The 57671-nt window shown below is 72.7% G+C and carries 43 protein-coding genes, 1 pseudogene and 1 riboswitch (1 of these 45 only partly in view); of the genes and pseudogenes, 28 read left to right on the forward strand and 16 right to left on the reverse strand.

All coding sequences use genetic code 11. The features are described 5' to 3' along the window. Positions 1–147 precede the first annotated feature (147 nt). Positions 148–4485, reverse strand: coding sequence for a S8 family serine peptidase (locus ACIBJE_RS20610; protein WP_396750612.1), 4338 nt, complete (start codon positions 4483–4485; stop codon positions 148–150). Positions 4486–4811: 326 nt separating this feature from the next. After that, positions 4812–5606 carry a hypothetical protein gene (locus ACIBJE_RS20615; protein ID WP_396750614.1) on the reverse strand — a complete coding sequence of 265 codons (795 nt, stop codon included), beginning with the start codon at positions 5604–5606 and terminating at the stop codon, positions 4812–4814. A gap of 189 nt (positions 5607–5795) precedes the next feature. Between ACIBJE_RS20615 and ACIBJE_RS20620 the strand changes: the two genes are divergently transcribed. Next, positions 5796–6674, forward strand: a complete 879-nt coding sequence (locus tag ACIBJE_RS20620) for a BTAD domain-containing putative transcriptional regulator (protein WP_396750616.1) — start codon at positions 5796–5798, stop codon at positions 6672–6674. Between the two features lie 202 nt (positions 6675–6876). Here the strand turns inward: ACIBJE_RS20620 and ACIBJE_RS20625 are convergent, their stop codons facing one another. Beyond that, a complete protein-coding gene (locus ACIBJE_RS20625; protein ID WP_396750618.1) occupies positions 6877–8685 on the reverse strand; it encodes an ABC transporter ATP-binding protein in 1809 nt (602 codons plus the stop codon). 74 nt (positions 8686–8759) lie between these two features. Between ACIBJE_RS20625 and ACIBJE_RS20630 the strand changes: the two genes are divergently transcribed. Beyond that, complete coding sequence (locus tag ACIBJE_RS20630) at positions 8760–9332, forward strand: TetR/AcrR family transcriptional regulator (protein ID WP_396750620.1); 573 nt, start codon at positions 8760–8762, stop codon at positions 9330–9332. Positions 9333–9378: 46 nt separating this feature from the next. On the opposite strand, the gene ACIBJE_RS20635 is transcribed toward ACIBJE_RS20630, so the two are convergent. Next, positions 9379–10152 carry an SAM-dependent methyltransferase gene (locus ACIBJE_RS20635; protein ID WP_396750622.1) on the reverse strand — a complete coding sequence of 258 codons (774 nt, stop codon included), beginning with the start codon at positions 10150–10152 and terminating at the stop codon, positions 9379–9381. A gap of 318 nt (positions 10153–10470) precedes the next feature. Between ACIBJE_RS20635 and ACIBJE_RS20640 the strand changes: the two genes are divergently transcribed. The 13 genes from ACIBJE_RS20640 to ACIBJE_RS20700 all read left to right on the forward strand — a co-directional run bounded on the left by ACIBJE_RS20640 (position 10471) and on the right by ACIBJE_RS20700 (position 25237). Then, positions 10471–11406 carry an alpha/beta hydrolase family protein gene (locus tag ACIBJE_RS20640; RefSeq protein WP_396750624.1) on the forward strand — a complete coding sequence of 312 codons (936 nt, stop codon included), beginning with the start codon at positions 10471–10473 and terminating at the stop codon, positions 11404–11406. Between the two features lie 134 nt (positions 11407–11540). Then, on the forward strand, positions 11541–12698 hold the full coding sequence (locus ACIBJE_RS20645; protein WP_396750626.1) for an acyl-CoA dehydrogenase family protein: 1158 nt from the start codon (positions 11541–11543) through the stop codon (positions 12696–12698). Continuing rightward, the gene (locus tag ACIBJE_RS20650; RefSeq protein WP_396750627.1) at positions 12695–13807 is read left to right on the forward strand and encodes an acyl-CoA dehydrogenase family protein; all 1113 of its coding nucleotides are present in this window, start codon (positions 12695–12697) and stop codon (positions 13805–13807) included. Before ACIBJE_RS20645 ends, ACIBJE_RS20650 begins: the two co-directional genes overlap by 4 nt. 181 nt (positions 13808–13988) lie before the next feature. Continuing rightward, entirely contained in the window at positions 13989–14774 is a 786-nt protein-coding gene (locus ACIBJE_RS20655) for an ABC transporter ATP-binding protein (RefSeq protein ID WP_396750629.1), read from the forward strand. Continuing rightward, positions 14771–15493 carry an ABC transporter ATP-binding protein gene (locus tag ACIBJE_RS20660; protein WP_396750631.1) on the forward strand — a complete coding sequence of 241 codons (723 nt, stop codon included), beginning with the start codon at positions 14771–14773 and terminating at the stop codon, positions 15491–15493. Before ACIBJE_RS20655 ends, ACIBJE_RS20660 begins: the two co-directional genes overlap by 4 nt. Before the next feature lie 29 nt (positions 15494–15522). After that, on the forward strand, positions 15523–16401 hold the full coding sequence (locus ACIBJE_RS20665) for a branched-chain amino acid ABC transporter permease (protein ID WP_396750633.1): 879 nt from the start codon (positions 15523–15525) through the stop codon (positions 16399–16401). After that, positions 16398–17510 carry a branched-chain amino acid ABC transporter permease gene (locus ACIBJE_RS20670; RefSeq protein ID WP_396750635.1) on the forward strand — a complete coding sequence of 371 codons (1113 nt, stop codon included), beginning with the start codon at positions 16398–16400 and terminating at the stop codon, positions 17508–17510. Before ACIBJE_RS20665 ends, ACIBJE_RS20670 begins: the two co-directional genes overlap by 4 nt. A 91-nt stretch (positions 17511–17601) precedes the next feature. Next, positions 17602–18882 (forward strand): ABC transporter substrate-binding protein, encoded by a 1281-nt coding sequence (locus tag ACIBJE_RS20675; protein WP_396750637.1) that lies wholly within the window; start codon positions 17602–17604, stop codon positions 18880–18882. Positions 18883–18925: 43 nt separating this feature from the next. Continuing rightward, entirely contained in the window at positions 18926–19696 is a 771-nt protein-coding gene (locus tag ACIBJE_RS20680; protein ID WP_396750639.1) for an SDR family oxidoreductase, read from the forward strand. A gap of 5 nt (positions 19697–19701) precedes the next feature. Next, positions 19702–20481 (forward strand): SDR family NAD(P)-dependent oxidoreductase, encoded by a 780-nt coding sequence (locus ACIBJE_RS20685; RefSeq protein WP_396750730.1) that lies wholly within the window; start codon positions 19702–19704, stop codon positions 20479–20481. Positions 20482–20564: 83 nt separating this feature from the next. Beyond that, positions 20565–21800, forward strand: coding sequence for an acyl-CoA dehydrogenase family protein (locus ACIBJE_RS20690; protein WP_396750641.1), 1236 nt, complete (start codon positions 20565–20567; stop codon positions 21798–21800). Positions 21801–21838: 38 nt separating this feature from the next. Beyond that, positions 21839–22450, forward strand: a complete 612-nt coding sequence (locus tag ACIBJE_RS20695; protein WP_396750643.1) for a TetR/AcrR family transcriptional regulator — start codon at positions 21839–21841, stop codon at positions 22448–22450. A 75-nt stretch (positions 22451–22525) separates the two neighbouring features. Continuing rightward, complete coding sequence (locus ACIBJE_RS20700) at positions 22526–25237, forward strand: AAA family ATPase (protein ID WP_396750645.1); 2712 nt, start codon at positions 22526–22528, stop codon at positions 25235–25237. Between the two features lie 46 nt (positions 25238–25283). On the opposite strand, the gene ACIBJE_RS20705 is transcribed toward ACIBJE_RS20700, so the two are convergent. The 4 genes from ACIBJE_RS20705 to ACIBJE_RS20720 are packed head-to-tail and all read right to left on the reverse strand — an operon-like array spanning position 25284 to position 29077. After that, positions 25284–25847 (reverse strand): AAA family ATPase, encoded by a 564-nt coding sequence (locus ACIBJE_RS20705; protein WP_396750647.1) that lies wholly within the window; start codon positions 25845–25847, stop codon positions 25284–25286. A 29-nt stretch (positions 25848–25876) separates the two neighbouring features. After that, positions 25877–26950, reverse strand: a complete 1074-nt coding sequence (locus tag ACIBJE_RS20710) for a Zn-dependent alcohol dehydrogenase (RefSeq protein ID WP_396750649.1) — start codon at positions 26948–26950, stop codon at positions 25877–25879. Continuing rightward, a complete protein-coding gene (locus tag ACIBJE_RS20715) occupies positions 26947–28365 on the reverse strand; it encodes an aldehyde dehydrogenase family protein (protein WP_396750732.1) in 1419 nt (472 codons plus the stop codon). Before ACIBJE_RS20715 ends, ACIBJE_RS20710 begins: the two co-directional genes overlap by 4 nt. 46 nt (positions 28366–28411) lie before the next feature. Continuing rightward, complete coding sequence (locus tag ACIBJE_RS20720) at positions 28412–29077, reverse strand: TetR/AcrR family transcriptional regulator (RefSeq protein ID WP_396750651.1); 666 nt, start codon at positions 29075–29077, stop codon at positions 28412–28414. A gap of 219 nt (positions 29078–29296) precedes the next feature. Here ACIBJE_RS20720 and ACIBJE_RS20725 point away from each other — a divergent pair, with 219 nt between their 5' ends. The 3 genes and pseudogenes from ACIBJE_RS20725 to ACIBJE_RS20735 all read left to right on the forward strand — a co-directional run. After that, entirely contained in the window at positions 29297–30469 is a 1173-nt protein-coding gene (locus ACIBJE_RS20725; protein WP_396750653.1) for an acyl-CoA dehydrogenase family protein, read from the forward strand. Then, complete coding sequence (locus tag ACIBJE_RS20730; RefSeq protein ID WP_396750655.1) at positions 30466–30930, forward strand: MaoC family dehydratase; 465 nt, start codon at positions 30466–30468, stop codon at positions 30928–30930. Before ACIBJE_RS20725 ends, ACIBJE_RS20730 begins: the two co-directional genes overlap by 4 nt. Before the next feature lie 244 nt (positions 30931–31174). Beyond that, positions 31175–31693: pseudogene (locus ACIBJE_RS20735) on the forward strand (M23 family metallopeptidase); the annotation flags it as partial. A gap of 410 nt (positions 31694–32103) precedes the next feature. On the opposite strand, the gene ACIBJE_RS20740 reads toward ACIBJE_RS20735, so the two are convergent. From ACIBJE_RS20740 to ACIBJE_RS20750, 3 genes are all read right to left on the reverse strand, one after another. Then, positions 32104–33396: an MFS transporter gene (locus ACIBJE_RS20740; protein WP_396750657.1), complete on the reverse strand. Its 1293-nt coding sequence runs from the start codon at positions 33394–33396 to the stop codon at positions 32104–32106. Positions 33397–33498: 102 nt separating this feature from the next. After that, positions 33499–34455, reverse strand: coding sequence for an NAD(+)/NADH kinase (locus ACIBJE_RS20745; RefSeq protein WP_396750659.1), 957 nt, complete (start codon positions 34453–34455; stop codon positions 33499–33501). A 220-nt stretch (positions 34456–34675) separates the two neighbouring features. Next, positions 34676–36046 carry an MFS transporter gene (locus ACIBJE_RS20750; RefSeq protein ID WP_396750661.1) on the reverse strand — a complete coding sequence of 457 codons (1371 nt, stop codon included), beginning with the start codon at positions 36044–36046 and terminating at the stop codon, positions 34676–34678. A gap of 613 nt (positions 36047–36659) precedes the next feature. On the opposite strand from ACIBJE_RS20750, the gene asnB reads away from it, so the two are divergent. Continuing rightward, positions 36660–38498 (forward strand): asparagine synthase (glutamine-hydrolyzing), encoded by a 1839-nt coding sequence (asnB, locus tag ACIBJE_RS20755; RefSeq protein ID WP_396750663.1) that lies wholly within the window; start codon positions 36660–36662, stop codon positions 38496–38498. Between the two features lie 136 nt (positions 38499–38634). Then, positions 38635–40011, forward strand: coding sequence for a cellulase family glycosylhydrolase (locus ACIBJE_RS20760; protein ID WP_396750734.1), 1377 nt, complete (start codon positions 38635–38637; stop codon positions 40009–40011). Positions 40012–40069: 58 nt separating this feature from the next. On the opposite strand, the gene ACIBJE_RS20765 is transcribed toward ACIBJE_RS20760, so the two are convergent. Next, positions 40070–42055, reverse strand: a complete 1986-nt coding sequence (locus ACIBJE_RS20765) for a hypothetical protein (protein WP_396750665.1) — start codon at positions 42053–42055, stop codon at positions 40070–40072. 142 nt (positions 42056–42197) lie between these two features. After that, positions 42198–42336: riboswitch (cobalamin riboswitch) on the forward strand. A gap of 530 nt (positions 42337–42866) precedes the next feature. Here ACIBJE_RS20765 and ACIBJE_RS20770 point away from each other — a divergent pair. Together ACIBJE_RS20770 and ACIBJE_RS20775 are read left to right on the forward strand one after the other, a co-directional pair. Then, positions 42867–43910 (forward strand): enolase C-terminal domain-like protein, encoded by a 1044-nt coding sequence (locus ACIBJE_RS20770; protein ID WP_396750667.1) that lies wholly within the window; start codon positions 42867–42869, stop codon positions 43908–43910. A 2-nt stretch (positions 43911–43912) separates the two neighbouring features. Beyond that, the gene (locus ACIBJE_RS20775; RefSeq protein ID WP_396750669.1) at positions 43913–45151 is read left to right on the forward strand and encodes an MFS transporter; all 1239 of its coding nucleotides are present in this window, start codon (positions 43913–43915) and stop codon (positions 45149–45151) included. 67 nt (positions 45152–45218) lie between these two features. On the opposite strand, the gene ACIBJE_RS20780 is transcribed toward ACIBJE_RS20775, so the two are convergent. Next, positions 45219–46319, reverse strand: coding sequence for a cysteine synthase family protein (locus ACIBJE_RS20780; protein WP_396750671.1), 1101 nt, complete (start codon positions 46317–46319; stop codon positions 45219–45221). 415 nt (positions 46320–46734) lie between these two features. Here ACIBJE_RS20780 and ACIBJE_RS20785 point away from each other — a divergent pair, with 415 nt between their 5' ends. From ACIBJE_RS20785 to ACIBJE_RS20800, 4 genes are all read left to right on the forward strand, one after another. Continuing rightward, positions 46735–47493: a class I SAM-dependent methyltransferase gene (locus ACIBJE_RS20785; RefSeq protein ID WP_396750673.1), complete on the forward strand. Its 759-nt coding sequence runs from the start codon at positions 46735–46737 to the stop codon at positions 47491–47493. Next, positions 47490–48713, forward strand: coding sequence for an ATP-grasp domain-containing protein (locus ACIBJE_RS20790; protein WP_396750675.1), 1224 nt, complete (start codon positions 47490–47492; stop codon positions 48711–48713). The genes ACIBJE_RS20785 and ACIBJE_RS20790 overlap by 4 nt, the downstream gene beginning before the upstream one ends. 18 nt (positions 48714–48731) lie before the next feature. Continuing rightward, on the forward strand, positions 48732–49478 hold the full coding sequence (locus ACIBJE_RS20795) for a class I SAM-dependent methyltransferase (RefSeq protein ID WP_145835488.1): 747 nt from the start codon (positions 48732–48734) through the stop codon (positions 49476–49478). A 196-nt stretch (positions 49479–49674) separates the two neighbouring features. Then, the gene (locus ACIBJE_RS20800) at positions 49675–50670 is read left to right on the forward strand and encodes an ABC transporter substrate-binding protein (RefSeq protein WP_396750677.1); all 996 of its coding nucleotides are present in this window, start codon (positions 49675–49677) and stop codon (positions 50668–50670) included. 18 nt (positions 50671–50688) lie between these two features. On the opposite strand, the gene ACIBJE_RS20805 is transcribed toward ACIBJE_RS20800, so the two are convergent. Together ACIBJE_RS20805 and ACIBJE_RS20810 are read right to left on the reverse strand one after the other, a co-directional pair. Further along, positions 50689–51471, reverse strand: coding sequence for an ABC transporter ATP-binding protein (locus ACIBJE_RS20805; protein WP_396750679.1), 783 nt, complete (start codon positions 51469–51471; stop codon positions 50689–50691). Beyond that, the gene (locus ACIBJE_RS20810; RefSeq protein WP_396750682.1) at positions 51471–52604 is read right to left on the reverse strand and encodes a FecCD family ABC transporter permease; all 1134 of its coding nucleotides are present in this window, start codon (positions 52602–52604) and stop codon (positions 51471–51473) included. The genes ACIBJE_RS20805 and ACIBJE_RS20810 overlap by 1 nt, the downstream gene beginning before the upstream one ends. A gap of 590 nt (positions 52605–53194) precedes the next feature. Here ACIBJE_RS20810 and ACIBJE_RS20815 point away from each other — a divergent pair. Continuing rightward, entirely contained in the window at positions 53195–56437 is a 3243-nt protein-coding gene (locus ACIBJE_RS20815) for a beta-N-acetylglucosaminidase domain-containing protein (protein WP_396750684.1), read from the forward strand. Between the two features lie 20 nt (positions 56438–56457). Here the strand turns inward: ACIBJE_RS20815 and ACIBJE_RS20820 are convergent, their stop codons facing one another. Next, on the reverse strand, positions 56458–57231 hold the full coding sequence (locus ACIBJE_RS20820; RefSeq protein ID WP_396750686.1) for a GntR family transcriptional regulator: 774 nt from the start codon (positions 57229–57231) through the stop codon (positions 56458–56460). Positions 57232–57389: 158 nt separating this feature from the next. On the opposite strand from ACIBJE_RS20820, the gene ACIBJE_RS20825 reads away from it, so the two are divergent. Then, positions 57390–57671, forward strand: partial view of an ABC transporter substrate-binding protein gene (locus tag ACIBJE_RS20825; RefSeq protein WP_396750688.1) — the beginning only. The gene runs 984 nt beyond the window's last position; the window shows 282 of its 1266 coding nt (coding positions 1–282); it begins with the start codon at positions 57390–57392; its stop codon lies off the right edge, out of view.

A 57671-nucleotide genomic window follows, 5' to 3' on the forward strand; every position in this document is an offset into this window, starting at 1 on the left:
CCCGTTGTTCCTTGTTTTGACCGTAATGCCACGCCTCTGGGGGGGGGGCGGGTGTGTCGCACCCCCCCGCCCGGGGGGCCCCCGGGGGGGGGGGGGGCCGCCCCCCCCCCCCGCCGGGGCCGGTTCACCTCCGGGCCGGTACTGCGGTCACAGCCCGGCGCACTGGCCGGAGCGTGGTCCGCTGACCGTGTTGGCCACCCCGTCGTTCGTCGGTGCGGGCTGGTTGCCCACGCACCGCAGGGGTCCCTCGATCCGGTTGCCGGAGACCACGACCGGGTTGTCTCCGGTGCGGTTGTCGACCAGGCTGATCGGGCCGGTCACCCGCGTCGCGCTGATCGCGACGCGACCGGTGCCGGCGGTGACCGAGACCGGACCGTCGACCCGGCTGCCGGTCAGCTCCACCACCCGGGCTCCGGTGGCGGTCACCGGGCCCGAGACGGCGGCGTCGAGCGCGATCAGCCCGGCTCCCTTGTCGACGGTCACCGGACCGGACACCGTGGCACCCGGCGCGAGGCAGGTCACCGTCGTGCCGGTCCGCACCGGCCCCCGGTACTCACCCTTGATCACCCGGTCGCAGGTCTGGTCGGTGACCTCCATCGTCACCGGCAGCGTGACCAGGGGCGTGGTCGCGTCGTCGCTGGTGACGCAGAGCTGGGCCCGGTACGTGCCGGCGGCCAGGCCGGTGCTGTCCAGCGAGACCTTCACCTCGGTGCTGCGGCCGGCGCCGGTGCCGGCCGAGGCCCGGTCGACGGACAGCCACGGCACCTCGTCCGGGGTGACGCACGGTTGCAGGTCGGGCAGCCGGACGTGGCTGACGAACCGGGCCGCGCCCTTGTCGTTCTCGACCTCGACCAGCCGGCCGCTTCGGTCGATCTCGTGCACGCCGCGCGAGCTGGTGACCAGGATGTTGCCGTTGCCGAGTGGGTGGACGCCCTGGTAGCCGGTGCCGCCGGGCGGCGTGTAGACGCCGATCAGCTTGCCGTTCCGGTCCATCTCCCACACCCCGGGTGTGGAGCCGCTGCCCCAGCTCGCCACCAGCATGTTGCCGTCTGCCTGCTCGACCATCTGGCCGGGCCAGCTCAGCCCCTCGAAGAAGCGGGGGTTGGCGCGCTTGCCGTCCCGGCTGAAGCTGTGGATGGCGTCGCTGTCGCTGCCGGAGACGAGCACGTCGTCGCCGCGGAAGGTGATCCCCCACGGGCTCTTCAGCCCGTCCGCACCGGGCGCGACGAACGTGCCCAGGTACGTTCCGTCGGCGTCGAACTCGACCACCGAGTGGGCGTTGCCCTGCCCGGCGACCGTCACCAGGACGGTGCCACGTGGGGAGAGGGCCATGCCCCGGGTGTTGGCCATGACCGCCGGGTCGTCCACTCCGCCGGCCGGGGCGAACACCCGGTGGAAGCTGCCGTCGAGGCCGTGCTCGGTGACCACCGACTGCACCTGGTCGGACATGAGGAACCCGGTGCCGTCCGGCTTGGCGACGATCTGGAACGGTGTGTACAGGCTGGTCGACGTGTCCCACGGGACGTGCTTGACGAACTGCGGGTCGATCAGCTTCCCGGAGTGCGGGTCGAAGGCCATCACCCCACGGGTGGCGCTACCCGAGTTGGGGATCAGCAGGACCCCGTCGCGCAGGAGCCTGACCCGCTGCTCGTCCGGACCGGCGTCCGGATCGTCGAGCCGCCAGTCGAGCACGCCGTGCCCGGTGTTGCGCACCGTGAACGACCGCGTGGTGACCAGCCCGGCCGGCTGCCGGGACGACAGGGAGCGGGGTGCCACCTCGATCTCCGGCACCGGCACGACCGACAGTTCCAGGGCGATCGGCGCGGCCGGCCGCTTCGGGTCGTTGCTGGCGAGACAGAGTTCGGCCCGGAAGTCACCGCCGTCGTCCAGGCCGGTCGAGTCGAACGTGATCTCCACCTGCTGGTTGCTGAACGGGGCCAACGTTCCCTGGGCCGGCGTCACCTTCACCCAGGACGGCCAGGCGCAGTCGTCGCCGTCGCCGGTGGCCCGCCAGGTGAGCGTGGCACCTCCGGCGTTGCCCACCGTGACGGTGTGCCGCTCGCTCTGCGCCACGTCCATGCTGCTGCTCAGGCTGGTCGGATTCACGGTCAGCTCCGGCGCGGCGGGTCGGACGGCGACCGGGAGGTGCGCGTCGGCGATCTCCGGTCCGCCCGTGCCGTGCGTGGCGTCGGTGGTCAACTCGATCGCGCCGAACAGCCAGCCGTCCCGGGGCGTCCCGGTGACGTCCACGGTGACGGTCAGCTCCTGACGGGCTCCGGCGGCCAGGGTGAACCGGGCCGGCGTGACCGTCACCCGCGCACCCTCCGCGGCCTGCGCCGTCACCTGGTAGGTCGCGGCCACCGTGGCCACGCTGGACACCGTACGGGTGAAGGTGCAGACCTGCAGGCAGTGGTGCTCGACGACGGCCGGCAGGTTCAGCGTCTGCGGCTCACCGCCCGCCTCGGGGTCGGCTGCGACGAAGTTCTCGGCGGTCTCGTCGAGCACGAGACCCGTCCGGGCGGCCTGGCCCAGGTTGATCCGCCCGGAGCCCATGTCGAACGCGTCGGCCGGCGTGACGCCGTCCTCCTTGACCACTCCGTCCCGGTCGGCGGTGACCGCCAGCGCGGAGCGGATCCGGGTCGGCGACCAGTCCGGGTGCAGCGCCGCCAGCAGCGCGCCGGCGCCGGCCACGTGCGGGGACGCCATGGAGGTGCCCTGCATGAACGCGTATCGGACCGGTTCGCCCTTCGTACCGACGGTGGCGGCGAGGATGTTGCGGCCCGGGGCGGCCACGGTGGGTGCGAGCATGTCGAACTGGCTCGGTCCCCGGGAACTGAAGTCGGTCACCACGTCGGTCCACGCCCCGTCGCGCAGCACCTCGCTGCCGGCGCCCACGCGTACGGTGACGGGGCCGGAGGTGGCGGCCAGGTGGTCGCGCAGGCGCTTGCCGTCGGCGAGGCTGACCATCACGGCGGGCAGGGTGCTGCCGGTGAGCGCGCCCATGGTGATCGGCGGGCCGCCGTACTGGGTGTGCACGACCACGCCGGTGGCGCCGGCGGCGGCCGCGTTGCGGACCTTCACGGAGAAGTCGCAGCCGCCCCTGGGGATCAGCGCCACCCGGTTCCGGAACACGTCCGGCGGGAACATCGCACAGCCCTGCTCGTTGTCCGGGTCGACGGTGCCCGAGTACCGGATCTCACCCTCGATGGGCGGGGCGGGGGAGCCCTCGCCGAGCACCGCGGCGATGCCGGTGAGTGCCGGTGGGACCGGTGTCGGTCCGGTCACGTCCAGCCGGTGGGCGACGATCCGCTCGTGGCTGACCGCGGCGACGGAGGCGTTCCACGGCGCGGTCTTCGCCACGGTCCGCTCGGCCGGGCCGCTGTTGCCGGCGGACGCGGCGACGAAGATCCCGGCCTGGTACGCCTCCAGGAACGCCTGGTCGACGAGGTCGTTCCAGGGGTCGTCCCGGCCGGAGATCGAGTAGTTCAGCACGTCCACGCCGTCGGCGATCGCCTGGTCCACCGCCGCGATCGACGCGGAGGAGAAGCAGAGCGTCGTCACGCACACCTTGTAGGAGATGATGTTGGCGCGGGGCGCGACCCCGGAGACGGTCAGCTCGTGCGTGTCCGCCCCCACCGTGACGCTCGCCCGGTGCCGGTTGCCGGCGGCGGTCGAGGCGGTGTGGCTGCCGTGCCCGTTGTCGTCCCGGGCGCTGGTGCCGGTCATCGCCCAGGCGCCGATCAACTTGTCGTTGCAGATCGGATCGTGGTGCGGGCTGGCCGGGTCACAGACGCCCACGTACCGGCCGGCACCGCGCGGGTTGGTGTGCCGGTAGCCCTCGCCGTCCACCGCCGCGAACGACGGATGCTCCGGGTTGACGCCGGAGTCCAGAATGCCGACCACGACGCCCTCGCCACGGGTGGCGACCTGCTCCGGGGTCCGGCCCTCCCAGATCGCGCCGGACTGGATGAGCGCGTTGCTGGTGTCGGTCTCCAGGGTCAGGGTGGCGTCCGGGACGACCTCGGCCACTCCCGGCACATCGGCCAGGGCTCGGACCTCCTCTGCGCTGACCGCGACCGCCAGGGCGTTGACCACGTTCCGGTAGGTGTGCGCGACCCGGACCGAGCGCCCGAGCGTGGCCTCGATCTCGTCGACCACCGTGTCCTGCTGCCGGGCCAGGTCCCGGGCGTACGAGGTGCTGGCCGCAGACCGGGTGTCGACTCGGCCGGCGGGTGCGGCGGCGGTACGGGCGGCCACCAGCGACGGCTGGTCCAGCCGCACCAGCCACAGCCCGCTCGGGGACTGCTGCTGCTCGGGTTTCGGCTGCTCCGTCGTGTCCTGGCCGCCCGGCAGCGGTGCCCGGGTGGGCGCCGCCGCGGCGGGCACGGTGATGCCGGCGAGCAGCAGGGTGCTCGCGGCCACCACCGTGACCAGGCGGGAGGGGGTCGTCAGGGTTCGTCTTCTTGGATAGCGGGGCTGTGCCACCGTGCGCTCCTCAGTCACCGTGCGGCGCGATCGATCGATGGGTCGCTGTCTGCTCAGAGCCGGGGAGAGCTCGGGCTGCTCGGCGCGATCGTGTGCCAACTTAGATGATCATCGAAGGAGCGGCAATGACCTGTGTGCATTCCTGGATGCCTTGCCGTGTCGATCGGTCGACGGAAGCGCCGTTCGGTGGGGCGGCGCCGAGCCGTCCGAACGGTGCGGGATGGCCGTTCGGACGATGAAGCGCTCGCCAGCGGCACCCCCGCGCGGCGGTGTGCCGGGCACGCCGCCGCACGGGGGCCGAGGGCAGCCGTCGGGGACGGAGACTGTCAGTCGAGGGTGGAGACCCCGCCGGTCGTCGGCGTGGAGAGCCGGCCGTTCTCCTTCGTGCGGACGTAGAAGCGGTAGAAGGTGTTCGACACGAGTCCGGTGACCGTGTGGCTGTACCAGCCGGTCCCGGCCCCGGGGCCGACGTGCACGGTGCGGGACTCTGGGGTGAGCACCCAGTGCCCGTTGTCGTTCATCCGCCGGGCCATCCAGTCGTAGGTGATCGAGTAGCCCTCCTCGGCGGTGGAGAGGTCGGTGAAGCCCACGACGATCGCGTCCTGACCGTTGGTGACGACGGGCGTCAGGCTGAGGTTGGTCGGCGCGGTGGGCTCGACCGTGTAGGTCAGGTAGTTCAACAGGACCGAGTACGGCGCTGCCGGCTGGGTGCCGTCGGGAACGTTGACGAGGGTGACGAGCACCTGGTGGGTGCCGACGGTCGACGGTGCGGGCACGGTGATGTCGAAGCCGACGTTCGCGCCCTGACCGGCGTGCCAGTGCAGGGCGGTGTGCGCGGCGACGAACGGCCCGTCCACGTTGACCCAGATCGTCACCGGCCCGCCGTTGACGTCCCGGGCCCAACCGCTCATGTGGAAGAGACCGTTGGCGTAGCCGTACGACTCGACCCGGCCGGTGGGCGACTTGTCGCTGCCTTCCGGCGGCGGCGGGTCCTCGATCGGCTCGTCGCAGATCGGCGGGGGCGACGGAACGTCGCAGTGGGGTTGGGCGGCGGCGGGGGTGGCGACGGCGACGGTGGCCGCCATCACCGCCCCGGCGAGGACCGCGAGGAAACGTCTCATGCCGGCAGCGAATCGGCCCGGTCTGGGATCCGTCTGGGAAACCGTCGGGACAGTCGGCTACCCGACTTCTCGGCGCCCAACCTTCCCGACGGCCGACGGCGTCTCCTGTGATCGACAGGGAACCGTCGTGATCGGTCGACGCCGGCACGGATCCGGAGGGGATGACGGGTGGGGGAGGGGAGGACAGCGGTGATCGGTGTCGACCTGTGTGTGCTCGGTCCGGTCGGGGCCGTGCGTGCCGGCCGGCCGGTGGCGCTCGGCGGTCGTCGGCAGCGGATGGTGCTGGCGGCGCTGCTGGTCGCCCAGGGTCGGATGCTGCCCGTGGACCGGCTGCGGGAGCTGGTGTGGGGCGACCGCGACCGGGTCGCCAGCCGCGCCACGCTCTACGGATACGTCGCCGGCCTGCGGCGCGCGCTGGAGCCGGAGCACGCGGCCCGCCAGGGTGACGTGCTCGTCCACGCGGGGACCGGCTACGCGATCCGCCTGCCACCGGGGCGGGTCGACGCGGAACGGTTCACGGCGCTGGTGGACCGGGGTGCGATGCTGCTCGATCGGGGGCGGCCCGTCGAGGCGGCGGCCACCCTCGACACCGGGCTGGCCCTCTGGCGGGGTCCGGCCTTCGCCGACCTCGGCGACGTGCCCTTCGTCCTGCCGGCGGTGACCCGGCTGGAGGCGGCCCGCGCCACCGCCGTGGAGTTGCGGTTGACGGCCCTGCTCCAGGCGGGACGGCATGCCGGCCTGATCGGTGAGCTGGAGGCGCTGGTCGTCGAGGAGCCCCTGCGGGAGCGGGGGTGGGAGCTGCTGGCCACCGCGCTCTACCGGGCCGGCCGTCAGGGTGACGCGCTCGCCGCGCTCCGGCGTGCCCGCCGGACCCTGGCCGAGCAGCTCGGCGCGGACCCGGGGCCGGCCCTGCGGCGGATCGAGGCCGCGATCCTCCACCATGACGAGACGCTCGCACCGGCCCTCGCCGCCGCCCCGGCCGTGTCCGCTCGGCACCGGCTCCGTCGCCCCCTGGCCGGGCGTGTTCCCGGGGTACGTCGGCGTGCGCCGAGACGACCGTCCCCGTGACCTACCCGGTGCTGTTCGAGGGCGTCGGTCCCGTCCGTCCGCAGGCCGCGCAGGGCCTGCTCGTACCCGTTCCTCACCCTGGCCGACCAGCTCCGGAGCTGAACGCGACCGGCGGGCGGCCCCGGTGGAGGCGGGCGAGGACGGTGGCTGATCGCGGTGACCCCGGCCCCCGCCCGCCGCCGACCGGGACGACCCGGTGGCGCTATCGGGCGGCGACGACCGGCTCCGGAGCCGGTGCCGTCGGTGGGTGGCCGTCGGCGTTCTCCTCGGCCGCGATACGCAGCGCCTCGACCAGCCGGCGGTAGAGGTCGTCACCGGCGAGCAGTTCGGCGTGCGTGCCCTGGGCGCGGACCTGACCGTCCTCCAGCACCACGATCCGGTCGGCGTCGAGCACGGTGGAGAGCCGGTGCGCGATGGTCACGACCGCGCCGTTGGCCGCCCGCTGCCGGATGCACTCCTGCAACGCCGCCTCGGTCAGGCCGTCGACCTGCGCGGTCGCCTCGTCGAGCAGCAGCACGTCGGGGGTGCGCAGCATGGCGCGGGCGAGCGCGATGCGTTGCCGCTGTCCGCCGGAGATGTCGGTCGAGGACAGGGAGGTGTCCAGGCCCTCGGGGAGGGAGTCGACCTTCCCGTCCAGCCGGACGGCCCGCAGCACCGCCCTGATCTCCTCGTCCGTCGCGTCGGGATGGGTGAACCGCACGTTGTCCCCGATGGTCCCCGGCACCACCGGGGTCTCCTGCTCGACGTAGGCGAGCCGGGCCCGGACCTCGTCGTGGCGGTAGCTGGCGTACGGCCGGCCGTCGAGGAGGATGTCCCCCCGCTCGGGTTCCAGGAAGCGGAGGACCAGGGAGAAGAGGGTGGTCTTGCCGGCTCCGGACGGACCCACGATGGCGGTGTGTCCGCGTCGCGGGACGACCAGGTCGACATCCCGCACGGCCGGGGGCGCGTCCGGCCCGTACCGGGCCGTGACTCCCCGGAACACCAGCACCGGCTGGTCGGGGTCGGTGACCGGCGGGTGGGCCGGTGGGGCGTCGGCCGGGCCCGCCGGCTCGGTGGGGATGGTCTCGACCTCGCGGATCCGTCCGGCCGCGGCGATGCCGGCCTGCAACGCCGTGGTGTTCTGGGTCAGTTCGGTGATCGGCCCCATCAGCTGGAACACGTACAGCAGGAAGGCGATCAGGCTGGAGATCTCCAGCAGGTCACGCTGGGCCCGCCAGGCGCCGACGCCGAGAATCACGATCACCGCGAGTTGGATGCCCGTCCAGGAGACGGTCCAGACGGAGGCGGTGATCAGGGCGGACCGGACGCTGTGCCGCGCGACCTGCCGGGCGTCCGCGGCGAGTTGTTCGGTCACCCGGGCCTCGGCCCGGCTGGCCTTCACCGTGCGGACCGCGCGCAGCGCGCCCTCCAGCGCGCCGCCGAGCCGGCCCATGGACTCCTGCGCGGCGACCTGCGCCGTGGCGATCTTGGGCATCAGCATGCCCATCACCGCCGCGACCACCAGCACCGCCACGAGCGTGCAGCCCAGCAGGAACAGGTCGAGCACCCCCATCAGCACCAGCGTGCCGACCAGGGCGATGCCGGCGTTCACCAGCCCGACGACGCTGCCGGACGCCTCCCGGAGCAGCTGCGTGTCGGAGGTCGCCCGGGTGACCAGCTCGCCGGTGGGCCGGCGTTGCAGCTCGCCGATCCGAGCCCGGAAGTAGTGCCGGACGATCGAGGTCCGCGCATCGAGCACGACGTGCTCGGCGAGAGTCCCGAGGAGCCGCCACTGCCAGAGCCCGATCGCGGCACCGACGACGACGAGCCCGAACAGGACACCGATCGGACCGGCCATGGACGCGCCGGAGCCGAGGGTGTCCAGCACCCACTTGGTGACCATCGGCGTGGCCAGGCCGGCGGCGTTCGCGGCGAGGCCGAGCAGCAGCCCGAGCAGCAGCGTCCGGCGGTGCGGAAGGAGGAAGGAGGTGAGCGTGCGCAACCGGGGAAGCGCACGGGTGGATGATTCCATACCCCGAATGGAACATGGATGTTCCAGTTGAGTCAACCGATATTCCGTAAAGGCATGTTGCTATCCTTGCCTCCGTGACAGACGCGCAGGTGTCCGGTAGCCGGGCCCGGACCCGCCAGGCCATCGTCGACGCGGCGATCGAGGTGCTGGGGCGTGATCGCGCCGCGTCCCTGGGAGACATCGCCACCGCCGCCGACGTGGGGCGCACGACCCTGCACCGCTACTTCGCCGAGCGGGCCGACCTGCTGACCGCGGTCGGTGCCGAGGCGGTCGCCCGGCTGGCCCGTGCGACCGCCCAGGCGCGGACGACGGAGGGGACGGGTGCCTCGGCCGTACGCCGGCTCTGTCAGGAGTACTTCGACCTCGGCGACCTGCTCTCGCTGATCTTCAGCGACCCGGAACTCTGTGTCGACCCGACCGCTGGCGGATTCGTGGGGTGCGACCCGGAGTTCACCGCGTTGGTGGAGCGCGGCCACCGCGACGGCAGCATCGACCCGGAGCTGCCGGCGGGCTGGGTGCAGAGCATCGTCTGGTCCCAGCTGTACGCCGGGTGGTCCTACCTCGCCGAGAACGGCACCTCCCGGCACGAGGTGCTCCGCCTCGTCCTGCGCACCGTCGACGGGGCGATCGGGGTCAAGTCGGCCTGACGGTCGCCACTCCGCGTCGCCGGGACGACCAGCGGGCGGAGCACGGTCAGTACGGCGTCTCCCCGTCGTCCTCGAGCAGTGGCTGGCGGCCGGTCCGGTGGGCGAGCATCCGGAACGACCCGGTGAACCCGCCCTCTTCGGCCTCCATGAAGGTGACCATCTCCGCCTCCGCCGGATCGTGACGGAAGCGGTCGAGGTACCGGGTGCGGATGGCGTCGCTGCCCGGCAGCGGCTCGGCCAGCGTGACCTCGAGCAGGCCGGTCCGGGTCAGGTGCTGCCGCCACCACTCGATCGAGTGCACCAGGTACCACCCGCCGTCGAGCCACTCCTGGCGCAGGCCGGGCGGGAGGTCCTCGGCGCTGGAGATGTCCCGGCTCGTGCAGGCGTCGACGACGCCGAGCCGACCGTCCGGACGCAGGTGTCGCAGCAGCCCGGTGAGGAAGCGCTGGTCGGTCCCGAAGTACCGGTAGGAGTCGAAGGCGACCGCCGCGTCGAAGAAGTCGTGCGGCAACGGCAGCGCGCGGACGTCCGCGCGGAGCGGCTGGACCAGGTCGGCGCACCCGAACTCCTCGATCCGACGCTGGTTCGCGGACGGGTCGACGCCGAAGTCGACCGCCCACACCCGGACCCCGAACTCCCGCGCCAGGAAGATCGAGCTGATGGCGTGGCCGCAACCGAGATCCAGGATCCGCATGCCCGGATGCAGCTCCATCACCTCGGTCAGCGACTCGACGAAGTGCAGCACGTTCTCGCCCAGCGAGTGCTCCTCCGCCCAGTCCCGGTCGTACGTGCCACAGCGGGGAAAGAGCTCGTTCGGCATGCGGCCGAACGTAACACCGAAGACGTTCCCTCTTCTGTCTACACGACGACAAGACGAGTCCACATCGGACCCTCCGGGTCACGCACTCCGTCGCGGTTCCGGCCGGCGCGTCGGGTGCACCTGCACCGGTTCCACCGGACGTCCATCTGGTTTGGACGGTAGGTCACGCTGCCCGGGACCATCGGTTCCAGATCCGGCGTCGCGGGCCGAGGCGACCGTCGATGGCCGCAGCCCGGGGCGGTGTGCGGCGGTGGCCCGGTGGTGGTGACCGGTGATTTTGCCGATGCGGGCCCGCCGACCCGACCCTAACACTGATGTATGTCGATTCAACCCCACCAGCAGGGAGAACCCGACGTGCGATCACCCACCACCATCCGTCCCCGTTCCCTCGTCCGTGCCGTGGCCAGGCTGACCGCGGCCGTCGTCCTGTCCGCCGGGGGTGTCCTGGCGGCGTCGTCCGGCGCGCAGGCCGCCGACAACCCGTACGAGCGTGGCCCCAACCCGACCAGCGCCATCCTGGAGGCCAGCCGTGGCCCCTTCGCCACCGCCTCGCAGACCGTCTCCTCGCTGAGTGTCAGTGGCTTCGGCGGCGGGGTCATCTACTACCCGACCAGCACCAGCGAGGGCACTTTCGGTGCCATCGCCATCTCGCCCGGGTTCACCGCCTACTGGTCCAGCATCAGCTGGCTCGGGCCGAGGCTAGCCTCGCACGGTTTCGTGGTCATCGGCATCGAGACCAACAGCACGCTCGACCAGCCGGACAGCCGTGGCCGGCAGTTGCTGGCCGCGCTCGACTACCTGGTCCAGCGGAGTTCCGTCCGGAGCCGGATCGACGGCAGTCGGCTCGCCGTGGCCGGCCACTCGATGGGCGGCGGCGGCAGCCTCGAGGCCGCCGTGTCGCGCCTGTCGTTGCAGGCGGCGATTCCGCTCGCGCCGTGGCACACGGACCGGACCTGGTCGGACGTACGGGTTCCCACGCTGATCATCGGCGGCGAGTACGACACCGTCGCCCCGGTCTCGTCGCACTCGGAGCCGTTCTACAGCAGCATCCCGGCCGCGTCCGAGAAGGCGTACCTGGAGCTCAACGGGGAGAGCCACTTCTTCCCCCAGTCGGTCGACGCGCTGGTCGGCAAGCAGATGGTGAGTTGGCTGAAGCGGTTCGTCGACAACGACACCCGCTACGAGCCGTTCCTCTGCCCGGGCCCGAGCGGCCTGGACGTCGAGGAGTACCGCAACACCTGCCCCGGCTCCTGACCCCGATCGGGGCGCCCCGGACCGGCCGTGCCGGCCGGGGCGCCCCGGCCCGGTGCCGTCCGGCGGCCTTCCGCCCGGCCGGGCGACGACCTATATTGCATTGTGAGTGCAATTAGTGGACCGGAGGCACCAGCATGCCCGACGACATCGCCGCCCGGATGCGCGGTCTGATCGCCGAGCTCCTCCGGCGACACGACCCGGCCGGTGGGCGGACCGCCTTCCTCGGCGCCCGGTTCGACGCCGGACTGGCCTGGGTCCACCACCCGGTCGGGCTCGGCGGACTGGACCTGCCCCGCCACCACCAGCCGGTGCTGGAGGAGGCGCTGGCCCGCGCCGGAGCGCCGGACGACCGGCCCCGGCGCAACAGCATCGGCCTCGGCATGGCGGCGCCGACCCTGCTGCGGCACGGCACCCCGGCGCAGTGCCACCGGTGGCTGCGACCGCTGTGGACCGGTGAGGAGGTCTGGTGCCAGCTGTTCAGCGAGCCGGACGCCGGCTCCGACCTCGCGGCCGTGCGCACCCGCGCGGTGCGTGACGGCGACGACTGGGTGGTCGACGGTCAGAAGGTGTGGACCTCGCTGGCCCACCGCGCGCGGTGGGGCCTCCTGCTCGCCCGGACCGACCCCGGCGTCGCGAAACACCGGGGGATCACCTACTTCGTCTGCGACATGACCGCACCGGGCGTGCAGGTACGACCATTGCGCCAGCTCACCGGCGAGGCGGAGTTCAACGAGGTCTTCCTTGCCGGTGTCCGCCTGCCGGACACCCTGCGCCTGGGAGCGGTCGGCGACGGCTGGCGGGTCGCCCGGACCACGCTGATGAACGAGCGGGTCGCGATCGGAGGCCGTCCGCTGCCCCGCGAGGGCGGCATGATCGGCCTGTTGGCGCGCACCTGGCGCGAGCGACCCGAGCTGCGCACCGCCGGCCTGCATGCCGACCTCCTACGCGCCTGGGTGCGGGCCGAGGCCGCCCGGCTGACCGCCCTGCGGCTGGGCCAGCAGCTCGCCGCCGGTGAGCCGGGGCCCGAGGGATCGGCGGTGAAGCTCACCTTCGCCGACCTGGCCCAGCGGATCAGCGCGTTGGAGCTGGACCTGCTCGGCGGCGAGGGGCTGCGGTACGACGACTGGACGATGTGCCGCCCGGAGGAGCCGGACCTGCTCGGCCGCACCGCCGCCTACCGCTACCTGCGGGCCCGGGGGAACTCGATCGAGGGCGGGACGTCGGAGATCCTGCGCACCGTCATCGCCGAGCGGGTGCTCGGCCTGCCGGCCGAACCCCGGGTGGACCGGTGACCGACCTGCTCTACGACGACGTCGAGGAGGCGCTGCGGGACAGCGTGCGGGCCCTGCTGACCGCGCACGCCCCGTGGCGGCGGACCCTGGCCCGGGTGGACGGCGACGAGCCGTACGACAGGTCGCTCTGGGAACGGCTGGTCGGCGAACTCGGCGTCGCCGGTCTGCCGGTGCCCGAGGAGCACGGCGGCGCGGGCGCCGGGTTCCGCGAGGTGGCGGTGGTGCTGGAGGAACTGGGTCGGGCGGTCGCGCCGGTGCCGTTCCTGGGCAGCGCCGTGGTGGCCACCCGGGCGCTGCTCTCCTGCGGGGACGTCGGACTGCTCGGGCGGCTCGCCGCCGGGCGGTGCGTCGCGGCGCTGACGGTCCCGTTCGCCGTGGCGCCCGGCGCGCGCCCGGAAACGGTCGCGGCGACCGATGGTCCGCTGCTCTCCGGCAGGGTGGCCGGTGTCGCCGACGCCCTCCCGGTCGACGTGCTGCTGGTCCCGGCCGGCGACGGACTGTACGCGGTGGACGCCCGGGAAGCCGGGGTACGGATGACACCGGTGGTCTCGCTCGACGCCACCCGCCCTCTGGCCGACATCGGGTTCTCCGCCGCCCCGGCGCGGCGCGTCGCCGCCGGTGCGACGGCTACCCGGGCGGTGACCGACGCGCTGACCGCGGGCGCGGCGCTCCTCGCCTCGGAGCAGGTCGGCGTGGCCCAGCGCTGTCTCGACCTGGCGGTCGCCCACGTGCGGACCCGGCACCAGTTCGGTCGTCCGGTCGGCTCCTTCCAGGCGGTCAAGCACCGGCTGGCCGACGTCTGGGTGGAGGTCTCCCAGGCGCGGGCGGTGGCCCGGCACGCCGCAGACTGTCTCGCCAGCGGTGACCCGGACACCGCCCTGGCCGCGTCGTTGGCCCAGGCGTACTGCGGGACGGTCGCGGTGACCGCCGCCGAGGTCTGTGTGCAGCTGCACGGTGGGATCGGGTTCACCTGGGAGCACCCGGCGCACCTGTTCCTGAAGCGCGCCAGGAGCACCGCCGTCGCGTTCGGCACGGCCGATCGGCACCGGGCGGTCCTGGCCGGACTGGTCGACCTGCCCGCGCCGCCACCGGACGCGCCCCGACCGTGACCCGCCTGGCAGACGCTGCCGGCGATGCAGGGCCTCCAGGTCGAGCCAACGGACCGTCGGCGGCGAAGCGCGCAAGGCGTTTCCGGTCGATAAAAACGACGCATCGAAGGTGTTGACGGAATGCGCGAAAAAAGTACACTCGCCGTGTAAATAGTGGCCCCGCCGATCCGAGGGATGGGTGATGGAGCAAGGGCTCGCACTGCACCAGGTCAGGGTGCGTTTCGGCGGCCTCACCGCCCTCGACGACGTCTCGCTACGGGTGCCCACCGCCGGCGTGCTGGGCGTGATCGGCCCCAACGGCGCCGGCAAGACCACCCTGTTCAACGTGATCTGCGGTTTCGTGGCACCGGAGTCAGGCTCGCTGACCCTCGACGGCCAACCGTTGCGTCCGCGCCCGCACCGGCTGACCCGGCTCGGCATCGCCCGCACCCTCCAGGGCACCGGGCTCTTCGCCGGGCTCACCGTGCTGGAGAACGTCATGACCGGCGCCACGCACACGGCCCGCGCCGGCTTCCTGCCGGCCCTGTTCGGCCTGCCGCGCAGCGACCGTGACGAGCGTCGGCTGCGTCGGCACGCCCTCGACGTCCTCGACGAGCTGGGCATCGCCGGGCACGCCGGGGCCGCACCGGCGACCCTGCCCTTCGCCGTACGCCAGCGGGTCGCGCTGGCCCGCGCGCTCGCCGCCCGCCCCCGACTGCTCCTGCTCGACGAGCCCGCCGGGGGCCTGGGCGGCGAGGACATCGACGACCTGGCGGAGCTGATCCGGCGGCTGCCCCGCCGCGACCCGGACCCCTGCGCGGTGCTGCTGGTCGAGCACCACATGGACCTGGTGATGGCGGTCTGCGACGAGGTGACCGTGCTCGACTTCGGCAAGGTCATCGCCACCGGCACCCCCGAGCAGATCCGCGACGACCCGGCGGTCACCGAGGCCTACCTCGGCGCGGCCGTCGACGGAGCCGCCACGTGAGCACCGACGCGCTGCTCGCGGTCCGTGGTCTGGTCGCCGGCTACGGAGCCGCGCCGGTGCTGCACGCGGTCGACCTCACCGTGGCGCCCGGCACCATCGCCGCCGTCGTCGGTGCCAACGGCGCCGGCAAGACCACCCTGCTACGCACCCTCTCCGGCATGCTCCGCCCCACCGACGGCGAGGTCACCCTGGCCGGCGAGGACCTGCGGGGCGTCCCGGTGGAGCAACTGGTCCGGCGCGGCATGGCGCACGTGCCGGAGGGGCGGGGTGTGGTCGGCGAGCTGACCGTGGACGAGAACCTGCGCCTCGGCGGGCTGTGGCGCCGGGACCGCGCCGACGCCGCCCGCGCTCTCGACGAGGTCTACCAGCTCTTCGCGCCCCTGGCACGGCGACGGCGGCACCTCGGCCACCAGCTCTCCGGCGGCGAACGGCAGATGCTCGCCCTCGGCCGGGCACTCGTCGGCCGACCCCGGCTGCTCCTGCTGGACGAGCCGTCCCTCGGCCTGGCACCCCGGGTGGTCGCCCAGATCATGGCGCTGCTGCGTCGGCTCCGCGACGACACCGGGCTGACCGTGCTGCTGGTCGAGCAGAACGTGCGCAGCGCGCTTTCCATCGCCGACCAGGGGGTGGTGATGGCACTCGGCCGGGTCGTCACCACCGCGCCGGCCGCCCGACTGCGGGACGACGCCGAACTGCGCCACGCCTACCTCGGATTCTGACCCACCTGCGTCCCCCGGAGGGAGGACCGTTGGACCGCTTCCTCTTCCTCACCCTCGACGGCCTGTCGAGGGGCGCGGTCTACGCCGCGTTCGCGCTGGCCCTGGTGCTCATCTGGCGGGCCGCCCGGATCGTCAACTTCGCCCAGGGGGCGATGGCCGTGGCCGCCGCCTACGTGGCCTACAGCGTCTCGGCGGCCACCGGGTCCTACTGGCTGGGCTTCCTGGCCGCGCTGGTCGCCGGGCTGCTCCTCGGCGCGCTCGTCGACGTGGCCGTCATGCGCTTCGTCGACCACCGGTCCCCGCTCAACCCGGTGATCGTCGCGCTCGGACTGGTGCTGCTGATCCAGGCCGTCCTCGGCATGGTCTACGGCAACGAGTTCCGTCCGGTCGGGACACCGTTCGACCGGGGCGCGCTGACCGTCGGCGGTCTCGCCGTGCTCTCGCCGTACGACCTGTTCGTCTTCGCGGCGGTCGCGGTGGTCGTGGTCGCGCTCGCCTGGACCTTCACCCGCACCGCGGTCGGCCTCCGCATGCGGGCGGCGGCCTTCGCCCCCGAGGTCTCCCGCCTGCTCGGGGTGAACGTCGGCGGCATGCTCACCCTCGGCTGGACGCTCGCCTCCGGCGCCGGCGCCCTGGCCGCCATGCTGGTCATCCCCACCGAGCTGGGCCTGCACCCGCACGCGATGGACCTGGTCTTCGTCTCGGCGTTCACCGCCGCCGTGGTCGGCGGGCTGGACAGTCCACCCGGTGCGGTCGTCGGCGGTCTCGTCGTCGGCCTGCTGCTGTCCTACGTCAGCGGCTACGCCGGCGGCGACCTCACCTCCCTCGCGGTGCTCGTGCTGCTGCTCGCGGTACTGCTGGTCCGTCCCGGCGGCATCTTCGCCCCGGTCACCGCGAGGCGGGTGTGAGCGCCACCCGGGCGGCGGCCCCACCGACGCGCCCGCCGGCCGGTCCCGACGCCCGCCCGTCCGGTGCGCCCCGTGGCTCGACCCTGCTGCGTCACCTGGCCTGGGCCGTCGTCGCCGCACTGGCCCTGCTGGTCGTCAGTCACCAGCTGGAACCGTTCCGCAACTTTCAGCTCGCCACGGTGGCCGCCTACCTCTGCGCGACCGCCGGGCTGACCGTGCTCACCGGACTCAACGGGCAGCTCTCGCTCGGGCACGGGGCGCTGATGGCCACCGGCGCCTACACCGTCGCCCTCTGCCAGACCGCCTTCCTCGATCGGGGGATCACCGGCGGCTGGGTGCTCCCGGTCTCGCTGGGGGTGGCCATCCTGACCACGGTCGCGGTCGGCGCCGTCGTCGGCGTGGCCGCGGCCCGGTTGCGGGGTCCGTACCTGGCCGGGGTCACCCTGGCCGTCGCGGTCGTGGTGCCGGCGCTGACCGTCACCTTCGACGGCGTGTTCAACGGCGAGCAGGGGCTGTCGGTCCCGGTCGACCCGCCCCCGGCGGCGCTCGGCCTCGATTTCCCCTACGAGCGGTGGCAGCTCTGGGTCGCCGGGTCGGCCAGTCTGCTCGCCCTGCTGCTGCTCGGCAACCTCGTCCGCAGCCGGTTCGGCCGGACGTTCCGGGCGGTCCGCGACGACGAGGTGGCGGCCCGGCTCGCCGGCATCCACGTCGCGCGTACCCAGGTCCTCGCCTTCGTGGTCAGCGCGGCCTGCGCCGGGCTCGGCGGCGCCCTGCTCGCGGTGCTGGCCCAGAGCGCCTCACCCGGGGCCTTCTCCCTGACGCTCTCGCTCTTCCTGCTGATGGCCGTGGTCGTCGGTGGTCTGGGCAGTCTCGCCGGCGCGTTCTGGGGTGCGGTCCTGCTGGTCGCCCTGCCGGACCTGACGCACACCCTGACCGAGCAGCTCGACCTCTCCCCGGCCCTGGCCCAGCGGCTGGAGGGCAACCTCCCGTTGGCGATCTTCGGGATCACGTTGATCGTCGTCATGATCGCCGCGCCCGGCGGAGTGCAGGGTCTCCTCTCCCGCCTGGTCCGGCCGCTGCGCGCCCGGTGGCCGTCGCGGCGGCCGTGAACCGTCGTCCCGGCGCCTCGCCGCTCGTCGGCAGCCGACGCCTCACCCCACCCGATCCCCCGAACCGGACCAAGGAAAGGTCGGTGTCCTGATGCGACGCCTCACCCGATGCGGTCTCGCGATCGCCACCTCCATGAGCCTGCTCGTGGCCGCCACCGGCTGCGGCGACGGCGGCTCCGACTCCGGCCGTGCGTCGGTGCCCGGAGTCACCGACACCGAGATCGTGGTCGGCACCCACATGCCGCTGACCGGTCCCGCCGCAGCCGGGTACTCCAAGATCGCTCCGGCCACCAAGGCGTACTTCGACTACGTCAACGCCAACGGCGGCGTGCACGGCCGGAAGATTACCTACAAGGTGATGGACGACGGCTACAACCCGGCGAACACCCAGCAGGTGGTCCGGCAGCTGGTCCTCCAGGACAAGGTCTTCGCCATCCTCAACGGGCTCGGCACGCCCACCCACACCGGCGTGCTCGACTTCCTCAAGAGCAACCGGGTGCCGGACCTCTTCGTCGCCTCCGGCAGCCGCAGCTGGGACCAGCCCGACAAGTATCCGGGCACCTTCGGGTTCAACACCGACTACACGGTGGAGGGCAAGATCCTGGCCCACCACGTGAAGACCGAACTGCCCGGCCGTAAGGTCTGCTTCCTCGGCCAGGACGACGACTTCGGCCGGGACAGCCTGGTCGGCGTGGAGAAGGTGCTCGGCGCGGAGGCGGTCGTCTCCCGGCAGACCTACGTCACCAGCAACCCGAACGTCGCACCGCAGATCGGCGCCTTCAAGGCCGCCGGCTGCCAGGTCGTCATCCTCGCCACCGTGCCCGGCTTCACGGCGCTGGCCGTCGGCACCGCCAAGCGGCTGAACTACACCCCGCAGTGGCTGGTGTCCAACGTCGGGGGCGACCACCCGACCCTGGCCCAGCAGCTCGGTGCCGCCGCGCCGCTGCTGGAGGGGATGATCGGGGCCAACTACCTGCCGATGCAGCACGACGCCGCGAACCCGTGGATCCAACTCTTCACCAAGGTCAACAAGGAGCACAACGGGGACGCGCCGTTCGACGGCAACACCGTCTACGGCATGGCGGTCGGCTACCTCTTCGTGCAGGTGCTCGTCGCCGCCGGCAAGGACCTCACCCGCGACTCGCTGCTCGCCGCCGTCGGCAGGGGCGGGTTCCAGGGCCCCGGGCTGGCGCCGTTGCGCTTCTCCGACAGCGACCACTCCGGCTACGGCGGGCAGCGGCTGACCCGGGTGAGCGAGGGGGTGCAGAGCTACTTCGGCCCGACGTACGAGACCGACGAGGGCGACGGGCCGGTCAAGGAGTACACCGCGCCGCCGGTCACGCCCCCGGCCAACGGTGTGCCGACCTCCTGACGGGCGTTGACGTGCGACCCGCCCCGCTCATAATATTCGCACTATGAATGCAAATTCAGGCTCGCTCGCGGGGCGGGTCGCCGTCGTCACCGGGGCCAGCCGGGGCATCGGGCTGGCCGTCGCCCGGCGGCTGGTCGCCGACGGGGCCCGGGTGGGCGTCACCGCCCGGCACCCGGAGGCACTGGCCGAGGCGGTCGCCACCCTGGGCGGGCCGGCGCACGCCGTGGGCGTGCCCGGCCGCGCCGACGACGCCGCCCACCGCGCCGAGGCCGTCCACCGGGTCACCGAGGCGTTCGGACCAGTCGACATCCTGGTCAACAACGTCGGCGTCAACCCCGTCCACGGGCCCCTGGCCACGCTCGACCTGGCCGCCGCGCGCAAGATCCTCGACGTCAACCTGCTCGGCACCCTCGGCTGGGTGCAGGAGGTCTGCGCCGCCGGGATGACCGCGCGCGGCGGCTGCGTCGTCAACGTCTCCTCGATCGCCGGGCGTACCGCGTCGTCCGGCATCGCCTTCTACGGCGTCAGCAAGGCCGCCGTCGACCACCTCACCGCCTGCCTGGCCGTCGAGTTGGCCCCGGCGGTACGCGTCAACGCGGTCGCTCCCGCCGTGGTGCGGACCCGGTTCGCGGCGGCCCTCTACGCGGACCGGGAGGACGAGGTCGCCGGGGCGTACCCGCTGGGACGGCTCGGGGAGCCCGGCGACGTCGCGGCGGCCGTCGCCTTCCTCGCCTCCGACGAGGCGGCCTGGATCACCGGGCAGACGCTCGTCCTCGACGGTGGCGTCACCCTCACCGGCCGGGCGACCGGGTGACCGGTCTGGCGCTCGCCGGGGCGACCGTGGTGGTGACCGGAGCGGGGTCCGGCATCGGCGCGGCGATGGCCGCCCGGTTCGCCGCCGCCGGTGCCCGGGTGGTGGTCAACGACGTCGACGCCCCGGCGGCGCGGGCGGTGGCGGCCCGGATCGGCGGGCACGCCAGCCCCGCCGACGCGGCCGACCCCACCGGGGTGGCCGCCCTGGTGGACTCCGCCCGGGACAGGTTCGGCCCGATCGACCTGTTCTGCGCCAACGCCGGGGTGGCCTCCGGCGGCGGTCCGGACGCCCCCGACGAGACGTGGGCTCGCGCCTGGCGGGTGAACGTGATGTCCCACGTCTACGCCGCACGCGCGCTGCTGCCGCACTGGCTCGCCGCCGGGCGCGGCCGGCTGCTGGTCACCGCCTCCGCCGCCGGTCTGCTCACCCTGCTCGGCAACGCGCCCTACTCGGTGACCAAGCACGCGGCCGTGGGCTTCGCCGAGTGGCTGCGGGCCAGCTACGCCCACCGTGGCGTCACCGTCCAGGCCCTCTGCCCCCAGGGGGTCCGCACCCCGATGCTGGCCGACGCCGACGGGCTGAGCGCCGCCCTGCTCGACGACACGGCGGTCACGCCCGAGCAGGTGGCCGACTGCGTCGTCGAGGCGCTGGCCGACGACCGCTTCCTGGTGCTGCCGCACCCGCAGGTCGCCGCCTGGTACGCCCGTCGGGCCGGCGACCCGGACCGCTGGCTGCGGGCGATGAACCGGACCCAGCGCGACGCGGAGCGGGAACGGCATGGGTGAGCTGCCCGGACTGGACCTGCCCCGGCTCGCCGACCACCTGGACCGGGCCTGCCCGGCCCGCTCGCCGGAATACGGAGGCTCTGATGGACTTCGGCTACGACGAGACGACCGAACGGCTGCGGGAACGCCTGACCGACTTCATGACCGAGTGGGTGTACCCGGCCGAACCGGTCTTCGAGGGACAGGCCCGTGACCGTGCCGACCCGTGGACCGTCCCGCCGGTCGTCGCCGAGCTCCAGGCCGAGGCCCGCCGACGGGGCCTGTGGAACCTCTTTCTCCCCGGCGAGCACGGCGCGGGCCTGACCAACCTGCGGTACGCCCCGCTCGCCGAGATCACCGGCTGGTCTCCGAGCCTCGCCCCGGTGGCGCTCAACTGCGCGGCCCCGGACACCGGCAACATGGAGCTGCTGGCCCTGTTCGGCACGGCGGAGCAGCGCGAGCGCTGGCTCACCCCGCTGCTGGAGGCCCGGATCCGGTCGGCGTTCGCGATGACCGAGCCGGCGGTCGCCTCGTCCGACGCCACCAACATCGTCACCCGGATCGACCGCGTCGGCGACGAGTACGTGGTCAACGGCCGCAAGTGGTTCGTCACCGGCGCGATGGACCCGCGCTGTGCACTGTTCGTGGTGATGGGCCGGACGGACCCGACCGCTCCCCGGCACCGGCAGCACAGCCAGATCCTCGTCCCCCGGGACACCCCGGGTGTCAGCGTCCGGCGCGGCATGCGCACCTTCGGATACGACGACAGCGACCACGGCGGACACGCCGAGATCGACTTCGTCGACGTCCGGGTGCCGGCCGGCAACCTGGTCGGTGAGGAGGGCTCCGGGTTCGCCATCTCGCAGGCCCGGCTCGGCCCCGGTCGGATCCACCACTGCATGCGTCTGGTCGGCATGGCCGAGCGGGCCCTCGAACTGATGTGCCGGCGGGTCGCCGACCGGCACGCCTTCGGCGGGCCGTTGGCCGCGCAGGGTGTCGTCCGGGACTGGATCGCCGAGTCCCGGGTCCGTCTCGAACAGGCCCGGCTGCTCGTGCTCAAGACCGCCTGGCTGATGGACACGGTCGGCAACCGGCAGGCGCACACCGAGATCCAGGCAATCAAGATCGTGGTGCCGGAGACCGTCGAGTGGATCATCGACCGGGCCATCCAGGCCCACGGCGCGGCCGGGGTCAGCCAGGACACCCCGCTCGCGCGCCTCTGGACCCGGGCTCGCGCCCTGCGCCTGGCCGACGGGCCGGACGAGGTGCACCGGCAGTCGCTGGCCCGCCGGGAACTGCGCCGCCACCAGCCCCGAAACCCCGAGGAGGCGCACGTCTAGACTCGCGGACGACCGGCGGCGAGGGAGGAGAGGGCGGGATGGGCAGGGCCGAGGCACCGGGCCGGGTCGACGGGCGTACCGCCCGGGCCGAACGCACCCGGGCGGCCATCGTCGAGGCGCACCTGGCGCTCATCTCCGAGGGCGACCTGCGGCCGACCGGGGAGCGCATCGCCGAGCGGGCCGGCATCTCCCTGCGGACCCTCTGGACCAACTTCAAGGACATGGAGACCCTCTTCGAAGCCAGCGGCGAGGAGGTGCTCCGGCAGCAGGACACCGCCTACCGGCCGATTCCGCCCACGCTGCCGCTGGCCAAACGGGTCGACGCGTACTGTCGGCAGCGGGCCCGGCTGCTCCAGCTCATCGCGCCCTCCGCCCGGGCCGCGCAGATGCGCGAGCCGGTCTCCGAGCAGCTGCACCGCAACCGGCTCAAGCACATCGACCGGGTCCGCGACGAGGTCGAGCAGCTCTTCGCCGCGGAGTTGACGCAGGCCGGTCCGGGCCGGGACCAGTTGGTGCACGCCCTGGTGGCGGCGAGCATGTGGCCGGCCTGGTCGATGCTGCGCGACGGTCTCGGGCTGGGCGTGGACCAGGCCCGCGCGGTCATGGCCCGTACGGTGGCCGCCCTGCTGGCCGATCCCGCCGCCCGCTGACCGCCGCCTCTTTCCATCCCGTTACCGATAGGTAACACTAAATGCATGGTTACTGCATCTTCAGTGCAAATAACCGTGCTGCGGGGTCGCGACGAGGAATGCCGGGCGATCCGCGACCTGCTCGACGGCGCCGGTGGGGGAGCGCTGCTGCTCCAGGGCGAGCCGGGGTCGGGCCGGACCGCCCTGCTCGGCTACGCCCACCGGCACGCCGGTGACCGCACGATCCTCGCCGGGACCGGGCTCACCGACGAGGCGGCGCTGCCCTACGCCGGGCTGCAACGCCTCCTCGACCCGGTGCGCGACCGGGACGGAAGGCTCCCCGCCGCACAGCGACGCGTGCTGCGACGCTCCCTGGCCGGTGCGGGCTGCCCCGCCGGCCAGCGGCTGACCCTGTCGATGGCCGTGCTCGGGCTGCTCGCCGTCGCCGGCCGGGAACGTCCACTGCTGTGCACCATGGACGACGTCGACCTTGGGGACCGACCGACCGCCGAGGTCCTGGCGTTCGTGGCCCGTCGCCTGCGCCACCTGCCGGTCGTCGTCGTCCTCACCGGAGCCGTCGACACCGCGCCCGGCGGGATCCCCACCCGCCGGCTCCGTCCCCTCGACGAGCACGACAGCCGCGCCGTCCTCGCCGACCGGCTGCCGGTGCCCGCGTCCGACCCGGTCGCCACCACCCTCGGTACGGTCGCCGCCGGCAACCCGCAGGCCCTCGTGGACCTGGCCGAAGCCCTGAGCCCCGCCCAGTGCCGGGGAGAGGAACCCCTGCCCGACACACCGCCGCCGGACGGCGCCCTCGGCCGTGGCTACCGGGCCCGGCTGGGCCGGCTGCCCGACGACACCCGACGCCTGCTGCTGCTCGCCGCCCTCGGCGACCGGGTGGACGCGGCCACGCTGGTCCGGGCCGCGCGCGCCACCGGGACGGTGATCGAGGCGCTCACCCCTGCCGAGGTCACCGGTCTGGTCCGCGTGGAGCCGCACGGCGTGACGTTCCCGCAACCACTGGCCCGGGCGATGGTCGTCGCCACGGCGCCCCTCGCCGCGCGGCGCGCCGGGCACCTGCTGCTCGCCGCCCTGCTCGACGACAGCGGTCACCGGCTCCGCCGGGCCCTGCACCTCGCCGCCGCCGCCGAGGGCCCGGATCCCGCCCTGGCGACCGAGTTGGAGGAGGCGGCCCGGGGCGAGGGCAGCCCGGACGCCCGGTCGACGGCACTGCACCGCGCCGCCGACCTCAGCGGCGACCGGGTCCGTGCCGCCGCCCGGCTGGTGAGCGCGGCCCACCACGCCTGGGCGGCGGGCCGCCCCCATCAGGCCCGGCTGCTGACGCAGCTCCTGCCCACCGACACGACGGACCCCGCCGTGACCAGCCGGGCGGACCTGCTGCGCGGCGAGATGGAACTGCGGTGCGGCCGGACCCCGGTCGCGTTGACGGCCCTGCTCGCCGCCGCCGAAACGGCCGCCGGCACCGCCCCGGACCTGGCCTTCCAGGCGCTGCTACGGGCCGGCGAAGCGGTCTGCTTCGCCGGTGACCAGTACCGGTACGCCGACGTGGAGCGGCGCGCCCGGGCGCTGTGTCACGCCGGGGCACCAGCCGGGACGGAGCTGGTGACGGCCCACCTCGCCGGGGTGGCGGCGACCCTGCGCGGCGACCACGAGGCAGCCGGGCCCACCCTGCGCCGGGCCGTCGTCCTCGCCGATCGGCTGACCGGGCCGGACCGCACGCCGGCCGCCCTGACCGGCGCGGCGGTGGCGGCCCTGCTGGTGGCCGAGGACGGTCCGGCGCACCGGCTCGCCGACCGGGCGGTGGGACTGGCCCGCGCGCGCGGGGAGGTGTGCGCCCTGCCCCGTGCGTTGGAGCTGCGGGCGATCGCCGAGTACTGGCTTGGCCGGCACGAGGCGGCGGCGGAGACCTCCCGGGAAGGGCTGCGGATCGCCCGGAGCAGCGGACAGGCCACCTGGGCCGGGGTCCACCGGGGCATGCTGGCGGTGCTGGCCGCCGTCCGCGCCGACCGGGAGGCCACCCTGCGGTTGATCCGGGAGACCGGGGAGGAACCGGCCCCGGACAGTCGCCCCGACGCGCTGACGCGCTGGGCCCTGGCGGTGCTCGACCTGCTCGACGGACGGCCCGAGGAGGCCGCCGCGCGGCTGGCGGCCCTGGCCCGCCCCGGCACCGGACGGGGCCAGGTCACCGTCCAGGTGATGGCCACGCCGTACCTGGTCGAGGCCGCCGCCGCGTCGGCTCACCGACCGGCGGCCGTCGCCGCGCTCGCCGTCTTCGACCGCTGGGCGCACAGCACGGCCAGCCCTTCGCGCCGGGCCCTCTCCGCGCGGTGCCACGCGCTGCTCGCCCCCCGGGGCAGCACGGCGGCGGAGGAGGGCTTCCGCGCCGCGTTGCGGTGGCATCCGCCCGGGGCCGGCGCGTTCGAGCGGGCCCGCACCCAGTTCCTCTTCGGCCGGGAGCTGCGCCGCAGCCGCCGCCCCCGCGACGCGCGCCGCCACCTGCACGACGCCCGCGAGACGTTCACCCGGCTGGGCGTGACCGCCTGGGCCGAGCAGGCCGCCGCCGAGTTGCGGGCCGCCGGGGAGTCGGTCGGCGGGCCGGACCCGGCCGCGGCCCGCCTGCTGACCGGCCAGCAGCTACGGGTCGCGCAACTGGTCGCGGGGGGCGCCACCAACCGGGAGGTCGCCGACCTGATGTTCCTCTCCACCCGCACCGTCGACCACCACCTGCGTAACATCTTCCACCGGCTCGGCATCCGCTCCCGCACCCAGCTGGCCCGGGTGCTCTGACGAGGCACCGGAAGTGCCCGCCCGGGACGGTGTGCGGGTCAAGAAGTCACCGACCGGCAGGATCGGTGAGGCAGGCGAGCAGGTCGCGGTAGGTGCCGTCCACATCGCCGGCCACGCTGTGCACGATCTTCGTCCCGGGGCGGGCGGCGACGACCCCTGGCAGCCGGTCGTACATCGCCGCCAGCTCGGCGGTGCCCCCGTGCCGGTCCAGCATCCGCTCGGCGTCGAGGTGCGCCGGGTCGCCGGTGGTCCGGCCGCGTTCGGCGAACCGCCGCAGCGCCTCGTCCCGGGGCGCCAGCAGGACGACCTCGTGGAAGCCGGCGTCGACCTCGTGGGCGACCCGTTCGGCCTGCTCGATGAACTCGGTCCGGCCGAGGAACTGCGGGACGATCACGTCGTGCCCGGCCGACAGGTGGACCCGGGCCCCGGCGAGCGCGACGGCGCGGGCGAGCAGCCCGGCGGGCGTGGCGTGCTCCCGCCACCCGCCGACGAGGTCCCGGATCCGGTCGATGTCGAGGTCGAGCGTGAGCGGATGGTCGTCGGCGTACCGGCGCGCCAGCGTCGACTTGCCGCATCCCGGCGGCCCGTTGAGCACGATCAGCCGGGGCACCGCGTCACCCTGGCGGGCTCTCCGACCGGTCAGGGCAGCACCACGGTGCGGGCGCCCTCGCCCCGGGCCATCCGGGCGAACGCCTCCGGCGCGCCGTCCAGGTCTGTCCGGTCGGTGATCAGCGGGCCGAGGTCCAGGGTGCCGTCGAGCACGGCCCGGGCCAGGTCGGGCACGTCCCGGTCCGGGTCCGACGACCCGTAGACCGAGGAGCGCAGTGTCCGGGCCGAGTGGAAGATGTCCAACGCGCTCAGGCCGACCACGTCGTCCTTCGCGCCCATGCCCACCACGGTCACCTGGCCGCCCCGGCGGGTGGCCCGCCACGCCGTGCGGATGGTGGCGCTGCGCCCGACGCACTCGAAGGCGTGGTCGACGCCCCGCCCGCCGGTGCGCGCCCGGATCTCCCGGTTGACGGTGTCGTCGGCGAGCAGGAAGTCGGTGGCGCCCACGGCGACGGCCCGCTCCGCCTTGGCCGGGGACACGTCAACGGCGAGCACCGGGCCGGCGCCGGCCGCCCGCGCGGCGGAGACCACCGAGAGCCCCACCCCGCCGAGGCCGATGACGGCGACCGCCTCGCCGGCGACGACTCCGGCGGTACGCCGGACCGCGCCGACGCCGGTGAGCACGGCGCAACCCAGCAGCGCGGCCGACTCCGGCGGCAGGTCCGCCGGGACCGGGATCACCGCCCGCTGGGGCACCACCACCTGCTCGGCGAGGGCACCCAGGCCGAGGGTGACATGCAGCGGCTCGCCGGCCGGGGTGCGTCCCCGGGCGGTGGCGGGGGCTCCGGCCCGTTCGCACAGCCACGGCTCGTCGTGCCCGCAGTACCAGCAGTCGCGGCACGGCGGTGCCCAGTTGAGCACGACGTGGTCACCGGGTGCGACCCGGTCGACGCCGTCGCCGGCCTCGGCCACCACCCCCGCCGCCTCGTGCCCGAGCACCAGCGGGTACGGCGGGACCAGGGTGCCGTCGACCATCGACAGGTCGGAATGGCACACCCCGGCGGCGCGGATCTCCACGCGTACCTCGCCGGGGCCGCAGGGCGGCAGGTCGATTTCCTCCACCCGGGGCGGTTCCCCGACGGCCCGGGCGACCAGCGCCCTCACCGCTGGATCGCCTTCGTCTCGTAGAACTCCTCCAGCCCGTGGCGGCCGAGTTCCCGGCCGAGGCCGGACTGCTTGTAGCCGCCGAACGGGGCGAGCGGGTTGAACGGGGCACCGTTGACGTCGACCGCTCCGGTGCGCAGTCGCCGGGCGACCCGCAGCGCCCGTTCCTCGTCGCCGGACCAGACCGCGCCGGCCAGCCCGTACCGGGAGTTGTTGGCGACCGCGACGGCGTGGTCGTCGTCGTCGACCGGGATCACCGCGAGCACCGGCCCGAAGACCTCCTCCTGGGCCAGCGCGCTGTCCGGGTCGACGTCGGCGATCACCGTCGGGGCGACGAACCAGCCCCGATCCGGCACCGGGGCGTCCGGTCCACCGGCGACCAGCCGGCCCCCGTCGGCGAGTCCCTTCTCGACGTGCTCGCGTACCCGCTGCCGCTGGGTCGCCGAGACCAGCGGGCCGAGCCGGGTGGCCGGGTCGAACGGGTCGCCCAGCCGGTAGCTCCCGGCGGCCTTCGCGGCGAGGTCGACCGCCTCGTCGTAGCGGGACCGGTGCACGAGCATCCGGGTCCAGGCGGTGCAGGTCTGCCCGGAGTTGAGGAAGGCGTTGGCGACGCCCACCTTGACGGCGGTGGGCAGGTCGGCGTCGTCGAGGATCACGTTGGCGGACTTTCCGCCGAGCTCCAACGCGACCTTGGCGATCCGGTCGGCGGCCAGGTGGGAGATGCGCCGGCCGGTGACGGTGGAGCCGGTGAAGGAGACCATGTCGACGCCCCCGTGGGCGGCGATGGCCTCGCCGACCACCGGGCCGGTGCCGGTGACCAGGTTGACCACCCCGGGCGGGAAACCGGCCGCGTCGATCGCGTCGAAGAGCACGTACGCCGTCAGTGGGGTCAGCTCGCTCGGCTTGAGGACCACCGTGCAGCCGGCGGCGAGGGCCGGGGCGAGCTTGGCCACGACCTGGTGCAGCGGGTAGTTCCAAGGGGTGATCGCGCCGACCACGCCGACCGGCTCCCGCACGACCAGCGAGTTGCCGACGGTCTGCTCGGCCGGCGGGTGCGCGGCCAGGTCGACGTAGCCGCGCAGCACGGTGAGGGGGAGCCCGGCCTGCACCCGGGTGGCGACCTTCAGCGGAGTGCCCAGCTCCAGGGCGACGGTCCGGGCGATGTCGTCGACGCGTGCGGTCAGGGCCGCGTGCAGCCGGTCCAGGCAGGCCGCCCGGTCGGCCGGCGCGGCGGTGGCCCAGCCGTCGAACGCGGCCCGCGCGGCGCGGACGGCCCGGTCGACGTCGGCCGTCGTGCCGGCCGGTACGGTCGCGACGACCTCCTCGGTCGCCGGGTTCCGCACCGGGATCGTCTCGCCGGAGGAGGCGGTGACCCACTGGCCGTGGAGGTAGAAGTCGGTCCGGGCGAGATCCATGGAGCCCCTCACGTACGTCACCAAACTAGCAGTGCAAGTTTGGACTCTAGTGCGTGTCGGCGGTCGACGGGAGGGGCGGCAGCGGACCGATCGTCTGCTCGTAGGTGCGGGCCAGGCCGTCGACGAGCGCGTCGAGGCCCAGGGCGAAGGCGCCCTCGTCGACCCGTTGCTGGTGTTCGGCGAGCCGGTGGGCCTGGGTGAGGTGCGGATACTGCTCGGCGTACAGTCCCGGGTCCTCGACGAAGCCCCGGGCGAACGAGCCCAGCGCCGACCCGGCGACGAAGTACCGCATGAGCGCCCCGATGTGGGTGGCCCGCGCCGGCGGCCAGCCGGCGTCGACGAGTCCGCCGTAGACGGCGTCGGCCATGGCGAGGGCGGCCGGACGGCGTCCGGGGCCCTGCGCGAGATACGGCACGATGTGCGGATGGGTGGCCAGCGCCGCCCGGTACGAGTGACCCCAGCGACGCAGCGCCTCGCGCCAGTCGAGGGTGCCGAAGAACGACACGTCCACCTGCGCGGTGATGCTGTCCGCGACCGCGTCGAGGATCTCGTCCTTGGTGGCGAAGTGGTTGTACAGCGACGGGCCCCGGACGCCGAGTTCGGCGGCGAGCCGGCGGGTGGAGAAACCCGCCAGGCCGTCCGAGTCGATCAGCGCGGCGGCGGCCTCGACGATCCGCTGCCGGCTGAGCAGCGGCTGCCGTGGCCGGGGCATCCGTTGCCTCCTCCGCTCGGTGACGTGTACTCCGGTGATCCGTGCAGAACTCTGCCACAACCGGGCCTGGACCAATTTAACTTGCAGCGCTAGTTTGATTGTCCATGGACCTTCACCTCTCCGCCAGCGACGACGCCTCGTACGTCAGCGGCCAGACCCTGTACGTCAACGGCGGGGCACGCTGATCCGCCGCACGCTCACCGAGGACCCGGAGGCAACATGGACTTCGCGCTTTCCGACGAGGAGCGGGCCATCCGTGACACGGCCCGCGACTTCATCACCCGGGAGGTCGTGCCGCTGGAACAGGAGGTGTTGCGCCGGGAACGGGCGCACCGCCCCGGACTGGACCGCGCCGAGTTGCGCGAGTTGCAGCTCAAGGCCCGCGCGTTCGGGTTCTGGGGACTTGCCACCCCGGAGGAGTACGGCGGCATGGACTTGCCCGCCGTCACCCAGTCGCTGATCTGGACCGAGATCGGTCGCACCTTCGTGCCGTTCCGCTTCGGCGGCGAGGCCGACAACATCCTCTTCGAGGCCACCGCGGAACAGAAGGCGGAGTTCCTGGTCCCCACCATCGAGGGGGAGCGGATCTCCTGCTTCGCGATCACCGAACCCGGTGCCGGCTCGGACGCGGCCAACATCCGGTTCCGGGCCCGCCGCGACGGCGACGACTGGATCCTCGACGGCGAGAAGACGTTCATCACCAACGGCAATGACGCCGACTTCGCCATCGTCGTCGCGGTCACCGACCCGGAGAAGGGCGCCCGCCACGGTGGCGCGACCGCCTTCCTGGTGGACCGGGCGATGGGCTGGCGCTCGGAGTTCATCCCGACGATGGGGGAGGGCGGCCCGGCGTCCCTGGTCTTCGACGGCGTACGGGTGCCGCACCGCAACGTCCTCGGCGAGGTCGGCCAGGGCTTCGAGCTGGGCATGCGGTGGATCGGCAAGGGGCGCTACACCATCCCCTCACACGCCATCGGCATCGCCGAACGGGTGCTCCAGATGGCGATCGACCACGCCAACACCCGGGAGACCTTCGGCGCGAAGATCGGCACCAACCAAGCCATCCAGTGGATGATCGCCGACTCGGAGACCGAGCTGGAGGCGGCCCGTTGGCTGGTGCTGCGCTCCGCCTGGACGGTCGACCAGGGCATGGACCCCCGGCACGCCTCCTCGATGGGCAAGCTCTACGGCGCCGGGATGGTCAACCGGGTGGTGGACCGGGCACTCCAGATCCACGGTGGCATGGGCTACACCCGCGAGCTGCCGATCGAACGCTGGTACCGGCAGGTACGGCTCTACCGGATCTTCGAGGGGACCGACGAGATGCAACGACTGATCATCTCCCGTGACCTGCTGCGCGGCTACACGAAGATCGGCGGACACCTGGCATGAGGATCTTCACCGACCTCGACGACCTGGCCGCCGCCGTGGGGGAGACCCTCGGACCGGGCCCCTGGACACCGGTCGACCAGCGCCGCGTCGACCTCTTCGCCGACGCCACCGACGACCACCAGTGGATCCACGTGGACGCCGGGCGGGCGGCGTCCGGCCCGTTCGGCGGCACCATCGCCCACGGCTACCTCACCCTCGCCCTGCTGCCGGCGCTCGTCGGTCGGCTCTACCGGGTGGACGGGCTGCGGATGGGCGTCAACTACGGACTCAACCGGGTGCGCTTCCCGGCGCCGCTGCGGGTCGGCGGCGCGGTGCGGGCCAGCGCCACGATCGCCGAGGTGGCCCCGGTCGAGGGCGGGGTGCAGCTGGTCGCCTCGGTCACCGTGCACGGCGATGCCGGCGGCAAGCCGGTCTGTGTCGCCGAGACGATCAGCCGCCTCTACCCCGGGGAAGCGCGGTGACCGTCCGCTCGCCGGGGGCGCCCTGATCCGGTCGTCACACCACGTGCGCTCCACACCCGACCATCGCGGTCGGAGGAAAGCTACCGAGAGGCTGGAGCTCGGGACAGTTATTTACATTGATCGATGTCGTGCCTACGATTCCGGTACTGCGTACGCATCGACAGTGTTCTATCCCCAGCCTCAAGGATGAACCGTGCGATCAATCAGGTACGTCGCCACGCTCCTGGCCGCCCTCGCCACCGCCCTGGCCGCCACCCTCGTCGTCGCCACCCCCGCCCAGGCCGCCCCGCTCTTCAAGGCCCCGTACCCCTGCGGGCAGCGGTGGACCTTCAGCCACCACAGCGCCGAGGTGCGCCTGGCCCTCGACTTCGTCCGTGCCGACGGCGGCGGCACCGCCGGCACCCCGGTCCTCGCCTCCGCCGCCGGCACCGCCACCCGTCACACCCAGGCCAGCGGCGCCGGCAACTACATCGTCATCGACCACGGTGGCGGCTGGAAGACGTACTACTTCCACCTCGCCGCGTTCTCCGTCGCCAGCGGCGCGTGGGTGAACCAGGGTCAGCAGATCGGCACCACCGGCAGCACCGGCAACTCCTCCGGCGCACACATCCACTACGAGCAGCTCTTCAACGGTGTCGGCCAGAACATCGTGATCAACGGCGCCTCCCTCGCGCCGTACCCCGGCAGCTACCACCAGCGCTACCTGACCAGCGACAACGGCTGCGGCGGTGGCGGCACCGCGTTCTGGACCTGGGGCTCCGGCATCCGGATCCGCAGCGACGTGCGACTCTCGGCACCGGTGGTCACCAGCCTGCCCGGTCCCACCCTGGTGTACGTGCTCTGCCAGAAGCAGGGTGACACCGTCACCGCCGACGGCTACACCAACAACTGGTGGTCCCGGCTGCGGGACCAGAACGGCTACATGACCAACATCTACATCGACCACCCGGCCGCGCAGCTACCGGGCGTGCCCATCTGCTAGTCGGTGCGGGGCCGGGACCCGTCGTGTCCCGGCTGCCCCGCACCGGACCCGAGCCGGCACCACGGTCCGCGTCGGAACCCACCCGACGCGGACCACGTGCCGTCCCGCCACGATCCGGTAGCGGACCGGGGCGGAACGCAGCCCCGTCGGTGGTTCGGTCTCCGGGACGCATGCCCTCTCGTGGACGCCGGCTACGGCGCCGGGGACGGTCGACGGCCGGCGAGACTGGCGGCGAGCAGGACCAGTGCGAGGAGCTGGGTCACCCCGAGGACGGCGATCAGCGCGGGCATCGATCGGGCGTACAGGACGCCGACCAGGCCGCCACCGGCCAGCGCCGCGCCGCCCTGGACGGCAGCGAAGACACCGTAGGCGGTGGCGCGGCGGGCGGCGGGGACGAGGTCGGCCACGAGAGCCTTGACGGTGGAGTCCTGCACCCCGACGGCAGCGCCCCACAGCAGGGCCCCTGCCACCACGGCGACGAGGCTGCCGGACAGTGCCAGCGCCGGCACGGCGGCCCCGAGCAGGGGCAGGGCGAACAACACCCGCGCGTGCCACCGGTCGTACAGATGACCACTGACCAGCGCGGCCAGGGCGGCGGCGGCCATCGCGGCGGCGTACAGCAGGGGAATGCCCGCGACGGCGATCAGGCCGGTCCGGCTGGCGTGGAACGAGATGATCCCGAAGGTGACCAGCCCGGCGGTGGCGGCTCCGGCCGCCGCGGCGAACAGGAGGAAGCGACGGGGCAGGTCCGCCCCGACCCAGCGGCCCAGCGCGCTCGGCGCAGAACTGCCGGCGCCGGGCCGGGAGGTGGCGGACTCCGCCGGGGCGGTGTCGAAGACGGACGGGTCGGGCACCCGTCGGCGGATCCGGATCAGCAGGCCGATGGCGAGCGCCCCGGGGACGGCGAGCACGGCCAGGGCCGGCCAGATCACGCCGGTGGCCGCCAGGACCGCCGCGACCAGCAGGGGTCCGGCGAACGCACCGACCTGGTCCAGCGCCTTGTGGACCGCGAAACCACGACCACGACCGACCGCCCCGGCGGCCTGCGCCAGCAACGCCGACTTGGCCGGACTGCGCACGGCCTTGCCGGCGCGCTCGGTCAGGATCAGCACCGCCGCGACCGTCAGGCCGGCCCCGCCGAGGAAGGGCGTCACGGCCAGCAGGGGAACGCAGACGGCGGTCAACGCGTACCCGACCAGGGTCAGGGACCAGTACCGGCCGGTACGGTCGGCCAGCGGCCCGGAGGCCAGCCGCAGCAGCAGCGACATGGCCTCGCCGGCCCCGGACACCAGGCCGACGACCAGCGCCGACGCGCCCAGGGCGCCCAGCAGCGGGCCGGTGATCGACCGTGCGCCCTCGTAGACCATGTCGGCGGCGAGACTGACCATCCCGAACCCGACCACGACCCGCCACGCGGACCACCCCGCCGCCGACGAGGGCGACCGTGACGTGGCGGCGGCAGGGCCGGTCGACACCTGCGGCATGCTGGCTCCCTCTGGTGCGACCGGCGTGTGCCGGATCGGTCGGACCCGCGACGTGGGGGTGATCCCTTCCCACGCTCGGCACGACCGTACCGTCGGCGCGGATCAGCCCGCGCCGGGGCCGGACGCGGGCGGACGGAGGTGCTCGGGAATCAGCTCCAGAAGCTGGTCGCGGCGCAGCGGCAGGTCGAGCAGACTCAGCTTGAGCTGGCTGCGCTTGACGTGCCGACTGGCCGAGAACCGCACGACATGACCGGCGTCCTCGCGTAGCCGGACGGCGAGCGACCGGCCGGGGCCCAGTTCCGCCGACGGGGTGCCGTCGACGTCGACGTCGACCGGCGCGCTGTCCGGGGCGACCCGCAACGACACCCGGTCACCGGCACCCAGCACGACGGACCGGCCGATGCCCGCCATCGGCGCCACCGGCGTGACCACCATCGTGCGCGCGGACGGCGAGACGACCGGCCCTCCGGCGGCGTAGTTGTACGCGGTGGAGCCACTGGGCGTGGCGACGACCAGCGCGTCGCACCGGTAGTAGCCGTACTGCTGGTCGTTGACGCTGAGGTCGATCGAGACGGTGCCGGTCCGGCTGTGCCGGGCCAGCACGAGGTCGTTGAAGCCGGTGCCGGTCCGTAACGGCGTGCCACCGGTGTGGTCGGCGACCAGACAGCTGTGCGACTCGATGGTGAAGTCGCCACCGACCAGGCGGGCCAGCGCCTCCTCCAGGGCGTCGGGGGTGATCTCGACGAGGAAGCCGAGGTTGCCGTGGTTGACGCCGAGCACCGGCACCGGGTGCCCGACGACCAGCCGCATCGCGCCGAGCATGGTGCCGTCGCCGCCGAGGGCGACGACCCCGTCGACCTGGGCGACGAACCGGTGGTCCGGGACCGTCTCGACCTCCTGGACGATCCGGCCGCGGTCCTGGTCGCGCGCGACGACCCGGACCGAGTGGGTACGGGCCCAGCCGAGGATCGTGGAGACGGAGTCGCCGACCGTCCGGCTGGGGTGGACCACCAGCCCCAACGTGGGGATCCTGGTGACGCCGGCGGTGTGACGGCTCATGTGCCGAGCGTAGCCGGGGCCCCCGCCGTACCCCGGCCATTGCCCGTTCCCGCCCCCGCCGAGCTGGCGCCGGTCGCGCGGTGGGCGATCCGGCCCTGGTTCGGCGGGGGCGGGAGTCAGGCGCGGGGACAGGGCGCGGTCGCTGACGAAGGACTGGAGACCGAACTGGCGGGCCCGGCGCTCGGCGAAGGTCCGGCGGTGGGAGCCGTACGGCGCTCGGTCAGCGGGCGGCCGTCCGGCCGGGCTCCGCCGGCCGGGCCTGGGCCGTCCCGGTCGGGTGTCCGCGCTCGACACGCCGACCGTGCCCGACCAGCGCGACCGCGCCGAGGGCGGCGGCCAGGACGCCGGCGGCCAACGCGGCCCGCATGCCGGTGACGGAGTAGCCGTCGGCGGCCCAGGCGGCGGTGGCGACGGCCGGGCCGAGGGCGAAACCCAGGTTCCGGGCGAGCTGGACGGTCCCGCCGGTCGTCGCGGTCAGGCCGTGCGGTGCGGCGGTCATCACCATGGCCTGGACCGGCCCGCCGTACAGGCCCATCCCGACGCCGGCCAGGGCGAGCCGCCACGCCACGTCGAGCGGCTCCCACCCCGACGGCAGCGGTTGGACCAGCAGCAGGCCCACGGTCACCACGACCGCGCCGAGCGCACCGGTCCGCCCCGCACCCCACCGGTCGGCCAGCACCCCGCCGACCGGTCCGGCCAGGCCCATGCCGGCGGCGAAGGCGAGCATGGTCAGACCGGTGATCTCCGTGCTGACACCGACGACGTCGACCAGGTGGAACGGCAGGAGGAACTGCATCACCGCGAAGCCGAGGGCGAGCAGCAGGACGGCGGCGTGACCGGCGCGCACGCCGGGCACGCGCAGCAGGGTCAACACCGGGCGGCTGGCCGGCATCCGCCACCAGACTCCGAGGACCACCGCGGCGGGGAGCGCCAGCAGGAGCCACTCCGGGCCGGCCTCCGCCGTCCTGGTCAGCGCCACCAGGAGGACCCCGAGCCCCAGCGCCGTCAGCGCCGCCTCGGCGAGCCACCGGCGGTCGGGGGCTCGGAGCGGACCGTCGTCGGGCATGGCGAAGAGCCCGACCAGGACGATGCCGACGGCGACCGGGACCACCGCGAAGAAGACCGGCCGCCAGCCGACCGCCCCGAGCAGCAGCCCGCCGAGGGGCGGGCCCGCGACCGCACCCAGCGGCCCGAGCGTGGCCAGCACGCTCATCGCCCGGCCGCGTGCCTCGGGCCGGACTGCGACCGTGGCCAGCACCGGCATCAGGGCGAACATCACCGCCGCGCAGGTGCCCTGGGCCACCCGGGCCGCCACGAGGAACCCGACGCCCGGCGCGAGCCCGGCCGCCGTGCTGGCGACGGCGAACCCACCCACGGAGGCGACGAGGGCGGCGCGCTTGCCCACCCGGTCCAGCCAGCGTCCGGCGGGCAGCACCAGGGCCACCACCGGCAGCAGGTACGCCAGGACCGTCCACTGGGTGGTCGCCGGGTCGCCGCCGAGGTCGTCCCGGATAGTGGGAAGCGCCACGTTGACGATGCTGGTCTCGAGCATCGCGACGAACACCACCGCTCCGGCGGCGTAGACGAGCAACCACCTGTCGCGCCTCGGGGCGGTAGCCCCGGAATGGTTGACCGACCGGCCCGAAGCATCTTCCGCGTCGAATTCCATACGCTACTGGTCGCTCCGCGTCAGCCTCCGGTTCCCGTAAACAATGTTACAGATGTCAATTCCTGCGCGGTGTGCGGCGGGCGGCTCCCGGCCGGTCGCACGGTCGGTCCCACCGTTGTTGGCCTTCCAGTGGTGCTTGCCGCCGGCCGTCGACGCTCGGTCGCCGGGGCGGCCTGAATGGTTCCCGGACATTTTTCCGGAACACGAAATTGCCGCAGTACGGACCGATCGTCGTCGCACGTCCCGTCCCGCTGCACGTGTCGACGAGGCGTTCTCTCCGGTCCGGTCGGGGCCGGAAGCAGCAAGGACGTACGTCAATGCGGTTCGGTGGCCGCCCCGCGCCGCGCCGCGTCCGGTGTAGCGCTCGGGCGCTGTGATTCGGGCGGGGAGTGCGGTCCCGGAGATCGACTTAATGCCCCTAAAGCCGATAGGGATTACCTTCAACCCCACGCGGCCGGCTCGCGGTGTCCGTGAGCCGTCGGTCCGAGGCGGTACGCCCGGGATGCCGGGCCGTGCCGAGAGTGGAGGGGACGACATGTGCGGAATCACCGGCTGGGTTTCCTTCGACCGCGACCTGCGGTCGGAGCACCAGGTCATCGAGGCGATGGTCGGGACCATGACCCCTCGGGGCCCGGACGCGGGCGGGCGCTGGCTCGACGCGCACGCCGCCATCGGACACCGGCGCCTCGCCGTGATCGACATCGTCGGAGGGCAGCAGCCGATGGTGGCCGAGGCGGCCGGCGCCGAGGTGGTGCTCACCTACAGCGGTGAGGTCTACAACTTCGTGGAGCTGAGGGAGGAGCTCCGCCGCCTCGGCCACCCCTTCCACACCCAGAGCGACACCGAGGTGGTGCTCCGTGCCTACCTCGAATGGGGCGAGGAGATGGTGCACCGCCTCAACGGCATGTACGCCTTCGCGGTGTGGGACCAGCGCCGCCAGTCACTCATCCTGGTGCGGGACCGGCTGGGCATCAAGCCGCTGTACTACAGCCAGGCCGCCGGCGGGGTGCTGTTCGGCTCCGAGCCGAAGGCGATCCTCGCCCACCCCGAGGTCGAGCCCCGGGTGGACCTGGATGGCATCCGCGAGGCGTACAGCCTGCTGTTCAACACCGGCCCGTCGGTCTGGTCCGGCATCCGGGAGGTGCTGCCGGGGTCGGTGGTCCGGTTCGACCGGTCGGGCCTGACTGAGCGGACGTACTGGCGGATCGAGGCCCGGCCGCACACCGACGACCTGCCGACCACGCTGGAGAACGTCCGGCACCTGCTCGTCGACAGCGCCCACCGGCAGCTCGAGGCGGACGTGCCCCGGTGCACGCTGCTCTCCGGCGGCCTGGACTCCACCGTGCTGACCGCGCTGCTCAACCGGGAGATCCAGCACCGGGAGGGCCCCGGCGAGCGCATCCGTTCGTTCGCCGTGGACTACCACGACCAGCAGGAGCAGTTCACCGCCGACGTCCTGCGCTCCAGCCCGGACGCGCCGTTCGCGCGGGAGGCAGGCGAGTTCATCGGCTCGGACCACCACACGATCCTGCTCGACCCCGACCGGCTCCTCGACCCGGCGAACCGGCAGGCCGTCGTGATCGCCCGGGACTCGCCGATCGGCGTCGGCGACATGGACACGTCCCTCTACCTGCTTTTCCGCGAGATCAGACGGACCTCCACCGTCGCGCTCTCCGGGGAGGCGGCCGACGAGGTCTTCGGCGGGTACCCCTGGTTCCACTCGCCGCAGGCGATCGCCGCCGACACCTTTCCCTGGCTGCTGGTCACCAACGACCGGCAGGCCATGCCGCTGCACCCGGACCTCTCCGCCAAGCTGCGGCTGCGCGAGTTCCAGGCGGACACCTACCGGGACGCCCTCGCGGCGGTCCCGGTGCACGACGGGGAGTCGCCGGAGGAGCGACGGGTCCGGGAACTGCTGCACCTGAGCCTCACCCGCTGGCTGCGGCAGCTCCTGCACCGCAAAGACCGGCTCAGCATGGCGGTGGGACTGGAGGTCCGGGTGCCCTACTGCGACCACCGGCTCGTCGAGTACGTCTTCAACGCGCCCTGGGCGATGAAGACGTACGACGGACGGGAGAAGAGCCTGTTGCGTTCGGTCGCCCAGGGCCTGGTGCCCCAGTCGGTGCTGGACCGGCTGAAGAACCACTACCCCTCCACCCACGACATCCGCTACAACCGGGGGGTCCAGCAGCAGGCCACCGAGGCGCTGAAGGACCCGCACAGCGTGCTGCGCGAGATCGTGGACGTCGACGGCGTCCGGCCGGCGCTGGAGGTGCCGCCGGAGCGACTCGGGTGGGGCCACCGGCTGCGTCTGGAGCGGGTCATCGACCTCTCGCTCTGGCTCGGGTACTACAACCCGACCCTCACTCTCTGATCCGTCGCCTCCGGTGGTGGTGGATGGTCGCACCAGGTCCCGGCGTTGCAGTAACACTTAACCTTCTTTATAGTTCGATGGCAATAAATACTGTCATCGTTCCTGGAGGTGGCTCGTGCGACTTCGCGGCAGACCGATCCTGGTGGCCGGCCTCATCGCGGCGGTGGCGCTGGTGCCGCTCGCCCTGTCCACCACCGCCGGCGCGGCGGCGACACCGACCGCGAGCTTCACCAAGGTCAACGACTGGGGCTCCGGGTGGGAGGGTCGCTACACGATCACCAACTCGGGTGCCACCACGATCACCTCCTGGCGTCTCGAGTTCGACCTGCCCGCCGGCAGCACCGTCGGTTCGTACTGGGACGCGCTGTTGACCAGCAGCGGACAGCACCACACCTTCACCAACCGGTCCTGGAACGGCACGGTCGCCCCGGGTGCCTCGGTGACGTTCGGCTTCCTCGGCAACGGCTCCGGTGGCCCGACCGGCTGCACTCTCAACGGTCAGCCCTGTGCCGGCGGCACCACACCGACCACTCCGCCGCCGTCCACCACCGCCCCGCCCACGACGCCGCCCCCGACCGCCAGCACCCCGGTCGCGGCCAACGGCCAGCTCCGGGTCTGTGGTCGCCAGCTCTGCAACCGCAACGGCAAGGCGGTCCAGTTGCGTGGCATGAGCACGCACGGCATCCAGTGGTACGCGAACTGCGCCACCCCGGGCTCGCTGGACGTGCTCGCCCGGGAGTGGAACGCCGACGTGCTGCGGATCTCGATGTACATCCAGGAGGGCGGCTACGAGACCGACCCCCGCCGCTTCACCGACATGGTGCACAACTACATCGAGCTGGCCACCGCCCGGGGCATGTACGCCATCGTCGACTGGCACATGCTCAGCCCCGGCGACCCGAACCACAACCTCACCCGGGCGCGCACCTTCTTCGCCGAGATCGCCGAGCGGCACAAGGACAAGGTCAACGTGCTCTACGAGATCGCCAACGAGCCCAACGGAGTCTCCTGGGGCAGCATCAAGAGCTACGCCGAGCAGGTCATCCCGGTGATCCGCAGCCGTGACCCGGAGGCCGTGGTCCTGGTGGGCACCCCGGACTGGTCCTCGCTCGGCGTCTCCGGCAGCGGCGGCGGGGTCGACACGATCGCGGCGAACCCGGTCACCGGCGGCAACCTGATGTACGTGTTCCACTTCTACGCCGCCTCGCACGGCGACCTGTACTACAACACCTTCGCCCAGGCCGCCGACCGGCTGCCGCTCTTCGTCACCGAGTTCGGCACCCAGGAGTACACCGGTGACGGCCCCAACAACTTCACCATGTCCCAGCGGTACCTCGACCTGATGGCCAGCAAGAAGATCAGCTGGACGAACTGGAACTTCTCCGACGACTTCCGCTCCGGTGCCGTCTTCACCACCGGCACCTGCGGCAGCGGTCAGTTCGGCGGCACCAGCCGCCTCAAGCCGGCCGGCGCCTGGATCCGGGACCGGATCCGCACCCCCGACGACTTCTGAGGCTGACCGGAGGGGCCCCGTCCTGCCGTCACCGGTGGAGGACGGGGCCCCTTTGCGGTCAGCTGTGGCCGGCGGTCGTCCGGACGCCGCCCGGCGGCAGGGGGGTCGGTGCCGCAGAGGTGACCCCGGTGGCCCCGGCCTCGACAGTGAAGGTGTACTGCGTACTCATGGAGCGGGTGCCGGTGGCCGTGACGCTGCGAACGGCCAGTCGGTTCGTGCCGGCCCCCGTCGGCGTCCAGGTCAGCGTGGCGGTGCCGTCGGGCTGGGCGGCGATCGTGACGTACGGGCCGTAGTTCATCGAGTATTCGTACGCCGTCGTGCCGGTCAGGCGCGGCGTGAAGTTGAACGTGCCCGTGGCGAGGCGGCCGCTGCCGGTGGCCGGGAAGTCCGTCGAGGTGACCCGGGGCCCGTCCACGACCGACCAGGACGTGCCGCCCTGCTCGGTCCGCACCCCGGCGGCGTTGCGCGCGACGACCTTGACGTAGTGGTAGCCGCCCTTGGTCGGGGTGAATTCGAAGGTCACGCTTCCGTCGGCGGCCGGTGCGAGGACCTGTTCCGTGGCCTCGTCACCGTTGAGCGTCGCCACGTACTCGACGACGTTCGCCATCCGCGTGCGGGCCGTGAAGGTGGCCGGCGTTCCCACGTCGGTGCCGCCGGTGCGGGTCACCGTAGGCGCCGCTCCGTCGACCGAGACGGAGGTCCAGCGCGGTTCTGAGAGGGTGCCGTCCGCGCTTCGGCTCTGGAAGCGCAGGCCGATGACACTGGTCCCGGTGGCCGTCCAGGTGAGGTCGGCGGTTCCGTCCGCGCGGGCCGGCACGGTGATCTTCTCGACGGGCGGTTCCTCGAGACCCGAGTGCTGCGGCCAGTAGAGGTACGCCTCGACCTGGGGCACCCGGGGCGTGAGGTGGAACGTGAGCGACGAGCCGATCGTCACGCCCCGGTCGGTGTCCCCGGTGACCTTCGGACCGTTGTCCACGGTGAACGCGTAGGCGCGGGGAGCGTGTGCCGTGCCGTCGTGGGTGACGCTGTGGACGTGCAGGGTCTGCCGGCCGGCGCGGGTGGGAGTGATCATGGCCGTCGCCGTCCGGCCGGCGCTGACCGGTACCGTCCCCGACGGCCCGTCCTCGTCGATCCGCCAGACGAACGACGCCGTGCCGGTGACGGTGGCGGTCAGCTCGAACGCGCCGGGCACCCCGACGTTGTAGTTCAGGTTCGAGCCCCAGTCCGGGTACGCGGACGAGAAGATCGCCGGGCGGGTCTCCTTGACGTAGAACTCGTGGTGGGCCGCCCCGGACCAGTTCCCGGCCCGGTCGACGGCGTAGACGGTCAGCGAGTGGTAACCGGCCGCTCGGGGAGTCCACTGGACGGTCGCCGGACCGCCGAGTTCATCGGCGTCCACCAGGGAATAGTCGTCGTCGCCGCTCAACTCGGCCGAGTAGAACCGGTAGCGGTAGCCGACGGTGTCGTCGCTTGCCGAGGTGAGCGTGAAGGCACCGGGTACGCCGATCGCGCCGCTGGCGTCGTCCCAGCTCCCGGCGGGATACACGACGGAGGTGACGGCCGGTGCCGGGCCACCGGTGCGGTCGACGGTGAAGTGGCACGTGCTGCTCCACGGGGACGCGTCCGTACCGTCGAGCACGCGCACCCGCCACGCGTACGTGACACCGTCGAGTTGCTTCGCCTCGTCCTCGAGCTGGACGTAGACCTGGTCGCTCTGCTCGCCGACGCCACGGAGCCACTGCTGCGGATGCTCCGGGTCGGCGGTGTCCCACACCTGGAACTCGGCCTGCAGACCGGTGTCCTCGCTGGTGCGGCTGAAGGTGCCCCGCAGCACGACGGCCTGGGCGTCGTTGAGCCTGCTGGGGCTCAGATACGGTCCCGGCGTGGCCGCGGCGCAGGGCTGGTCGGCCGTCCTGAGATCGGTGGGCGCGGTCACCGCCGCGGCGGCCGGAGCCGCCGTCAGCCCCACCGCCAGTCCCCAGCCGAGCGTCGATGCCAGGACCAGCGCCGTTGTCCGGCGATGGGCTCGCGAGAATGAAAGCATGTCGGTCTCCCCGTGACGGATCGTTTGGTCACCCGTGCGAGAAGGATCGCACGCCGGCACGACCACGGGAGTCCCGTTTTCTCCCGGGTGGCTCCCGCCGCATCCGGTCGATCAGGCATTGACAGCTGTCGTGGTGGCGTCGAGACTGGTGCGACAACTCGACACGCGTGTACGTGTGGGGGAAGTCCGGTCGGATTCCGGCGCTGGCCCGCAACGGTAGGCCGTCCGAGGTGCACACCCGGCGGCGAGCCCGAATACCCGACGTACCCGCGATCCCCGCTCCCCACCCGTCGTGGCCCACGGGTCGGAGTCCGGGTCGGCTGCGCCCCTCGGGCGATCGACCGGGATCTGACGACCGCCGGGCCGGAAAGGTGCTTCCGATGGTCGTCCGCCTGAGCCGGGACCGCCTGCTCGCCCTCGCCGCTGGTTCCCCGTCACGACGCCATTCGTTCGCGTTTCCGGGAACTGGTCTCCACCGTCGCCGGCAAGGCGGACGACCGAAGAACAGCCGGCGCGACGGCCGGAGCTACGATTTCGCGCCGAGACCGACCCGGACGTCGACGTGGTCGTCCGGGACCCCGTGATCGGACGCGCTCCGGAGCCTCTCCCCGGTGTGAAGGGCACCTGTTTCACCCGTCCTCCGACGTGAACCGGCGATGTCCACCCGCTCGTGGTACCGGGGTCGTCGGGCATTCCGAAGACATCGGAGACCCGACGAGCATCCATTACCGCGAGATTATTACATTGTCGAGCGTGGATTAACTGAGCTACTCGTGGCATGGTGGCCCACATGGAAGTACGCGTCCGTCGAATGACTCTGCGTCTGCTTACGACGTTCCGGAGTTCACGTCTCGCCTACGACTCGACCGACACCTGCGTCGTGACGATCGTCCACGGCGGCGTCGCGGGGCAGGGGGAGGGAACACCCGCCTGGGCCCACGGCGAGACCGTCGAGGAGGTCATCGAGGCGGTTGCGGCGGAGGGTGCAAAGATCCTCGGCCCCGACCTGTCCGACCCCGACGAGGTCCTCGACCGGGTGGCGGAGTGGGCGGCGCCCGTCGGCGCCCGGATGGCCCTCGACGGCGCCGTGCACGACTGGCTCGGGCGGACGGCCGGCCAGCCGACCTGGCAGTTGTTCGGCCTGACCCGCACCCTCGCGCAGCCGACGGGCTACACGATCGGCATCGCCAGTGTGGAGGAGACCCTGGAGGTGGTGGCGAACGCCCCGGACGTGGGTGCCTTCAAGATGAAGGTGCGCAGCGCCGAGGATCTCGAGCGGCTGGTCGCCGTCCGCGCGGTGACCAGCCGTCCGATCCGGATCGACGCCAACGAGGCGTGGAGCTTCGAGACGGCCCGGGACCTGACCCCGCGCCTGCGTGACCTCGACATCCAGCTCATCGAACAGCCGTTCCCCACGGACGCGGTCGACACCTACCGCCGCTACCGGGACCTGCCCGACCGGCTGCCGGTCTTCCTCGACGAGGGCTGCACCGACGTGGCCAGCGTCCATGCCGCGCGTGGCCTCGCCGACGGCGTCGTGGTGAAGCTGGCCAAGTCGGGCGGTGTCCGGGCCACCCGCCGGGTGATGGAGACCGCGCGGCGGCTCGGCCTCTCGGTGATGCTCAGCTGCAACTGCGAATCGGAGCTGGCGCTCAGTCAGGCTGCGTTGCTGGCCCCCCTCGCCGACCGGATCGACATCGACAGCCAGTTCCTCCTCCGCGATCCGCCCTTCCGGGGACTGGGGCTCGACCAGGGGCGGATCGTCCTCGGGGACGCCCCGGGTCTGGGGGTCGTGGCGGGGGAGGAGGACCGCACGGTCCCCGCCGCCGGGCCCGGACCGGCCGCGGGATCCTGACGGTGGGCCGGTACCGGACCGGGACCACCGCAGGGCCCCGTGCTCCCCGGCAGCCGTCGGTGCCCCGGGGGCACTCCTTCACCGGTGCCCAGATCGCGTTGCTGGTGGGCGGCTTCCTGGTCAACGTCGGTTCGTTCTCGGTCTACCCGTACCTCGCCGTGCTGCTGCGCGAGCGGATGGGCGCGGACATGGCGCAGGTCGGCGTCGTGCTCGGGGTGGCGACCCTGGTGCAGTTCGCCAGCGCCCCGGCAACCGCGGCGCTGGCCGAGCGGCTCGGCCTGCAACGGTCCCTGGTCAGCGCCCTGGTTATGTACAGCCTCGGTGGTGGCGCCTTCCTCCTGGGAGCGGGAAGCCCGGCGCTCACCGTCGTGGGCCTGTTCCTCATCTCCGGTGGCGGGTCGCTCTACTCACCGGCATACCGCAGCTATCTGGTGCACGGCGCGAGTCCCGGGCAGCGCCCCCGACTGGTCTCCGCCGGCAACGCCGCCGGGAATCTCGGTATCGCCCTCGGGCCCGTGGTGGGGGCCCTGCTCATCCAGCACCCCGGCCAGATGTTCGCCGTCGTCACGGCGGTCTACACCAGCCTGGCGGTCGCCCATCTCTTCCTCCGCCGGGAGCCGCGCACCGAGGACGCCCCGCCGGTCGAGCCGTTCCGGCGCATGCTGGCCGGTCTGGCGGTGCTGCCCTTCGTGGTCACCGCCCTCACCTACTACGTGCACATGCAGTTCTTCCAGTACCTGTCGAGCTATGCCCAGGGCCGGGTGCCCACGGTGTTCTTCGGCGCGACCATGATGGGGTACTCCCTCGGTCTGGTCCTCGTGCAACCTCTGGTGGCGCAGCGGGTCGAGCGGATGAGCCACCCCGCGGCGATGGCGATCGGGTTCGGCTGTCTGGCGGTGGGGATGGTCTCCTTCGCTGGCGGGGACGAGCTGACCGTGGCGGTCGGCGTCGCCGCCATCAGTGTCGGCAGCGCGGTGCTGCTGCTCAAGAACGACCTCGAGGCGCTGGCGAGGTCGCGGCGTTCCGCGACCGTGGTCTTCGGCCAGCAACGGCTGGCCGTCGGGATCGGCTCCTTCCTCAGCGGCGCGGTCGGCGGCAGTGTGTACGGGTTGTTCGAGGGCGGCGACCATCTCCCGGGATTCTGGCTGGTCGTGGCGGCCCAGTGCGTCCTGCTTCCTCCGCTCGTGCTGGGTGCGCACCGGCTGCGCCGACGCGCACCCGGCACGGGGGAGGCGCCCTGACCTCTGGGCGGGTGGGTGTCCGGACGGCCCCGTCGGGCGCGGGCCCGCCCGTGCTGTCGGCGGGCCCTCACCCCTTTCCGGCCGGTCTTCCCGCCGACGGACCGGAGTTGCGGGCCCCGACGGCGACCGCCGGCGGAGTCGGGCCGCCGCGTCGTGCCCACGGCATGGTCGACCAGGGTGGGGTCAGCTCGTCGAGAGAGGTGATCTCGACGGGTTCGAGGGTGCCGGGGTCCGGAGCCTCCCGGTGCCGGGCGAACACCTGCTCGACGTAGCGGTGTCCGGTGTCGGCCCCGACCAGCAGGTGCATCCGCTCCGGACGGCGCCGTGCCTCCCACAGGGCGGTGAGGTACGCCGCGCCGGTGGAGAGGCCGGCGAAGACCGCGTGCGTGCGCATCAGTGCCACCGTGCCGGCCATGGCGTGCCGGAAGGTCATCCAGTGCACCCGGTCGTAGAGCTCGTGGCGGACGTTGTCGAAGGGGATGGCGCTGCCGATGCCGGCGATGATGGCCTCCGGGTCCTGGAACCGTTCGCTGCCGAAACTCACGCTGCCGAACGGCTGGACCCCGATCAACGGGGTCGAGGGGTCGTGTTCCCGCAGCGGCTGGATCAGGCCGGCGCTCGACGCGCCCGTGCCGACGCTGGCGACCACGGCCAGCGGCGCGTCGGGCAGGGCCTGGCGCACCAGCTCCGCCATCTCCCGGTAGCCCCGGTAGTGCACCGGGTCGTGGTACTGGCGCATCCAGTGCATGCCGGGGTTGACCCGCAGGAGTTCCCGCACCCGTTCCACCCGTCGGTGCTGGTCGAGCCGCAGGTCCCGCTCGGGGGGCATCTGATCCACGGTGGCGCCGAGGATCTCCAGCTGTGCCCGGATGGTCGGCGTCACCGTCGTCGAGGCCACGATGTGGCAGCGCAGCCCGTAACGGTGGCAGACCATGGCCAGGGCGAGGGCGTAGATGCCACTGGAGCTGTCGACGAGGGTGTCACCGGGGCGAATGGTCCCCGCCTTCAGCAGGGCACGTACCGCTCCCAGCGCGGCGTAGATCTTCAGGGTCTCGGACCGGGCGAGGACCACGTTCCCGGACAGTCGGATGAAACTCGGTGCCTTGACCGCGTCGGTGACATGGGAGTGCAGCAGCGTCGTACTCGTCGAAGTACCGCTGAGGGGCATGACGGATCACTCCTCTGTGCTCGGTCGGGACGGGCCGCGATGGTGGGCGGCCGCAGCAGTGGATGGCGCGATCGTGCCCGGATTAGGCGAGCGCAGACACTATATTGACACTAGCAGATACGTATTGGGAGTGGTCCGAGTCTGTCTTTCCGACATGCGGTACGCCAAGTGTACATTTCACGGAGGCGGGTGCCTGAATCCCCGCGCATTGGATGAGTGGCCCGGGATGGTGGTATGGTTCCGAGTCGACGGGGATTCTGGGCCAGTCATGCTAAGACTCCTATGGATGGGTGTCCTGTCCATCGAATGGATCTTCAGATTGGCATCCACTGCGGAATTCCGGCCTCCTGCGGGGGCTTTCCGCGCCGTCGCGCGACCTGTTGTGCGTCCGCCGCCGTAGGAATCGGAGCTGCCGATGGAGTGGTTTGAAGACGACACGTTCTGGGTGGACTTCGCGGGCGCCCTGTTCGCTCCCGCCCGCCGGCAGGAGGCAGCGAACTGGGTGGCGACCTCGCCGCTGCTGGACCTGCCGGCCGGCACCGCGGTGCTCGATCTGGGCTGCGGCCCGGGAACCTACGCTGTTCCCCTCGCCGAACGCGGTGCCCGGGTCACCGGGGTGGACCTCAGCGAGGCGATGTTGGACCTCGCGCGGGAGGCGACCGAGGCGGCCGGCCTGAAGGTCCGCCTGGTCCGCGCCGACATGCGGGAGTTCGTCGAGCCGGACTCCTACGACCTAATCGTCAGCATGTACACGTCCTTCGGCTACTTCGCCGACCCGGCGCAGAACCAGCGCGTGCTGCACCATGCCCGGCGGAGTCTGGTGCCCGGCGGTCGCCTGCTGCTGGACCTGTTCAGCAAGGAGGTGTTCGCCCGCTGGGCCGGCGTCCCGAAGGTGGTCGACGTCGAGGGCGGTTCCCTGTTCATGCGGGACACCATCCTGGACGACTGGACCCGGTTCCGCAGCGACTGGACCCTGGTGCAGGGCGGCACCGCCCGGCACGGCTTCTTCGAGCAGTTCGTCTACAGCGCCGCCGAGATCCGCGCCATGCTGACCGCCGCCGGGTTCACCGGGATCCGCTGCTTCGGCGGCTTCGCCGGAGAGCCGTACGACAACCACGCGAAACGACTGGTCGTGCAGGCGAGCCGCCCGCTGGACGCCGAGGAGGCACCGTGACCATCGCGCTCGTCGAAGCCCTCACCTTCGGGCTCGCCCACCTGCGGGACGCCGCCGCCGAGGCGGGACACCGGCTGTGCCTGCTCACCGGCAACCGGTCGGTCTACTCGTACGAACTCGACCGGCTGGGGCCGGACGACCTGACGGTGGTCGACGTCGACACCACCGACGTCACGGCCTGCGCCGCGGTCCTCGACCGGATCCCCGACCTGGCCGGGCTGGTCAACTCCACCGACACCTGGATGCTGCCCGGCGCGCAACTGGCCGAACGGTTCGGCCTGGCCACCCTCGGCCTGGACACCGCCCGCACCCTGCGGGACAAGGCCGAGGTGCGTAACCTGCTGCACCGGGCCGGACTGAGCCGGGCTGGCGCGATCCGGGTGGAGCCGACGGCCGAGGCGGTCAGCGAGGCGGTCGCGGCGATCGGTCACCCCGTGATCGTGAAGGACTCGGCGGGCACCTCCTCCCGTTCGGTCTGGTTGATCCGCGACGACGCCGAACGCGACCGGGCCGTCCGCCAGGTCGCCGACGCCACCCTGATGGGCTCGCACCTCGTGGCCGAACCGTACTTCCCCGGGCCCGTCTACAGCGCCGAGACGGTGACCGGGGAGGGGCGCACGCGGCTGCTCGGCGTCGGGGTGCACATCCACACCCCGGAACCGGTCCGGCGCGAGGAGGCCGTCGCCTTCCCGGTCGCCTTTCCCGCCGAGGAGTTCGCGCACCTGGAGACCTGGATCGGCAAGGTCCTCGACGCGGTCGGGTTCTCGTCCGGGATCGCCCACACCGAGTTCGCCCGCACCCCGGACGGGCCGGAGGTGGTGGAGGTCAACGGGCGGATCGCCGGGGCGGTCATCGGGGAGATGATGTGCCGCTCCCTGGGGACCAACGTGTACCGCGCCGTGATCGACGCCGCCCTCGGCGACCGGCCCCGGCTGCTGGACGTGCCGCTGTCGCCCGGGCCGGGTTACGGCATGACCTTTCTGCACCCCCCGGCGCCGGGCCGCCTCGCCGGCTGGCGCGGGCCCGAACGGCTCGGGCTCTTCCCCGGCAGTCCCGAGTTCTATCCGACCGCCCGGGTCGGGGACCGGATCGTCCACCTCGCCGACCAGCGGGGCTGCACCGCCCTCGTGCTGGCCGAGGGGCCCACCGCCGAACTGGGCCTGTACCACTCGCTGGCCGCCGCCGGCACCGTCACCCACGACATGCGACCGCTGGACTGACCCGACAGGAGGCGCACCATGAGGAACTACGGACCGGACACCTACGGCGAGACCAACGCCGACGTCTACGACGAGTGGCATGCCGACCTCGACCCGGCGGACGCCGTCCGCTGCCTGGAGGAGTTGATTAAGGAAGGGCCGGCGGGGCCCGTCCTCGAACTGGCCGTGGGTACCGGCCGGGTCACCATCCCCCTGGCCGAACGGGGGATCGACCTACGGGGCGTCGACGCCTCCGAGGCCATGGTCGCCATCATGCGCGCCAAGCCCGGCGGCGACCGGATCCCGGTCACCATCGGCGACATGGCCGACGTCGACCCGGGCACCGACGACCAGTTCGCCATGATCTTCGTCGTCTTCACCACCTTCTTCTTCCTCATGAGCCAGGAGGAGCAGGTCCGCTGCTTCGCCAACGTCGCCCGGCGCCTGGTGCCCGGCGGCCGGTTCGTCCTGGAGTGCCTGGTACCGGACATGGCTCGCTACCAACGCAACCAGAGTGTGGACGCCCACCGGGTCGACCACGACCACGTACGCCTGGTCGCGGTCCGTCACGACCCGGTCGACCAGCGCTTCGACGGCCAGCACATCCTGATCAGCGACGAGGGGATCCGCCTGGCCCCGGTCTCCATGCGGTACGCCTGGCCGTCCGAGCTCGACCTGATGGCCCGCCTCGCCGGGCTCGAACGCCGTCACCGTTGGGGCGGCTGGCGCGGTGAGCCCTACCTCGGCAGTGGCACCCACGTCACCGTGTACGAGAAGCCCGCCTGACCATCTCCCTGACCGTCTCCCGCCGGCCGCGCCCGATCCGGCCGGCGGGGCACGGACCGGTCACCAGCGGGGGAACGGGCACCGTTCGGGGGAATCGCGTCGCCGCCGGGAACCCGGCCGCCACCGGCGAGCGACTGGAAGGACAGCGTCCGCGACGGCTGTCCGGACCGTCGGACCGGGTACAGGTGGTGGAGCGATGACCCGACCAGGATGGACGATCGCGTCGTACGGCGTCGCGGTCGCCCTGGTGGCCTCCGGTTGTGGTGCCAGGGTCGAACCGGAGCCCCCGCGCGGCTCGGCCGCCCCGCCGGTCACCGTGGTCAACTGCGGCCGGGAGGTGACCTACGACGGGGTCCCCGAGCGGGCGGTCGTGTACGACGTCGGCATGTCCGAGATGATGTTCTCCCTGGGCCTGGCACCCAGAACCCGGGGGTGGGTCGCGAACCGGGTCTACGGCGGCATCGACACCTCCGCCTACCGGGGGGACTTCGAGCGGGTCGAACGGCTGGGCGACAGCCGGATCAGCCTGGAGATCGTGCTCGAGGCGCGCGCCGACTGGGTCTTCGCCGGCCACAACCAGGGCTTCGTGGAGTCCCGGGGCATCACCCCGGCGATCCTCGCCGGCCACGGCATCGACAGCTACGTCCTCACCGAGACCTGCGCCGGCACCGGTGGTCCGGCCGACGGCATGACGCCGGTCGACGGGGTGTACGCCGACTACCGGAACCTCGGCAGGATCTTCGGGGTGTCCGAACGGGCCGAGGAGGTGATCGCCGGCATGCGACGGGGTTTCGCCGCGGCCTCGGTCGGGAAGCCGGCCGAGGCGGCCCGGGTCCTGGTGTCCGACGTGTACGAGGAGAAGCCCTACGTGGCCGGTGCCGCCAGCATCGCCACCGCGATCGTCGAGCAGGCCGGTGGCCGCAGCGTCACCGACGACCTCGACCGGACGTGGGACAGCGTGGGGTGGGAGACGGTGGTGGCCGCCGACCCCGAGGTCATCGTCATCGTCGACTACGGGGTGTCGTACGAGGAGAAGCGGGCCGCCCTGATGAGGACCCCGGCGATGAGGAACGTGACCGCCGTGCGGGAGGGGAGGATCTTCCGCCTGGAGTTCGCCGACGTCATGGCAGGCCCCCGGGCGGCGACCTCGGCCGGGAAACTCGCGGCGTACCTGCGCTCCATCGGCCGGTGAGCCGGGCCGTCGACCGCCTTACCGGCCCGCCGGCTCCGGCGGGGCGTCGTAGAGCAGTTGGGTCACCCCCGTCCGGGGGTGGGTGACCACCACGGCGTCCACCTGGAAGACCCTCCGTACCAGGTCGGCGGTGAGCACCTCGGCCGGCGGACCGACCGTGACCAGGTGTCCCTCGTGCAGCACGGCGATCCGGTCGCAGACCGTGGCGGCGAGGTTCAGGTCGTGCAGCGCCACGAGAGTGGTCAGTCCGGCCCGGCGCAGGAGGCCGAGCAGGGCGAGCTGGTGCCGGATGTCGAGGTGGTTGGTGGGCTCGTCCAGGACGAGAACCTGCGGTTCCTGCACCAGGGCCCGGGCGATGAGCACCCGTTGGCGCTCCCCGCCGGAGAGGGTGAGCAGGCTCCGGTCGGCGAAGTGCGCGACGTCGAGCCGGTCCAGTGCCCGCCGGCAGAGGTCCCGCTCGGCGCGGGTGAGCTGCTGGTGGTCGCGACGGTGGGGTGCCCGCCCCATGGCGACCACCTCGAAGACGGTGAAGTCGAGTTCCACCCGCTGCTCCTGGGTCAGGGCGGCCACCCGACGGGCGGCGTCGCGTCGGTGCATCCCGTGCAGGTCCGCGCCGTCGAGCAGGATCCGACCCGCGGTGGGGGCCAGAGCGCGGTACACGCAGCGCAGGGTGGTGGACTTGCCGCTGCCGTTCGGGCCCACCAGACCGACGACCTCGTCGTGGCCGACCGTGAGCCGCAGGGCCGCCACGAGCGCCCGCCCGCCGACGCCGACCGTCAGATCCTCGAGGAGCAGTCCCATCAACGTCCCCCGAAAAGGTAGTCACGACGGCGCATCAGGGTGATGAAGACCGGCACTCCCACCAGCGCGGTGACCACGCCGATCGGCAGTTCCAGCGGCGCGATGACCACCCGGCAGAGCAGATCCACCCAGACCAGGAAGCAGCCCCCGACGAGCGGCGCGACGACCAGGACCCGACGGTGACCGGAGCCCACCAGCATGCGGACCAGGTGCGGGATGATCAGGCCCACGAAGCCGATCACCCCGCTGACCGCCACCAGCACCCCGGTGACCCCGGCGGTGAGGACGAACAGGCGGCGTCGCAGGCCGGTGCCGTCGATGCCGAGACTGGCCGACGTCTCGTCCCCCATCGACAGCACGTCCAGGGACCGGCTGCTGCGCCAGAGCAGGACGAACGCGACGCCCGTGACCACGGCGGCCACCGGAAGCGAAGCCCAGTTCGCGGTCCCCAGTCCACCGAGGGTCCAGTACAGGACGGTCCGTGCGGCGTCACCCCGTGGGGAGAGGAAGACCAGCAGACTGGTGACGGCCTGGAGGGCGTACGCCGTCGCGATACCGGTCAGCACGAGACGCAACGGGTTGAGGCCGGCCGTGCCGCGGGCCGCCAGGAACACCAGGGCCGCCGCGGCGAGGGCCCCACCGAAGGCGGCCACCGACAGGGCGTGGACGCCCAGCGCGGTGAACATCCCGAAGACCACGACCAGACAGGCACCGACCGAGGCCCCGGAGGAGATGCCCAGGACGTACGGGTCGGCCAGCGCGTTGCGGACCATCGCCTGCGTGGCCGTCCCCACCATGCTCAGGCCGGCGCCCACCACCACGGCGAGCAGCACCCGGGGTGACCGGACCTCCCAGACGACGGAGTACGCGGCCACCTCGTCGGCGCGGATCGACCCGCCGGTGATCGCCGCCTCCAGGTAACGGAACGTGTCCCCCAGGGGCACGGTGGTCGGGCCCAGGGCGATGCCCAGCAGCGCCGAGCCGACCAGCGCCAGCGTCAGGGCCAGGACCATCGGTGGCAGGGACCGTCCCGCCGGACCGGAGGTCGCCCCCGGCTCCCGGTCGGGCTCCACGGGCGCCCGTACCTCCACGTCGAGCACCCGGCCGCCACCGCGATCCGGTCCACCGCTCATCGCGCGTCCTCTCCTCGTGGGTTCACCGACCGGGTGCGTGCCCCTACGGTAGGTCGCCCCAGGGGGTGGTCGAGTTCCGTCGAGGGGCGGACAACTTCGGCGAAAGTCCAGGTCCGCTGGCAGCGAGGCTGCCAGGACATCGGAGGAGGGATCAGGGCTAGACCAGTATTTCTTGCCCCGCAGTCGGTCGTCAGGAGCGCGTTTGACCAGCGGAAATGTGGTTTCGACAGCGGGGGGTGTCGGGGCGGGAGGGTTCCCCGGGAGCCTCGGCGTCGGCCGGGCGGTCTTGACGTAGCCAGGTGCGGCAGGGATTCTCAGTACTGGCATAGACCATCCTTCAGAACCCCCCCCATCAGGCCCCCGGGCCCCGATGGCCGATCCGCGCTCCTGCTGACCCGACCGGATCGGCGGCTCTCGGGCCGGTCAGCCATCTGCGGTGGCCACACCACCGCGCTCCGCGCCGGCACCCCACCGGCAGAAGACCCTGATTCGGACCGACAAGTGGAGGTCGCGTGTTACTGACACGCTCTTTTCGCGGTCGTCGTCACCGCCCTGTCATATTCGCCGTCTCGGTCACGCTCGTCGTAGGTGTGCTGAGCCCCCTGCCGGCCGGTGCCGAGCAACCGGCTCCCGCCGGCGCGGCGGCCCGGATCCTCCCGGTACCGCAGCAGGTCACCTCGCGTCCGGGCACCGTGGTGCTGCCCCGAACCGTCGATGTCGTGGCAGGCGAGGCTGCCGACGCGGCGGCGCGGACGTCGCTCGTGGGACTGCTCTCCGAGCACGGCGTCACCGCCCGGGTCGCCCGCGACAGCGACCTGTCGTCGCGCGACCCGATGATCGTTCTGGGCGGACCGGGGGAGACGCCGGCGAGCACGGACGCGCTGCGCGCCCTCGGTGTCACCGGACCGGAGGCACTGCCCGCTGAGGGATACGTGCTGGCCACCGGCCGTGACGGACGTGGCCGACAGCGGATCGTGCTGTCCGGGAAGGACGGCGTCGGCACGTTCTACGCCGTCCAGTCGCTGCGTCAGCTGCTCGAACGGAAGGGTTCCGGGGTAGCCGTCGACGGTGTGCAGATCCGCGACTGGCCGGGATACAAGATCCGCGGTGGCATGGAGTCCTTCTACGGCCCGGTGTGGTCGCAGGAGGACCGGCGCTCGCAGATCGAGTTCCTGGCCCGGCACAAGATGAACCAGTTCTTCTACGGGCCGGCGGACGACCTGCGCACCGGGTCGAACTGGGACTCGTTGTACGAGGCGGCTGAGCTGGCCCGGTTGAAGGAGATCGTCGACCTGGCGAAGTCGCGCCACGTCGACTTCGTGTACCGGATCTCACCGGAGGCGCCGATGGCGCCCAGCAAGGGGATCTGCCACGTGCGCGAGACCGACCGGGCCAAGCTGCTCGCCCGGTTCGACCAGATGTGGGAGATCGGCGTCCGGAGCTACGTCATCGCCTGGGACGACGTGTCGGGCAACTTCGCCTGCCAGGAGGACCGGGACGCCTACGGTGGCGACCCGTCGCCGCTCGCGGTGGCGCAGGCCGAGGTCACGAACTTCGTGCAGAAGGAGTTCATCGAGAAGCGCCCCGGGGCCAGCCGCATGGTGACCGTGCCGACAGAGTACTGGGGCATGACGAAGACGGCGTACACCAACCGCTTCGGCGAGCTGCTGAGCACCGACGTCGACCTCTACTGGACGGGGCCGGCCGTGGTCCCGTCGAGCATCACCGAGGCGGACCTCCGGGCCGCCCAGGACGTGTGGTCACGGCACCGGATCATGCTCTGGGACAACTACCCGGTCAACGACTACAGCCCCAACCGGCTGCTGCTCGGCCCCCTCGAGAACCGCGATGCCGGCATGGCGGACAAGGTCATCGGTATCTCCTTCAACGAGCTCGTCACCTTCCAGGAGGCCTCGCTGATCCCCCTCGGCACCCAGGCCGACTACGCCTGGAACCCGGGGGCCTACGACGCGGAACGCTCCTGGACGCGCACGCTGCAGCTCCTCGGCGGCGACGCGTACGAGGAGCTGCGGCTCTTCGCCGACAACAACCGGGCCAGCGTCCTGGACCCCAGCGCGCGGCCGGAATTCGCCGCGCTCATCAACCGTCTCGTCGCCGACTACCGGGCGGGCCGACCGGTGAACGCCCAGCTCGACCGGGTCGACCGTGAGCTGCGCCGCCTCGAGGAACTTCCCGCCGCCCTCCGGGCGAAGCTCGACAATCCGCTCCTGCTCAAGCAGATCTCGCCCTGGCTGGACCGGGTCGGCGTGACCGGCCAGGCAGGTCGGGCGGCCGTCCGCATCCTCCGGGCCCAGGACAGGGGTGCCAGCGAAGCCGCCTGGCTGGCCCGGCGCGACCAGGCCGACGCCCGTGGCACCCTCGACCGCACGTGGCACCAGATCAGTCCCGGGCCGGTCGACGACCTGCTCAGCTTCGCGGCGGCCCAGAGCGACGCCTACATCGGCGACCGCTGGTTCGGCGACCTCGGTGCCCCCACCGGTGCACCGGCCGCCGCTGCCGGATCCGGGTTGGGTCTCCTGACCGACCGGCGCGACGACACGGCCTACGTCGCCGCCGGCGCACCACAGGCCGGTGACGCCATCACGGTCCCGATCACCAAGCCGCACCGGCTGTCGGGCGTGACGGTGGTGCAGGACGCGACGGCTCCGGCGGACGGCATGATCCAGGCGCTCGTCGACGGCAGCTGGGTGAACCTCGGGCCGCTCGCCGAGGGGTTCACCAAGGTGCCCGCCAAGAATCTGGCGGCCAGCGCGGTACGGATCCGGTGGACGCCCGGTGACGTCGTGCCGCGCGTGTACGAGATCGTCCCGCACTACGCCGACGTGCTCCGTGGCCGGATCTCGGTCGAGCCGTCGGGCGCGCTCATCGCACCCGGTGCGACCAAACGGTTCCAGGTCGCGCTCGAGGTGTTCGCCGAGGCCGGGGTGAGTGGACGGGTCACCGCCAGCGGCCCGGAGGGTTGGACCGTCACCCCGGCGACGCAGGTGCTCCGCGCTCGACCGGACGGGCGGACCATCGTCACGAGCGTGCCGGTCGCCGTCACCGTCCCGGCCGACGCCGCCGGGGACCGTCACCAGGTGACGGTGACGTTCCACAAGGACGGCGCGGCGCCGGTGAACGTGTCGCTGCCGGTCATCGTGGGCGACGGCAGCTATCCGGAGTTCGTGGCCGAGGCCGACCCGGCCGGCTACTGGCGGCTGGGCGACGCGGCTGGCTCCCGGACCGCCGTCGACAGTGCCACCAGCGGGCGCGACGGCACCTACCTGGGTGCCGAGCCCGGTGTCGAGGGGGCGCTCCCCGGCGACAGCGCGGCCGACGTCGGGGACGGCTACATCGACGTGCCGCGGGGCCCGCGCACCAACCTGAACGGTCCGTTCACCTTGGAGGCGTGGGTCAAGCTCGACCTGCTCGTGCCGACGCCGGGGCAGGCGATCATCGAGAGCTACAACACGCCGGCGACCAACGGGTACGTCCTGCGGGCGGACAACGGTGTCCTGCAGGCGTGGACGCTCGGCGCTCCCGGCCAGGGGCACGGCGTCGTGACGGGTCGCACCCGGCTGACGCCGGACAGGTGGCACCACGTCGCTGCCGTGTTCGACGGATCGCGACTGACCGTGTACGTCGACGGCGTCGCGGACAACAGCGTCGCGACGACGGTCGCCCCGGGTGGCGGCACGGCGAGCATCAAGCTCGGTGGCCGCGGCGACGACACCTTCCAGCGGCTCCAGGGCGACCTCGACGAGGCGGCGATCTACGACCGCGCGCTGACGGCGGCCGAGATCCAGAAGCACTACTTCGCCGGACTGCGGTAGCCGCACCCGCCGGATGCACGTCAGCCGCCCTGCGGCGGGGGGCTGACGTGCATCTGGATGGCGTAGCGATCCCCCCGGTAGAGCGACCGTCCGTACTCCACGACCTTGCCCATGTTGTCGACGGAGATGCGCTCGATCAGGAAGGCCGGGGTGTCCTCGGCGACCTCGAGGCGCTTCGCCTCGGTGGCGGTCAGCCGCGCGATGGTGACGATCTGCCGGGCGGACTCGAGCCGCACACCGAAGGCGCGGCCCAGGACGTCGTAGAGCGAGTCGTCGCGGCCCAGCACGTCGAGCAGGGTGGGGAAGCGCGCGGCGGCGAGGTTGGTCCGTTCCAGGGCCATCGGGATCCCGTCGGCGGTGCGGATCCGCTCGATGTAGTGAGTCGGCTCGCCGGGAGCGATGTCGAGGTTGGCGGCGACGGTGCGGGTGGCCGGGCGGGTGCGGCCACGGTAGCTCTTGGCGCCCGGCGTCATGCCGCGCATCCGCATGTCCTCGCTGAAGGAGCGGAAGATCTCCGAGTGGGTCAGGGTCGGGTGCTGCACGAAGGTGCCGCGTCCGGGCACCCGCCGCACCATCCCCTTGCTCTCCAGTGCGTCGATGGCGCCCCGGACGGTCATCCGGGCCACCGCGAAGCGCTCGGCGAGGACCCGTTCGGAGGGGAGCAGGGCACCGTCTCGGGAGTCCAGGACCAGGGCGGTGAGCACGTCGGTGATGTGCTTGCCCTTGCCGCGGTTCTGCTCCGCCAGCAACGATTCGAGCGCTCCGTCGCTCGGCTCGTGACGCGTCCTTGGCACGAACCCGTTCTCCCTTCCCCTGTGTTGACGCCATCGTACGGGCAGCTCGTCCCGGATCGGGGGAGGCGAGCCACCCGTTGACCGCCGGTCTATACCAGTATTACAGTCGAGCTCCCCGCCGGTCGGACGGGGTGGTCGCGACGACGATCGGAGATGAGATGCCCAGGAAGCACGGTGTGTGGGGAGCGGTGGCGATGCTCACCGTCACTCTCGCCGCATGCGCGCCCGGCAGCGGGGACGGCGGCGACGCCGTCAACCTGAAGGTCTGGGGATGGCGGCAGGAGGACGTCGCCGCGTACAACAAGATCTTCCAGATCTACGAAGACGCCAATCCCGGCGTGACAGTCGAGTACGTCCCCTACAAGAACACCGAGTACGACACCATCCTCAAGACCGGGCTGACCGACGCCAACGGCCCGGACGTGGCGCAGCTGCGCTCC

The sequence above is a fragment of the Micromonospora sp. NPDC050187 genome (assembly GCF_044459745.1).
Lineage (GTDB): Bacteria > Actinomycetota > Actinomycetes > Mycobacteriales > Micromonosporaceae > Micromonospora.

Bases quoted from the DNA above. Each gene is read 5' to 3' on its own strand.
- ACIBJE_RS20615 (WP_396750614.1), bottom strand. From the start codon at position 5,606: ATGAGACGTTTCCTCGCGGTCCTCGCCGGGGCGGTGATGGCGGCCACC.
- ACIBJE_RS20625 (WP_396750618.1), bottom strand. From the start codon at position 8,685: ATGGAATCATCCACCCGTGCGCTTCCCCGGTTGCGCACGCTCACCTCC.
- ACIBJE_RS20635 (WP_396750622.1), bottom strand. From the start codon at position 10,152: ATGCCGAACGAGCTCTTTCCCCGCTGTGGCACGTACGACCGGGACTGG.
- ACIBJE_RS20640 (WP_396750624.1), top strand. From the start codon at position 10,471: ATGTCGATTCAACCCCACCAGCAGGGAGAACCCGACGTGCGATCACCC.
- ACIBJE_RS20645 (WP_396750626.1), top strand. From the start codon at position 11,541: ATGCCCGACGACATCGCCGCCCGGATGCGCGGTCTGATCGCCGAGCTC.
- ACIBJE_RS20655 (WP_396750629.1), top strand. From the start codon at position 13,989: ATGGAGCAAGGGCTCGCACTGCACCAGGTCAGGGTGCGTTTCGGCGGC.
- ACIBJE_RS20675 (WP_396750637.1), top strand. From the start codon at position 17,602: ATGCGACGCCTCACCCGATGCGGTCTCGCGATCGCCACCTCCATGAGC.
- ACIBJE_RS20680 (WP_396750639.1), top strand. From the start codon at position 18,926: ATGAATGCAAATTCAGGCTCGCTCGCGGGGCGGGTCGCCGTCGTCACC.
- ACIBJE_RS20690 (WP_396750641.1), top strand. From the start codon at position 20,565: ATGGACTTCGGCTACGACGAGACGACCGAACGGCTGCGGGAACGCCTG.
- ACIBJE_RS20695 (WP_396750643.1), top strand. From the start codon at position 21,839: ATGGGCAGGGCCGAGGCACCGGGCCGGGTCGACGGGCGTACCGCCCGG.
- ACIBJE_RS20715 (WP_396750732.1), bottom strand. From the start codon at position 28,365: ATGGATCTCGCCCGGACCGACTTCTACCTCCACGGCCAGTGGGTCACC.
- ACIBJE_RS20720 (WP_396750651.1), bottom strand. From the start codon at position 29,077: ATGCCCCGGCCACGGCAGCCGCTGCTCAGCCGGCAGCGGATCGTCGAG.
- ACIBJE_RS20725 (WP_396750653.1), top strand. From the start codon at position 29,297: ATGGACTTCGCGCTTTCCGACGAGGAGCGGGCCATCCGTGACACGGCC.
- ACIBJE_RS20730 (WP_396750655.1), top strand. From the start codon at position 30,466: ATGAGGATCTTCACCGACCTCGACGACCTGGCCGCCGCCGTGGGGGAG.
- ACIBJE_RS20740 (WP_396750657.1), bottom strand. From the start codon at position 33,396: ATGCCGCAGGTGTCGACCGGCCCTGCCGCCGCCACGTCACGGTCGCCC.
- ACIBJE_RS20745 (WP_396750659.1), bottom strand. From the start codon at position 34,455: ATGAGCCGTCACACCGCCGGCGTCACCAGGATCCCCACGTTGGGGCTG.
- asnB (WP_396750663.1), top strand. From the start codon at position 36,660: ATGTGCGGAATCACCGGCTGGGTTTCCTTCGACCGCGACCTGCGGTCG.
- ACIBJE_RS20765 (WP_396750665.1), bottom strand. From the start codon at position 42,055: ATGCTTTCATTCTCGCGAGCCCATCGCCGGACAACGGCGCTGGTCCTG.
- ACIBJE_RS20770 (WP_396750667.1), top strand. From the start codon at position 42,867: ATGACTCTGCGTCTGCTTACGACGTTCCGGAGTTCACGTCTCGCCTAC.
- ACIBJE_RS20780 (WP_396750671.1), bottom strand. From the start codon at position 46,319: ATGCCCCTCAGCGGTACTTCGACGAGTACGACGCTGCTGCACTCCCAT.
- ACIBJE_RS20785 (WP_396750673.1), top strand. From the start codon at position 46,735: ATGGAGTGGTTTGAAGACGACACGTTCTGGGTGGACTTCGCGGGCGCC.
- ACIBJE_RS20795 (WP_145835488.1), top strand. From the start codon at position 48,732: ATGAGGAACTACGGACCGGACACCTACGGCGAGACCAACGCCGACGTC.
- ACIBJE_RS20800 (WP_396750677.1), top strand. From the start codon at position 49,675: ATGACCCGACCAGGATGGACGATCGCGTCGTACGGCGTCGCGGTCGCC.
- ACIBJE_RS20805 (WP_396750679.1), bottom strand. From the start codon at position 51,471: ATGGGACTGCTCCTCGAGGATCTGACGGTCGGCGTCGGCGGGCGGGCG.
- ACIBJE_RS20810 (WP_396750682.1), bottom strand. From the start codon at position 52,604: ATGAGCGGTGGACCGGATCGCGGTGGCGGCCGGGTGCTCGACGTGGAG.